Origin of the sequence: Methanosarcina sp. DH1, from assembly GCF_020804205.1 — an archaeon.
In the GTDB taxonomy this organism is placed as follows: Archaea; Halobacteriota; Methanosarcinia; order Methanosarcinales; family Methanosarcinaceae; genus Methanosarcina; species Methanosarcina vacuolata.
Window position 1 is genome coordinate 1 of record NZ_WJBJ01000002.1, and the last position, 57,671, is coordinate 57,671.

General features: G+C 40.5%; 46 protein-coding genes, 2 tRNA genes and 1 pseudogene. 19 read left to right on the plus strand and 30 right to left on the minus strand.

The features are described 5' to 3' along the window. The 5 genes from FXW07_RS00515 to FXW07_RS00535 all read right to left on the minus strand — a co-directional run. Positions 1–1,463 (minus strand): PKD domain-containing protein (locus FXW07_RS00515; RefSeq protein ID WP_229393412.1); only part of this gene is annotated, 1,463 nt, incomplete at its 3' end. Between the two features lie 712 nt (positions 1,464–2,175). Beyond that, positions 2,176–2,250 (minus strand) — tRNA-Pro (locus tag FXW07_RS00520). Positions 2,251–2,413: 163 nt separating this feature from the next. After that, the gene (locus FXW07_RS00525; RefSeq protein ID WP_229393271.1) at positions 2,414–2,965 is read right to left on the minus strand and encodes a UbiX family flavin prenyltransferase; all 552 of its coding nucleotides are present in this window, start codon (positions 2,963–2,965) and stop codon (positions 2,414–2,416) included. Positions 2,966–3,109: 144 nt separating this feature from the next. Next, positions 3,110–3,532, minus strand: a complete 423-nt coding sequence (locus FXW07_RS00530) for a hypothetical protein (protein ID WP_229393273.1) — start codon at positions 3,530–3,532, stop codon at positions 3,110–3,112. Between the two features lie 283 nt (positions 3,533–3,815). After that, positions 3,816–5,012, minus strand: a complete 1,197-nt coding sequence (locus FXW07_RS00535) for an HD domain-containing protein (protein ID WP_229393275.1) — start codon at positions 5,010–5,012, stop codon at positions 3,816–3,818. A 114-nt stretch (positions 5,013–5,126) separates the two neighbouring features. Between FXW07_RS00535 and cofD the strand changes: the two genes are divergently transcribed. From cofD to FXW07_RS00550, 3 genes are all read left to right on the plus strand, one after another. Continuing rightward, positions 5,127–6,056 carry a 2-phospho-L-lactate transferase gene (cofD, locus tag FXW07_RS00540; protein WP_229393277.1) on the plus strand — a complete coding sequence of 310 codons (930 nt, stop codon included), beginning with the start codon at positions 5,127–5,129 and terminating at the stop codon, positions 6,054–6,056. 388 nt (positions 6,057–6,444) lie between these two features. Next, positions 6,445–7,560: an FmdE family protein gene (locus FXW07_RS00545; RefSeq protein WP_229393279.1), complete on the plus strand. Its 1,116-nt coding sequence runs from the start codon at positions 6,445–6,447 to the stop codon at positions 7,558–7,560. Positions 7,561–7,796: 236 nt separating this feature from the next. Further along, positions 7,797–9,707: a GTPase gene (locus tag FXW07_RS00550; RefSeq protein ID WP_229393281.1), complete on the plus strand. Its 1,911-nt coding sequence runs from the start codon at positions 7,797–7,799 to the stop codon at positions 9,705–9,707. Here the strand turns inward: FXW07_RS00550 and FXW07_RS00555 are convergent. The 3 genes and pseudogenes from FXW07_RS00555 to FXW07_RS00565 all read right to left on the minus strand — a co-directional run bounded on the left by FXW07_RS00555 (position 9,708) and on the right by FXW07_RS00565 (position 12,111). After that, positions 9,708–10,805 (minus strand): annotated as a pseudogene (locus tag FXW07_RS00555) (IS630 family transposase). 57 nt (positions 10,806–10,862) lie between these two features. Continuing rightward, complete coding sequence (locus FXW07_RS00560; protein WP_229393283.1) at positions 10,863–11,657, minus strand: winged helix-turn-helix transcriptional regulator; 795 nt, start codon at positions 11,655–11,657, stop codon at positions 10,863–10,865. After that, positions 11,614–12,111: a hypothetical protein gene (locus tag FXW07_RS00565; RefSeq protein WP_229393284.1), complete on the minus strand. Its 498-nt coding sequence runs from the start codon at positions 12,109–12,111 to the stop codon at positions 11,614–11,616. Before FXW07_RS00565 ends, FXW07_RS00560 begins: the two co-directional genes overlap by 44 nt. 654 nt (positions 12,112–12,765) lie before the next feature. Between FXW07_RS00565 and FXW07_RS00570 the strand changes: the two genes are divergently transcribed. Further along, positions 12,766–13,173 carry a cytochrome b5 domain-containing protein gene (locus FXW07_RS00570; protein WP_229393285.1) on the plus strand — a complete coding sequence of 136 codons (408 nt, stop codon included), beginning with the start codon at positions 12,766–12,768 and terminating at the stop codon, positions 13,171–13,173. Between the two features lie 269 nt (positions 13,174–13,442). On the opposite strand, the gene ppk1 is transcribed toward FXW07_RS00570, so the two are convergent. The 5 genes from ppk1 to FXW07_RS00595 form a co-directional block, all read right to left on the minus strand. Beyond that, on the minus strand, positions 13,443–15,629 hold the full coding sequence (gene ppk1, locus FXW07_RS00575) for a polyphosphate kinase 1 (protein WP_229393413.1): 2,187 nt from the start codon (positions 15,627–15,629) through the stop codon (positions 13,443–13,445). Between the two features lie 542 nt (positions 15,630–16,171). Further along, a complete protein-coding gene (locus FXW07_RS00580; protein WP_229393286.1) occupies positions 16,172–18,331 on the minus strand; it encodes an endonuclease MutS2 in 2,160 nt (719 codons plus the stop codon). Positions 18,332–18,384: 53 nt separating this feature from the next. After that, the gene (locus tag FXW07_RS00585; RefSeq protein WP_229393287.1) at positions 18,385–19,356 is read right to left on the minus strand and encodes an acetylxylan esterase; all 972 of its coding nucleotides are present in this window, start codon (positions 19,354–19,356) and stop codon (positions 18,385–18,387) included. Between the two features lie 27 nt (positions 19,357–19,383). Continuing rightward, positions 19,384–19,551, minus strand: a complete 168-nt coding sequence (locus FXW07_RS00590; protein ID WP_048123390.1) for a preprotein translocase subunit Sec61beta — start codon at positions 19,549–19,551, stop codon at positions 19,384–19,386. Between the two features lie 511 nt (positions 19,552–20,062). Then, a complete protein-coding gene (locus FXW07_RS00595) occupies positions 20,063–21,082 on the minus strand; it encodes an S-methyl-5-thioribose-1-phosphate isomerase (RefSeq protein ID WP_229393288.1) in 1,020 nt (339 codons plus the stop codon). Between the two features lie 538 nt (positions 21,083–21,620). Here FXW07_RS00595 and FXW07_RS00600 point away from each other — a divergent pair. Next, positions 21,621–22,721 (plus strand): inositol-3-phosphate synthase, encoded by a 1,101-nt coding sequence (locus FXW07_RS00600; protein ID WP_229393289.1) that lies wholly within the window; start codon positions 21,621–21,623, stop codon positions 22,719–22,721. A 277-nt stretch (positions 22,722–22,998) separates the two neighbouring features. Here FXW07_RS00600 and radB read toward each other — a convergent pair whose 3' ends face one another. Then, the gene (gene radB, locus FXW07_RS00605) at positions 22,999–23,697 is read right to left on the minus strand and encodes a DNA repair and recombination protein RadB (RefSeq protein WP_229393414.1); all 699 of its coding nucleotides are present in this window, start codon (positions 23,695–23,697) and stop codon (positions 22,999–23,001) included. Between the two features lie 786 nt (positions 23,698–24,483). Between radB and FXW07_RS00610 the strand changes: the two genes are divergently transcribed. The 5 genes from FXW07_RS00610 to FXW07_RS00630 all read left to right on the plus strand — a co-directional run bounded on the left by FXW07_RS00610 (position 24,484) and on the right by FXW07_RS00630 (position 33,307). Continuing rightward, the gene (locus FXW07_RS00610; protein WP_048123380.1) at positions 24,484–24,735 is read left to right on the plus strand and encodes a glutaredoxin family protein; all 252 of its coding nucleotides are present in this window, start codon (positions 24,484–24,486) and stop codon (positions 24,733–24,735) included. A 105-nt stretch (positions 24,736–24,840) separates the two neighbouring features. After that, on the plus strand, positions 24,841–27,225 hold the full coding sequence (gene nrdD, locus FXW07_RS00615; protein WP_229393290.1) for an anaerobic ribonucleoside-triphosphate reductase: 2,385 nt from the start codon (positions 24,841–24,843) through the stop codon (positions 27,223–27,225). A gap of 48 nt (positions 27,226–27,273) precedes the next feature. Continuing rightward, positions 27,274–28,056, plus strand: coding sequence for an anaerobic ribonucleoside-triphosphate reductase activating protein (locus tag FXW07_RS00620; RefSeq protein WP_229393291.1), 783 nt, complete (start codon positions 27,274–27,276; stop codon positions 28,054–28,056). Positions 28,057–28,633: 577 nt separating this feature from the next. Beyond that, positions 28,634–29,656: a thiamine-phosphate kinase gene (thiL, locus tag FXW07_RS00625; RefSeq protein ID WP_229393292.1), complete on the plus strand. Its 1,023-nt coding sequence runs from the start codon at positions 28,634–28,636 to the stop codon at positions 29,654–29,656. A 162-nt stretch (positions 29,657–29,818) separates the two neighbouring features. Continuing rightward, positions 29,819–33,307 (plus strand): S-layer protein domain-containing protein, encoded by a 3,489-nt coding sequence (locus tag FXW07_RS00630; RefSeq protein WP_229393294.1) that lies wholly within the window; start codon positions 29,819–29,821, stop codon positions 33,305–33,307. Between the two features lie 344 nt (positions 33,308–33,651). On the opposite strand, the gene FXW07_RS00635 is transcribed toward FXW07_RS00630, so the two are convergent. Beyond that, a complete protein-coding gene (locus tag FXW07_RS00635; protein WP_048123368.1) occupies positions 33,652–34,173 on the minus strand; it encodes a helix-turn-helix domain-containing protein in 522 nt (173 codons plus the stop codon). 711 nt (positions 34,174–34,884) lie between these two features. Here FXW07_RS00635 and FXW07_RS00640 point away from each other — a divergent pair. The 3 genes from FXW07_RS00640 to FXW07_RS00650 all read left to right on the plus strand — a co-directional run bounded on the left by FXW07_RS00640 (position 34,885) and on the right by FXW07_RS00650 (position 37,608). Beyond that, positions 34,885–35,913 carry an ABC transporter substrate-binding protein gene (locus FXW07_RS00640; protein WP_229393296.1) on the plus strand — a complete coding sequence of 343 codons (1,029 nt, stop codon included), beginning with the start codon at positions 34,885–34,887 and terminating at the stop codon, positions 35,911–35,913. A gap of 143 nt (positions 35,914–36,056) precedes the next feature. Next, positions 36,057–36,842, plus strand: a complete 786-nt coding sequence (locus tag FXW07_RS00645) for an ABC transporter permease (RefSeq protein WP_229393298.1) — start codon at positions 36,057–36,059, stop codon at positions 36,840–36,842. 1 nt (position 36,843) lies between these two features. Continuing rightward, positions 36,844–37,608, plus strand: coding sequence for an ABC transporter ATP-binding protein (locus FXW07_RS00650; protein WP_048123362.1), 765 nt, complete (start codon positions 36,844–36,846; stop codon positions 37,606–37,608). Positions 37,609–37,691: 83 nt separating this feature from the next. Here FXW07_RS00650 and FXW07_RS00655 read toward each other — a convergent pair whose 3' ends face one another. Next, entirely contained in the window at positions 37,692–38,120 is a 429-nt protein-coding gene (locus FXW07_RS00655; protein WP_048123360.1) for a polymer-forming cytoskeletal protein, read from the minus strand. 283 nt (positions 38,121–38,403) lie between these two features. Here FXW07_RS00655 and FXW07_RS19155 point away from each other — a divergent pair, with 283 nt between their 5' ends. Continuing rightward, positions 38,404–38,538, plus strand: coding sequence for a hypothetical protein (locus FXW07_RS19155; protein WP_255678517.1), 135 nt, complete (start codon positions 38,404–38,406; stop codon positions 38,536–38,538). 260 nt (positions 38,539–38,798) lie between these two features. Here the strand turns inward: FXW07_RS19155 and FXW07_RS00660 are convergent, their stop codons facing one another. From FXW07_RS00660 to FXW07_RS00675, 4 genes are all read right to left on the minus strand, one after another. Further along, positions 38,799–39,005: a TRAM domain-containing protein gene (locus FXW07_RS00660; RefSeq protein WP_229393299.1), complete on the minus strand. Its 207-nt coding sequence runs from the start codon at positions 39,003–39,005 to the stop codon at positions 38,799–38,801. A 52-nt stretch (positions 39,006–39,057) separates the two neighbouring features. After that, positions 39,058–39,264, minus strand: a complete 207-nt coding sequence (locus FXW07_RS00665) for a TRAM domain-containing protein (RefSeq protein WP_011033303.1) — start codon at positions 39,262–39,264, stop codon at positions 39,058–39,060. Positions 39,265–39,319: 55 nt separating this feature from the next. Continuing rightward, on the minus strand, positions 39,320–39,526 hold the full coding sequence (locus FXW07_RS00670; protein WP_011306043.1) for a TRAM domain-containing protein: 207 nt from the start codon (positions 39,524–39,526) through the stop codon (positions 39,320–39,322). 64 nt (positions 39,527–39,590) lie between these two features. Further along, the gene (locus FXW07_RS00675) at positions 39,591–39,797 is read right to left on the minus strand and encodes a TRAM domain-containing protein (protein ID WP_048123355.1); all 207 of its coding nucleotides are present in this window, start codon (positions 39,795–39,797) and stop codon (positions 39,591–39,593) included. A 546-nt stretch (positions 39,798–40,343) separates the two neighbouring features. On the opposite strand from FXW07_RS00675, the gene FXW07_RS00680 reads away from it, so the two are divergent. Continuing rightward, positions 40,344–40,417, plus strand: a tRNA-Lys gene (locus tag FXW07_RS00680). 434 nt (positions 40,418–40,851) lie between these two features. Then, a complete protein-coding gene (locus tag FXW07_RS00685) occupies positions 40,852–41,022 on the plus strand; it encodes a ribbon-helix-helix protein, CopG family (RefSeq protein WP_011306041.1) in 171 nt (56 codons plus the stop codon). A gap of 278 nt (positions 41,023–41,300) precedes the next feature. On the opposite strand, the gene FXW07_RS00690 is transcribed toward FXW07_RS00685, so the two are convergent. The 5 genes from FXW07_RS00690 to FXW07_RS00710 form a co-directional block, all read right to left on the minus strand. Further along, on the minus strand, positions 41,301–42,335 hold the full coding sequence (locus FXW07_RS00690; protein ID WP_048123352.1) for a methionine synthase: 1,035 nt from the start codon (positions 42,333–42,335) through the stop codon (positions 41,301–41,303). Between the two features lie 369 nt (positions 42,336–42,704). Further along, entirely contained in the window at positions 42,705–43,751 is a 1,047-nt protein-coding gene (locus FXW07_RS00695) for a methionine synthase (RefSeq protein ID WP_048158020.1), read from the minus strand. Positions 43,752–44,018: 267 nt separating this feature from the next. Then, complete coding sequence (locus FXW07_RS00700; RefSeq protein WP_011306038.1) at positions 44,019–44,270, minus strand: type II toxin-antitoxin system RelE/ParE family toxin; 252 nt, start codon at positions 44,268–44,270, stop codon at positions 44,019–44,021. A gap of 27 nt (positions 44,271–44,297) precedes the next feature. Next, positions 44,298–44,522, minus strand: a complete 225-nt coding sequence (locus FXW07_RS00705) for a hypothetical protein (RefSeq protein ID WP_011306037.1) — start codon at positions 44,520–44,522, stop codon at positions 44,298–44,300. Between the two features lie 188 nt (positions 44,523–44,710). Further along, positions 44,711–45,223, minus strand: coding sequence for a DUF6398 domain-containing protein (locus FXW07_RS00710; RefSeq protein ID WP_048158019.1), 513 nt, complete (start codon positions 45,221–45,223; stop codon positions 44,711–44,713). Between the two features lie 659 nt (positions 45,224–45,882). Here FXW07_RS00710 and FXW07_RS00715 point away from each other — a divergent pair. The 3 genes from FXW07_RS00715 (at position 45,883) to FXW07_RS00725 (ending at position 52,342) form a co-directional block, all read left to right on the plus strand. Next, on the plus strand, positions 45,883–47,925 hold the full coding sequence (locus tag FXW07_RS00715) for a class I SAM-dependent DNA methyltransferase (protein ID WP_229393300.1): 2,043 nt from the start codon (positions 45,883–45,885) through the stop codon (positions 47,923–47,925). Beyond that, entirely contained in the window at positions 47,922–49,322 is a 1,401-nt protein-coding gene (locus tag FXW07_RS00720; protein WP_229393301.1) for a restriction endonuclease subunit S, read from the plus strand. Before FXW07_RS00715 ends, FXW07_RS00720 begins: the two co-directional genes overlap by 4 nt. A 128-nt stretch (positions 49,323–49,450) precedes the next feature. Beyond that, entirely contained in the window at positions 49,451–52,342 is a 2,892-nt protein-coding gene (locus tag FXW07_RS00725; RefSeq protein ID WP_229393302.1) for a DEAD/DEAH box helicase family protein, read from the plus strand. Between the two features lie 127 nt (positions 52,343–52,469). Here FXW07_RS00725 and FXW07_RS00730 read toward each other — a convergent pair whose 3' ends face one another. From FXW07_RS00730 to argS, 5 genes are all read right to left on the minus strand, one after another. Further along, positions 52,470–53,186 carry a hypothetical protein gene (locus FXW07_RS00730; RefSeq protein WP_229393303.1) on the minus strand — a complete coding sequence of 239 codons (717 nt, stop codon included), beginning with the start codon at positions 53,184–53,186 and terminating at the stop codon, positions 52,470–52,472. A gap of 120 nt (positions 53,187–53,306) precedes the next feature. After that, complete coding sequence (locus FXW07_RS00735; protein WP_229393304.1) at positions 53,307–54,017, minus strand: hypothetical protein; 711 nt, start codon at positions 54,015–54,017, stop codon at positions 53,307–53,309. A gap of 88 nt (positions 54,018–54,105) precedes the next feature. Beyond that, positions 54,106–54,819, minus strand: coding sequence for a hypothetical protein (locus FXW07_RS00740; RefSeq protein ID WP_229393305.1), 714 nt, complete (start codon positions 54,817–54,819; stop codon positions 54,106–54,108). Positions 54,820–55,138: 319 nt separating this feature from the next. Beyond that, entirely contained in the window at positions 55,139–55,549 is a 411-nt protein-coding gene (locus FXW07_RS00745) for a hypothetical protein (protein ID WP_229393306.1), read from the minus strand. A 300-nt stretch (positions 55,550–55,849) separates the two neighbouring features. After that, entirely contained in the window at positions 55,850–57,559 is a 1,710-nt protein-coding gene (gene argS / locus FXW07_RS00750) for an arginine--tRNA ligase (RefSeq protein WP_229393307.1), read from the minus strand. Between the last annotated feature and the right edge of the window lie 112 nt (positions 57,560–57,671).

Consider the following 57,671-nt stretch of genomic DNA (forward strand, 5'->3'; position numbering starts at 1 on the left):
CCTGAGGTTGGAGTTGCAGAAAAAGCAGCAACAGGTTTTATTGGAACTGTTTTTACAGTGATATAGTTCTTTATTGTTTTCGTGTTTGTTCCAGCTGCATTCTTTACTGTTAAACTGACAGTGTATTTTCCTTCTTTACTATATGTGTGTACAGGAGTTTTAACTGTGGAGGTTTTTCCATCTCCAAAGCTCCATTTCCAGGATGTTGGGGAGTTTGTACTTTTATCTGTAAACTGCACCTTCAGTGGAGCGTTTCCTGAGGTTGGAGTTGCAGAAAAAGCAGCAACAGGTTTTATTGGAACTGTTTTTACAGTTATATAGTTCTTTATTGTTTTCGTGTTTGTTCCAGCTGCATTCTTTACTGTTAAACTGACAGTGTATTTTCCTTCTTTACTATATGTGTGTACAGGAGTTTTAACTGTAGAGGTTTTTCCATCTCCAAAAGTCCATTTCCATGAAGTGGGTGAGCCTGTACTCTTATCAGTAAACTGTACCTTCAGAGGGGCATTTCCTGAGGTAGGAGTTGCAGAAAAAGCAGCAACTGGTTTTATTGGAGCTGTTTTTACAGTTATATACTTGGACTTTGTTGCCGTATTGCTACCGCCAGCGTTGCTTGCTGTAAGTACTACTGTATAAGTTCCTGCTTTAGTGTATGTGTGCACAGGATTCTGCTCGGTTGAAGTTTTTCCATCTCCAAATGTCCATTTCCATGAAGTTGGACTATTGCTGCTTTTGTCAGTAAATGTTACCTTCAATGGGGCATTTCCTGAAGTTGGGGATGCAGAGAAGTCAGCAACCGGTGGGTTTGGTTTTTCTGGTCTGGTTTCCAGTTTGTCTATTTTGAATCCATAGGCTGTATCTGATCCGTCAGTCTGAAGCTTCACTTTCATAGTGTCTTCAGTGTACCAGTCAGTCCAGAAATCGTCTCCATTATTGCTTCGATCATAAGTTACGAGTTTATTACCCTCCKTATCTAGAATAGTTAATTTATCCCTATAATCAGCAATTGATAATTTTGTGAAATGTAACCTCATCTGAGTAGCACCAGGTTCACTTATTATAGGCCATGTATAGTCAAAGTTATTTGCGTAAGAATGATATGACTCTGGTAAAGTTGATGGAGGAGCCATATCAGTTCTTGTCTCTACCTGGTCTATTTTGAATCCATAAGCTGTATCTGATCCGTCAGTCTGAAGTCTCACCTTCATAGYGTCTTCAGTGTACCAGTCAGTCCAGAAATCGTCTCCRTTATTGCTTCGATCATAAGTTACGAGTTTATTACCCTCCKTATCTAGAATAATTAATTTATCCCTATAATCAGCAATTGATAATTTTGTGAAATGTAACCTCATCTGGGTTGCACCAGATTCTTCTATCGCAGGCCATGTATAGTCAAAATTATTTGCATAAGGATGATCTGACTCTGGTAAAGATTCAGCCGAAGAGGCAACAGTACATGTTATTATACTTATTAAGAAGCAACATATTACAATCTTTGAAAAATTCATTTTAGAACTCCTTCCTATTTCAGGCACTCAAAAAAATAATTTCACAAGGTAATATTTTTGCAATGCTGTACTGATCAAAATTAGAGACTTTAATATTTTTTGATTTTTTGATGGAAGTCACTGAATGCGAAAAACAATGGCAAATACAGGCAACTCTACAATACATATTAAAATCTCCAAGTTTACAAAAAATAACCTTCAGAGACCGTCTCAAAACTCAACTAATTTTTAAACTTTTCTATATTACCCCACAATTGAATAAAAATATTCGAAACTATATAAATTAAACAGAAATCTGGCGTGAATACAAAAAATTCATGTAGAAACTGCAGCAGTCTTTCCTACGAAAAACTTTAACATTAGTACAAAGTTTTCCATGCTTCTGCGTGTGCCAAAGGCTCATGAGGGTTTACACACCAAAAAAATGCTTTTAGAATTTTCAACTCAGCGTAAACAAATTAAAAAACCAAATTGTAAACTCAGTTACTTAAAACTGGAAGAGAACAATTATCTTAAGTTTGCTTAAAAAATAGATTTCGCTCTTTTGCGAAACATGATCAATTAATTATAATCACTATGCAAAAGTGGTATGGGAGAAAAGAGAATAGAAAAAATAAATTTCAAAAATGAAAGTTCTAAAAAAGAATTATTAGAAAAAATATGTAAATGGGATAGCGCGGATTTGAACCGCGGTCCAAGCGTCCCAAACGCTCGAGGATGGACCAAGCTACCCTACTATCCCAAGGGGTACTTCCCTTCAAACGATATTATCCTTTATATAGCTTTCGTTAGAACATGGGCCTGTCATGCTTTCTCTGGAAAATTTTACTGAGAAAATCAAAACTCTTTCTGCCTGAGCTTCCCAGAATTTTGAATTTCTTTCTGATTCTCTGAGGCTCTTTTCATTATTGCCAGCGTCTATACATCTCGTTTTCTACCCCGAGCAAGTCAAGAGTTCTTCCCACCATGATATCTACAAGGTCTTCAAGAGTTTTGGGTCTCGAATAAAATCCCGGGCAAGCTGGAAGGATACTTGCTCCTGCTTTTTTAGCTTTGAGCATATTTTCGATGTGTATGAGGCTAAGCGGGGTTTCCCTGGTCATCAAGATGAGTTTTCTTTCCTCTTTGAGGCAGACATCTGCGGCTCTTGTAAGAAGAGTATCGGATACCCCATTTGCAACGGCTGCAAGAGTTTTCATGCTGCAAGGGACGATAACCATTCCCCCTGTCCTGTAGGAGCCACTGGCTATTGGTGCTGAGAAATCTTTCTGGGCGTAGCTCCATGTTGCGAGTTTTTCCACTGCCTCTGAAATATAATCAGTTTCAATTTCGATTATCTGTTTTGCGGCATCCGTCAAAACCAGATGAGTTTTTATTTCTTTTTCCGCCAGTACTTCAAGAAGGCGAATTCCATACTGGACCCCTGAAGCTCCGCTGATTCCTACCGTTATCTCCATTTTATCCTGCCGTTAATGTTCCTGCTGATACTTTAATTCATCTCTGTGCTGTTATTATCAGTATTCTCTCTATGCAATTATTTTCATGAATCTCTCTAGCTGTTATTTTCATGAATCTCTCTAGCTGTTATTTTCTTCCTCATCTTATGCTTTACTTCTATTATTCATCTCATGCCGTTGATTCAAATCTATATCTTGCTCTTCCAGTTCGTCGCCTTTTTTGTAAAAAGAAATGAAGCTTTCCACCATTTCCCCTGCGGCTGAAACTATGTCTTTTATTTCTTCAGGGCTGATATCATCCTGGTGTATTCCGACAACAAACACCGAAGTCTTCTTTGTGGCTCTGCTCACCTGCCTCGCCCCATCAAGGGCAAGATATTCCTCCCGGTGCCCGGGCATTGTTATCACCGATGAACTTGCTCTCTGGTTTTTCTCATCAAAAAGCCCGACAGCAACAGCTCCCACATGTTCCTCTCCGCCTGTAAGGGTCAGAAGATAATCTTCTCCTACCTTTTTTGCACCAAGTACAATCTCAATTTTCCCCACTTTCCGCTTAATCTGAAACAAATTCCTACCTCGACCCTTAAAATTTCAAGGAAAATCCATTTTTCCTTTACGTTTTTTAGAATTTTCGTTTTTTAGAATTTTCATTTTTTAGAATTTTTATTTTTTAGAATTTTTATTTTTTAGAATTTTTATTTTTTAGAATTTTYATTTTTTAGAATTTTTATTTTTTAGAATTTTCATTTTTTAGAAGTTTCATTTTTTAGAATTTTCATTTTTTAGAATTTTTATTTTTTAGAATTTTTATTTTTTATAAAACATTGTTTTTATTTTATTCTACTCTACTTCAGATATCACTTAATTTAAACTGTTTAAGGGGTTTTTTAACGTCAAAATAGTCTCTTGCGGCCTTTCCCACGGCTTCACAGTACTCTTTCGGGCTGTATACTCCCATTCTCCAGTTATCCATTTGGGCTTCCTGTAAGATAGATACAAAATGAGAAGCTTCGTTAAGAGGAATAATCTTGTGGTCAGTTTTTATCATAGCTTGCATTTCCAGCATTTCGGGCGTCTTAGGAATGTCCACAAGCACATACTCAGGATTAACCCCTGCCAGTTCTGCAATTTCTTTTTCGACCCTTCGGATTCGGCCACGGTGCCTCAGTACGGCTTTTCCTACGTCTGCCAGGCCTACATATAAAGCCCGTTTATAGAGTTTACGTGCATCAAGCAGCCTTGAAAGTTCTCCTGCATATCCGGCTGCGTTTCTCATAGATGCAATAAGGTCTATATCGTCCATCTGCCTGAGCTTAAACGGGTCAAGTTCATTATTTTCAATCATATACTCCACTGCTCTAGAACACATAACTTCAGAAATCCTGGTTACATGATGATAGTAAACCGATGTGTTCATCCAGAAACGTGAGACAAGAAGTGATTCGGCAGCTTTTAGCCCACCATAATCTACAACAAGCCTATCCTCGTAAAAATTCATCTGTTTTATTAGACGATTATAATCCACAACTCCGAAGGCTACACCTGTGTAACGGGCATCCCTAACAAGATAGTCCATTCGGTCCACATCAATCTCACTGCTAAGGATCTGCCCTAGAGAAGTTTCTCCTTTTATGTGTTTTACGAGGTTTCCGGGAGAAATTCCGTATTTGCTCAGGACTTCTCTGATCTCTACTTTTCCCAGGATTTCCTTTACATCGTCATGCCTGCGCCGCGTGTATTTATCAATTACGTTCTCGGTAACGTGAGAAAAAGGTCCATGCCCTATATCATGCAGAAGAGCAGCAACTTTTATTTCGGTTTTCTTGTCCTCTTCAATCGAATTTAGACCCCTGGTCAGCGTGGATGCGAGATGCATTGTTCCAAGCGAATGTTCAAAACGCGAATGATTTGCTCCCGGGTAGACAAGGTTTGAAAACCCAAGCTGTTTGATCCTTCTCAGGCGCTGCATCTGGGGTGTGGAAAGAAGGTCCTGAACTAAATCATCCAGCTCGATGTAACCATGCACGGGATCAAGGACAACTTTCATTATTCTTTAGACAGATCTCATTATATATTGTTGTTACTACTACTCTGATACTGTAGATTTTGCAGAAACCCCTGATACCCGAAAGTTTAAAAGAAAGCCGGATATGGTATTATCATGATTATATTTTCAGGCGGCACCGGAACTCCAAAGCTCCTTGACGGACTCAAGGAAATCATCCCAGCAGAAGAATTAACTGTTGTTGTAAACACTGCCGAAGACCTCTGGATTTCGGGAAATCTGATTTGTCCTGACTTGGATACAGTACTCTATCTGTTCTCGGACCAGATCGACCGAAATAGATGGTGGGGCATAAAAGACGACACCTTTCTGACTTATGAACGTATGCAGAAACTGGGCGTCATTGAAAGCATAAAGCTTGGGGACTGTGATAGAGCAACCCATATAATTCGCTCGAACTTTATCCGTGATGGAATCTCCCTTACAGATGCGACTTTAGAGCTTGCGTCCATTTTCGGAATTGATGCAAAGATCTTGCCCATGTCTGATGATCCTGTTTCTACCTATATAGAAACTCCTGAGTCAATTATACATTTTCAGGATTTCTGGGTCGGAAAACATGGAGAACCCGAAGTACTGGGTGTTGATATAACGGGAATTTCCGAAGCTTCGATTTCTCCAAAGGTACTAGAAGCCCTTGAAACTGACGACAAAATCCTTATAGGGCCAAGTAACCCAATCACAAGCATAGGGCCTATCATTTCCCTGCCAGGCATGAAGGATCTGATGAAAAAGAAAAAGGTCGTTGCAGTCAGCCCAATAATCGGCAATGCCCCTGTAAGCGGACCTGCCGGGAAACTCATGCAGGCCTGTGGGCTTGAGGTCTCTTCAATGGGAGTTGCGGAATATTATCAGGACTTCCTGGATGTCTTTGTTTTTGATGAACGGGATCAGGCGGACGAATTCGCATTTGAGAGGCTTGGGTGCCGCGCTTCCCGTGCAGATACTCTTATGACTTCAACTAAAAAAAGCAAGGAACTGGCAGAGTTAGTGATAGCATTGTTTGATACTATTGCTTGTCCTTAATTTCCTATTTTTACTATTTTTTATTTTTCACTATTTTTTATTTTTACTAAACACTATTAATTGTTACTATTTTTTATTTTTACTAAACACTATTAATTTTTACTAATATTTATTTTTATTATTTTTTTGATTTATTCTCTTCAAATTTTCTTTTCATTACTTCTCTTACCCATTTTCATAACTTATATTTCTCTTTTTATCTATTTTCTAGTATATTCACAGCGTTAACAAAAGTCGAAAGTTTTATTAATACATTTAGTAGTAAAAATAACACCAAAAAATATTATGTATAAATTTTGTATTACAAATTAAATAATAATTTATGGAAAGTGCTATTTTCATAACCAGACTAAGAAAACATTAATTTAGTTCATTTGGAGAAAAAAGCATGATAAAAGCAGGTATAACAAATCTAAGGAGAATCAGCACAAAATTCATTTATCTTGTTTTCCTGACTGCCCTTGTTCTTTCCCTTGGATCTGTTCCAGGAATGGCAGCTGAAAATTGTAATTCTAACTTGATGGGTCAAGTCTTTGCTGCAGCTGAAGTAGATCTCGGAGCTATTGGACCAGAAAACACACTTATTATTACAGATATAGGCTCTCCTGCAGAGTCCTATGTTTTCCTTGACGATTTTTACTCAGAGTTTTATAACAGGGATCTTCAGTACACAAAAAATCTCCTTGTTGTCCAGAACTCAAGGAATAGTCCCCTATGGTTTGCATTTTTCAATAAATGCAGCGGGAAGTGCACTTATATTGAGGTCTCCTATGAAAACGAAAGTAAAATTAGCTACAAGGTAACGGAAAACATAGACTTTGATAAACTTTCGAAAACCAATAAATCGAGAGATGCGTGGAGTGAAAAAGTAAACAATTCGGTATTTGACGGGCACGAGTTTGCTGTTCTTTCAATTTCAAACGCCTGGGCTACAGGGAAGCTTGATTATGAACTTATGCAGTGCCTGGAGCTGCACAATCATTTCTGTCCAGGAGTTTCAAGCGGTTATGTGCTTGCAGGCTGGATGGAAGAAAACTACCCGCTTAAGGAAGGCGTGAGTTATACGGTTTTCTCCTGCCCCAAATGGTGCAAAGACGATGTTTTCGTGAAGCGCTGGGATGCGACCCCAGGTACAGGTGGAATTTGGGTCTCCTCATTAACAGATAACGAAACCGAAGCTCTAGGTGGTTCTCCAGCAGGCATCTTCGTAGTCAAGGATAAAAATGCCGGAACTATGAAAGCAGTAGTCCTCGGGTTTGACTTTGACGTTGTCGATGCGAACAGTGGTGCAAAAGACGATGATCCAGGATGGGTCTCGAAATATTTAGCTGATCTCTGGCTTATGGATAAAGAAAATTGGGACACAAAAGGACTTGTCTCGGTAATTTCAGTAATGGATATTGATGCCGATACCCTGAGCGAAATGGAGCTAGCAGACAATAATCCTTATGTGGTTCTCGGACTGCTTAATTCGACAGAGAGCACTCAGCCCTCGGAAAACTGAGCTAGTAGAACAGACAATTAAACTAATCTCTAAACCCACAAAAAGTTTAATCAGGTGTGTTTGAGGATTCCAGTAATCCTCATATCTGCCTCTTTCTCTTCCTTTTTTATTTTTTTAATAGGTCTTTTCTGAGTTAATTTGATTTTTTGTTTAAAATGCATAAAATCTTACTTAATATACAATAATCTTTAGTAAATTTAGAAAATTTTAATAAAGAGTATGCAAATTTTATGCGCATGGATGATGGCTCTGTCGAAAAATGGCAACGCGCCGATGAAGAAGTGAGAAAGAATCTGCCGCCGGGCGTGAAGCTAGTACACACATTACGAGGGCACACTGGAAGTATTCATCGCATTGCATGGTCACCGGATGGGCTGATGCTAGCATCACCGTCTTCTGACACAACGATAAGGCTCTGGAATACCGAAACGGGCGAGTGTCTGAACGTTTTGAGAGGGCATACAGATTTTGTTTTTAGCATAGTATTCGCGCCATCAGGTAAGAATTTGGTAAGCACGAGCAAAGACGGAACGCTGAACATGTGGGAAAGTGAATCTGGTAAATTAATTTATTCTCTTAAAGATACGTCAACGCGCGTTAGCAGGGTAGCCTTTCATCCAGATGGTCACATGTTTGCCGGCTTAAGTAATGACAACATGGTGATTTTATGGGATACAGACTCTGGCGAACTCATTCGATATATGAAAAACAAGCCTAAAGAAATAGTCTTTGACTTAGCCTTCGATTTGACAGGTCGGAAATTGGCTGGTGCGAGTGCTGAAGGCAAAGTGAAAATATGGGATATTACCTCAGGAAAGTTGTCTCACTCGCTTATCGGACATCGTGGTGCAGTTACTAGCATAGCCTTTGATTTAGAAGAGAACATTCTCGCCAGTGCAAGCCTAGATAAGACGGTCAATCTTTGGAATACTCAATCTGGACAGCTATTATTGTCCTTAGAAGGCCACACGAATGGAGTAGTTTGCGTTTCCTTTTCTAGTGATGGACAAATACTTGCTTCAACTAGTTATGAAAATGACAGAAATATCCGTTTTTGGAGGAAGAGTAATGGGACATGTGTTGCGACAATTCCAGAATTATCTTCTGAACGATCATTTCGATCAAAAGACGGAACGGCCGGAGGTATAGTCTTTCATCCATTTCTTCCTCTCATAGCCACGATTGGTTCAGACTTCGGAACGACAGAAGATATTCTCGATAACATTATCCACATTTATGAGCTGGATCTCCAAATTCTGCTTGGCCAACCCTCCACGTCTTCTATATCTTCGGTTACCTATACCAGCGCCAAGGTTGTGCTGGTGGGAGACACTGGAGTAGGGAAGAGTGGTCTAGCAGAAAGACTAGTTCATGGCAAATTTGTACCTACGGTGTCATCTCATGCACGGCGTGCGCATTTGCTAGAAAGCAAGGTCGTGAAAAATTCAGACAAAACTATGGTTCACAGGGAGATAATTCTTTGGGATCTTGCAGGCCAACCCGCCTACCGGCTAGTGCATCAGCTAAGCATAGATAATGCGGCGCTTGCATGCGTATTATTTGATGCCCGCAGCGAGACTAATCCGTTTGAGGGCGCTGCTTATTGGTCGCAAGTGCTTGATCAAGCCCACACGAATACTAAGAAAAAACTCATCAAATTTCTGGTAGCTTCACGTTCAGATGTAGGAGGACTTCCTGCGGGTTCGGAGCGTATAGATACCTTCGTCTACGAGAATGGATTTGCGGGTTTTTTTAAGACTAGTGCAAAGACCGGAAAAGGATGTAAAGAGTTGTTGAAAGCAATCCGTCAAGAGATTCAATGGGATGATTTGCCCAGTGTGAGTAGCCCAGAAGTGCTTCGAAAATTGCGCGATTTTGTTACCATTCTAAATCCGGCCAGAAGTGCGGTTGGTGCTAGAGAGATGCCAGCGCTCATGACGATTACTGAATTGCTCCAGCGATTTGAATCTGCCTTCCACGTGAAAGTTCCAGTTGAGGAATTCATTACGTATCTCCAGCGGCTGGAAGCCAGTGATACATTAGATTTACTGGTGTTCCATACTACTGGAGAGACTCCAAAGCTGGATGACAAGGTTCTTCTGGATACTACTCGCGTTGATGCATATGCTAGTATCGTGACGATTTAATTATGACACATAATGTTTTGCCATTTTCTCATCAGCATTCTTCTTCGTAAACTTCCAGTTTATTTTCTTTTTATTTATATTCCTTCTGTGCATCCATGCATCTACTTCTTTACTAAGCGTTTTTATGTCAGGTATTCGCCTGTTTGTACATTGTGTATTCATCACATTAATCTCTATTTCTGCAGCATTTAGCCAACTCGCATGCTTTGGTGTGTAATGGAACTCTATTTTTTCCAGTATCTTTTTTGCTTCTTCTTCGCTAAATGTCTCATAGAATGATTTTTCTTTGTGGATATTTAGGTTATCTGTAACCAGTCTGATGACTTCAGCTTTTGAATATTCCTTGATAACAAGATCTTTCATGAATTGCGCAAAGTCAGCCATTTTTCTGCTTTCGGTGACTCGAGTAACCCTTTTTCCTGCTTTAAATTCTACCGCCACAAATATGTTTGCTGTTCCATTCCTGATGTACTCATAATCATACTTCTCCAGACTTCCAGGCTTCATTGGAATGGGATTTCGCTTATCTTTGAGAAGTTGTTTCGGTTTCTCATCAAGACATATGAGAGGTCTTTTTGGGTCAAAATCCTCTTCGTACAGGTCAAGAACATCGTACATTCTCGTTCTGTATTCGGAATCAATTGTCTGAATGCACCACATCTTTTTCTGTCAGGGCTTAATTTTGCTTTTTTTCAAAATAAGTCTGATACTTTCTTTGTTTATCGTTTCAAAGCCTTCTTTTTTCCTCAATTCTTCACAAAGCAGTGAAAGTGACCATCTATTTCTTCCTTCTGGAGGTTTTGTACATGCTTGAGCTATTATTTCTGCAACGTGCCTTTCACTATATTTTTCAGGTTGACCTGACCTTGGTTTATCTACCAAAGCACTTTGTAGACCTTCTTCAAGACATCTTTTCCTTATCCTTAAAGCAGTGCTTCTACCAATACTTAATGTTTTAGCGATCTCAGTGTCTCCTTTTCCCTGATTTGCCAGTAGTAGAATACGTGCTCTGGTAAGAGATCTTGCATTTTTCTGTCCTTTTTTAAGAAAGTTTTTAAGAAATAGAACTTCACTATCATTAAGATTAATATTTAACATAAGATATAATATAGAATTCAAAGTATATAAGTGACTCATAACTATATTGTCACGATACTAGTTATTGTAAGAACTCTGTAACTGCTTAATATGTTTTTCAACAACGAGTTCATATACATGATTTATTCTGTAAATCGTATTTCTTCCTTCTTTTGTTTCTGTTATAAGGCCAATTTCTCTGAGATTTTTTATATACCAGCTGATTGTAGCCCTAGAAACTCCAAGTTCACGTGCAAGAGCAATATTTGTATTACAATTACAAGTTAGTATTTCTGAAATAATTCTTTGATTCATTACGTTCTGAAGGACAGAAATAACTCTTATCTCTTTCTCATTATAGGTAAAATTATTTTCGAAGAATCTTGTCTTTCCACCCTCTCTATAGACTTCGATTTTGTTCTGAGCTTCAAGGGCTTTTATGTGATATTTTATACTTTCCCTGTCTAAACCGACATTTCCTACAATCTCACTAATATATGCTCCAGGATTGGTTTTAATATAGGTGTAGATGTTAAGACGGCTGGGATTGTCAAGTACGTTTTTAGAGTTTACAATTTTATATCCCGCTATTGAGAAAATTATTCTTTTAGAATATAGTAAGTCAAGTGCCGCTAAGATGTTCACTGTGACCAACCACAAAAGAAACTCCCAGTAGGGTATTTCGATAACTTGAATTTCTACAACCTTTTCTCCATTAATTGGAACCCCAAATTGATCACTTGAAATGGGTTCTACAGTATATTCAGTAGCCTCAGCTGTTGCTATTAAAAAGATAAATAATAAAAAAAAAATTACTACATTTTGAAGCTTAGGTATGATAGGCAGCTTTAAGCGTATAGTACTCAGTTCCACTGATTGATGCTCCGAACACGTTGAGTTTCCAGTATCCTCCTTGTAGATATGTCCCTGTTTTTGGTCTTACACGTAAGACTATTGAATTTGAGCCTGATTGTGGTTTATAAGCCCCATAAGAGACGCCTGTAGGAGAATATATAGTAAGGCTCAGGATATTTCTCGCACTTCCCCAACTCAAAGATATGTCAAGATAAAGTGCTTTTGAGCTTACGTATGCTTTATTATATTTTGTTTGTCCTTTCACTATGGAGATTCCTGTTAAGGATATTTCAAAGATGTTTTCAGATGCTTCGGTGAATTCTAGCAGTTCTACATCTTCCTCAGTTGATATTGAAGATGAAGCACTTTGGGTACAAACAAAATCATCTTTCAAAAGTTCAACAATATATTCTTGTTCTGGAGGAGTCAAACTAACTTCCTGGTCTGTGTTTTCATTATACGAGGTCGTCATAATATCATCAAAAAAGATGTAGGAAGATAGAAATATAAATATTTTGATTAATAGTTCTCATATTAAAGCGACCAATATTATTATATTATATATAAAATATATAATATTTAACGGTTAATATCTAAATTTTATCAAAGATGCCTAGCATACGGTTTTTGTTTTTCAAGCAAATAGTCTTATTTTTTCTAAAACCAGGATGTCCGATAAACTTATAAAGTAAACTAACAAAATCAATTACTCTTTGGTAGTTATTGTTTTACAGCCTAATATCTGTCTTTTTAAGCGCATATATTATTTTTCCTTCGATAACCATGATTCATCAATGTAAAAACGAAACACATAGTGCAACTCTACTAAAAAATTTTTCTTAAATTTAAAAATCCATAATTAAGCTTTATTTAAAGATTAACTGAATTATAAAGCTTAATCAAACTGCTTTTATTACCTCTATTCGGTAAGTATGTTTATCTCTTTTTCAGACGATTAACACTCTAGACTTACAAGTCAATAAGCTAACTGAAACAATAGATTGACAACTTAACAACTATTTAGATATCAACTACATGAATTGAGATCAGGAACAAATTGAGATCAGGAACAAATTGAGATCAGGAACAAATTGAGATCAGGAACAAATACAGTACCAGATATTGGATGGGTAAAATAATGAGAAAAAAATTAATTATATTGCTAGTTTTGTGTTGCATGTTCCTCGCAACAGGATGCGTGGGAAATGAACTGGTAACTCCAGAAAAGGCTGTAACTAAAGCTGATGCAGATAATCCAAATGGAGAGGGCACAACTGAAACACAAAATGTGACAGAGACAGGAATAAAAGAATATACAGTTGAAGAACTCGCAAAGTACGACGGTACAAATGAAACGATATATGTCGCTTATCAAGGTCAGGTCTATGATGTCTCTTCTGATAGTTATCTTTGGAAAGATGGCAATCATGAAGGATGCCCTGCAGGGAAAGATATAACTGAAGAATTGGACAGGACGCCACACGGGGCTGAAATATTAAAGAAATATCCTGTTGTCGGGACTCTGAAGGAATAATACAAAATTATGATAACTTTATAACAGCTTTTTACGCCCATTCGTCAAATTTTTTGTCTCATGTTATCACTTTTTGCCTATATGTCAGTAAACACAACCGGCACATCCTTAAGATGAATATAAGTAAAACAGTTTCAAAGCGAAATTATTTCAGGATAAAGCAGTTTCAAAGCGAAATTATTTCAGGATAAAACAGTTTCAAAGCGAAATTATTTCAGGATAAATCAGGTGAAAAAAGTAAGGAAAAAAGAAAAGAAGAAATTCTTTTCTCAGTCTTTCTTAAAGCTTAAATCCCAGCTTCTGCTATTCTCAAGCATCCACAACTGAGAATCCAGTTCTTCTTCTTCAGGCTGCGGGTAGATTCTCTCAGTCTTGCCGTTAGGAAGCAGAAGGCGAGCTTTTACATTATCTTTGAGGTGAATGCCAAGGATTACATCTCTCAAGACAGGAATATATTCGGAAGATACCGGAAAGAGAGTTTCTACCCTGTTGTCCAGGTTGCGAGGCATAAGATCTGCACTTCCCATAAGGATCTCTTCTTTTCCTCCGTTCCTGAAATAATATATCCTGGAATGTTCGAGAAAACGGCCAACTATCGAGGTAACCCTGATATTTTCACTGAGTCCAATAATACCTGGCCTGAGGCAGCAAATTCCCCGGATAATAAGGTCTACCTTCACTCCGGCCTGAGAAGCCCTGTAAAGTTCCCGGATGCACTGGTAGTCCACAAGGGAATTCATCTTGAAGATCAGATGCCCGTTCCCACATTTTTCGTGAAGATCAATTTCACGCCTGATGCGCTCCAAAATCTGATGCCTTAGAGTCTGGGGAGCTACAAGGAGTTTGATATAATGGTCCTTTCTTGAATATCCGGTAAGGGCATTAAAAAGGTCAGAGACATCTTTACCTATGCATGGGTCACTTGTGAAGTAGCCCATATCGGTATACAGCTTTCCTGTGGCTGCGTTATAATTACCTGTACTCATGTGCACATAATACCTGATACCTTCTTTTTCGGCTCTGACTACCAGGCACATCTTGGCGTGAGTCTTACGTCCCGGGAAGCCGTAAGCTACATGAACCCCTTTGCGCTCAAGTTCTTTTGCCCAGCCTATATTGTTCTCCTCATCGAAACGAGCTTTAAGCTCCACAAGAACTGCTACCTGCTTTCTCCGGTCTGCAGCTTTCATAAGGGCCTGAATTATTCTGGAATTATCATCCACCCTGTAAAGGGTCATTTTGATTGCCAGAACATCAGGATCGTCGGCAGCCTCTTCCACGAAATCAATTACAGATTCGAAACTGTCATATGGATGATAGAGAAGAACATCTCGTTTTTTCAGAGTTGTAAAAATTTTCTCCCTGTTTGCTAGCTGGGAATGTTTTTTTGGCTCGAAGGGTTCATACTTAAGGTCAGGCCGGTTGATCTGTGCAAGTTTAATAAGATTTGAAAGTCCTAGCGGAGCTGCAGACCTGAACATAAGGGAAGGAGAAAGTTCCAGGTTCTTAAGAAGAATATCCGAGACTTTTGTTGGCATTGTATAGTCGGTCTCAAGTCTGACAACCGACCCAAAGTAGTTCCTTCCAACTCTCTGTTTTACAGCGGTCAAAAGGTCTTTGTCTCCATCTTCATCAAACCCAAGGTCTGCATCGCGTGTGATTCTGAACGGATAAGCTCCAAGGATGCGCTGTCCGGGAAACAGGAGGTCAAGGTTTGCAGCGATAAGCTGTTCAAGCCAGACAAAATGCCCTTTTTTCAGCTCTTCCAGACTGGAAGTTATTTTCTCTTGTTCTCCTTCAGGAACAACGATTAGTCGCATAAACATCGGAGGGATCTTGACCCTGGCAAAACGTTCTCCGTAATCCGGATCATCAATTAATACTGCAAGGTTAAGGCTGAGGTTGGAAATATGAGGGAAAGGATGTCCTGAATCAAAACCGAGAGGAGTAAGTAAAGGGAAAATATTTCTCTCGAAATAATCTCTCAACTTTTCTCTTTCTTTCTTAGAAAGCTCAAAGTAATTAAGGACTTCAATTCCTTCTTTCCTGAGAGCAGGCTCAAGCATTTCATTCCAGCAACTGTCATTGAGAGGAAGCTGCCTGAGAAGCTCTTCCCGGATGACGCGGAGCTGTTCCTGTGCTGTCTCATCTGTCTGATCCTCTTTCATAGCTTCCACTATTCTTTTCTCGACGCCTGAAACCCTGACCATGAAAAATTCATCAAGATTACTTCCAAAGATCGAAAGAAACTTGACTCTTTCAAGCAGAGGATTGCGATCATCAAAAGCCTCTTCGAGTACTCTGTCATTGAACTGAAGCCAGCTGTACTCGCGGTCCGTATATAAACATGGATCGCTTAGGTCAGGCATACCGGAAACTTCTACCCGAGTTCCTTCAACGTTATCCATCATCAGCCTATCAAAATCTGCACACTGAATGGGGAAGTTCCGCTCCATTGCTATCACGCGTGACCTGGGTTTTGCATTTATTCAGACTCGTCTTTAAAAATAATAAAAGATCTGAAGATAGGATCTCTGTAGATCTCATGTTCAATTTCATTACTTGATTGTCACCCGGTTTTACTGGGTTGAAAAGAAGATATCCCCCGGGTTCACTCAAACAACTTAGTATATAGTTAGCCTTAGAGAACTTTTTCCTTGACAACATCAACCCTGTTAGCCGATTAGAGTTTTGAATTCCTTACATAAGGGAAGCGCAATCTCCTTATTAAGTTATCGGACATGCATTGACACCAAAACATATATAAACTTTTGTATCGGCTGGATTTCAGGGATCTAAGGAATCTCCTCCAACTCACTACTATTTATTAGTATATAGAACTAAAGATTTATAATATTATCTCTTGAAGCCAATTATTGACAAAAACAAAAAAGAGATCCTACGTCAGAAGGAAAAAGTACTGGAAGATTACCAGAAAAGATTGGAAGTTTCCAGGTAAATTTTCATTAATATATTTAGGAAATTCACTGAAATTTCTCTAAAGGTTTACTTTTGAGCCAGTTTTAAATTTATCCTTTAAATGTGAGTAAAACTCCTGCTCTTTTCCAGTGGTCTTTCTGAACAGCCGTTCCACAATCAGCTCGGGAGTGCTTCGAGCAATACGGTTGTATACAGGATTCCGGTTTACGATTAGCTCAAGGTTGGAGTCCAGTCCATCTGCCTCGATCCCATCTACTCTTACTTCCGTTCCGGTATTTTCAAGGATTAGTTCCGAAAGATGGGAGACAAAAACTCCAAGACTCTGTTCATTTCTGGACAGATATTCAAGAATTCCTGCTATAATTCGTGCAGAAGCTCCAGGCTCAGTGATCGATTCCAGTTCGTCCGCAAGCACCAGTTTTTCTGAGGCTTCGGAGAGCACCGAGAATTGCTTGAGGGTAGTCTCGAAAGCTCCTGCATCGAGAGTTCCTTTTGATTTTCCAAAATAGTAGAATTCCTCTACAGGCCCGAGTTCAAGTTTTTTTGCAGGAACCGGAAAGCCCATGTACCCAAGAATTACGCATTGGGCAAGGAGCTCGAGCAGGGAAGTCTTACCGCCTGAGTTTACTCCACTCAAGAGCACAACCCTGTTTTCCAGGCCTGCCGGGGAAAATCCGGTTTTTCCGATGGAATAACTGATAGGATCGATCTTTCCATAACGGGCTTTTAAAAAGAGGTTTTCTCCGCCTGTAAAGCCTATTCCGATTTCAGGAATCAGCTCGGGCAGGTTAAGATGGAACTTTGTCGAAAAACAGGAAATTGAAAAGCCAAGGTCAAAATCCAGAACTTTCCTGACAAGTTTTTCTACAGGCTGGTGAAAACCTGAAAGCGTTTTTGCAAGTTCCCTTTTCCTGGCAAGCCTTGTTTTCTCAAGGCTATTGTTCAACTTTTGCCTGAGAAGCTGCAACTGGGACTGTTCTGCATATAGAGGGTAGGAAATTTCATCAGGAAAAAGTGAATCAAGCATTAGTTTTTCTTGCTTTTGAAGCCCTAACTTTTCAGCAAGCTCTTCTTTGACGGTTTCAGTTTCAGTTTTATAGATTCTATTAAGTTCCTTTGTAAGCAGGTCTTTAACCTCCATTCCCCCGCTCACAAGCCTGACAAGTTCCTGCCCGCTTAGAGTAAGCGAGCTTGCCTCAAGGGCATGGTTCATGCGCTGGTTAGCCTCAGTCAGGGCCAAAGTCAATGTGGGGTCCAGTTTTTGCAGAGCTGCTCCGAGTCTGTCAAGTTCAGGGTCAAAACCTTCAACAGGTTTTCCATCCTCACCGAGCTTTGAGAGCGCGGTCTCGAGTGTATCAAGCTTCTCTTTTGAAAACTCCTCAAAGAGCTCAAAGTTTTCTGAGCGGAGCGCTGATACGATACTCAGGCAGGCGTGGATACAGTCAAGATTCCGTGCAAAAAACGCCAGTTCTTTTTCAGGCAAGACCTGCCAGAGTTCAGCTCTGGAAAGGTCATGGAAATATTCGGGTTCAATGTCTTCAGGTAGATCAAAACCAAGATAAGTATCATCAAAAACAATTACACTGGAATAACCTCTTGCAAGATCCACGAATTCCGATAAGTTTTCTACAGCCTGTACAGGCAAGAAGCCCTGGAACTTTTCTCTGGCTGCTTCAAGGGTCTTTGAATCTCCGCAAAGAATTATCCGGTCCCTGACTCTCAGGTTCCCGGGAACAGGCCTGAGTTCACTGACTCTCGTAAGCAGTTTAAGAAATTCGGAATTCTCGGGGAATGCATTTCCCAGTTCAAGATACTCTCTTACGAAAGCCTGTCTCTCCTGGATAAGATCCATGCGCGAAGCAGGTAATGGGTAAAAAAGGTTCAGCTTATCCCTGGCATGCGTCGTATGGGCAAAACTTTTTATCAGCTCAAGCAGGTGAGAATAAAGACTCAGGGCTTCTTTTGTCCTGAGAAAATCGGAAATTGAGCAGCCTTCAGCCCTGGATCTGGCATACCGGGCAAGGGAAAGGGCAAAATTGCGGCTGATCCCGTTGACTTCAGAAAGCGAAGCTATATCACCCTCGCAAATAGCCTGAAGAGCAGCTTCTTCAGTTCCGAAATGCTCAATCAGCCTGTCGGCTACCCGATCACCGATTCCATGAATTTCCCGCAGGCTTGAGAGCGGCTGAGAAGTTTTCATACCCAAAATACTTTTCATATGCAAGATACTCTTGTTTCAATAAATTCAACTGGGTATTAAGCCCTTGTTATTTAGTTCAAAAGAAGGGCAAGTTCTTTTTCAAGATAAGGGCGCATTGAGGCCGTATATCCGTGCGTTGCCTCAGTAACATTATACATTGCTTTTGGTTCTTTTGCAAGAGCAAAGGTCCGGAGCGCCAGATCGTGGGAGATTACCGGATCATTAGAAGAATGAATCAGCACGAATTTTGCAGGCGGCAGGGTAGAGAGATAGGTATCCGGATCAATTGAACGATAGAACTGATAAGCTTCAGAATCACTTGCAAGGGAAGAATCAATTTCTTCAGTGCCATACCCCGCAGTGCTGATACCGATAACCCCTTTAAGGGAAGGATTAAGAGCGCAGGCAAGGACTGCAAATCTTCCACCGTTACTTTCTCCAAGGATTGCAAGCTTTTCCGGGTTAATTTCAGGCTGGGCTGCAAGTACATCTGAGGCTTTAAGAGCGTCATAAATCATGTTATATTCTACGGGCTCAAGGCCTGCTTTGAAAAGTTCAAGATCTTTTTCTATATTTATGCCGCCCAGATTACGCTGGTCAAGCGTGAGAGTTGCATATCCCATTTTAGAGAGTTCCACAGCTAGACCCTGTTCGGCTTCTTTGCTAATCCCTGCTCCGGGCAACAGAACAAGGCCAGGAGAAGAAGATGAATTTGCAGGAATTCTTAAGAGAGCCTGGATTTTTTCCCCTTTGCTTTCAAAAGACAGCAGTTTTAAAGTATCCGAGTTTTCAGGAGCGTATACATCTTCGATTTCCTGGACTGTGAATACTGGCTTTTCTCTATCTGGGAAAGATAGAATACCTGCTTCCAAAACCTTCCAGGGAGCCTCAGCGCCTGTAGAGTTAGATGGATTATACAGGACTCCAAAAAAACCCACAAGTATAAGAAGAAAACCCAGAAGAAAAATTGTGGGCTTGGAGATTCTTGTCCCTGAAGAAGCCTTGCGTTTACTTTCTTTTTTTCCTGAATTCTGCCTGCTCAAGGAAACCCTGCCAAAAAAAAATTGCGGTTACGGCCAGAAACCATTTACAGCACTTAAGAATAATACTGCAATGCCAGTAATGGCACCGATAATAAGCACTACCTTGGGCTGGACTTGAACTGCATTTTTATCTGCTTCATAATAGCGCATGAGCCCTGCAGAAGACTGGAGCCCGGAACCTGATTTTTTAGCCATGTGTTAACACCTGTATGAACGCATTGATTGGGATATAATTTCGTTACCTATATTTGCCTATAATAGGTTTTCTGGATAATAATTAAGATTATCTTGAAATTAACAGTCGAAAATCAGAAATTTAACATAACTGTTAATTGCCTATTAAATAACCGTTAATTAACTATTAAATAACTGTTAATCAACTATTAAATATTTTAATCAGCTATTAAATAACTGTTAATCAACTATTAAATATTTTAATCAACTATTAAATAACTGTTAAATTTCCTCTTAAATTTGGTAATTATCACATAATTTACAGTTCTGATATATAAATCCAGCAGAGAAATGTCTAATAATTGGATTCTGAAAAGGTGGAGATAATTCACGCTCTTGAAGCAGGTACTTCTCAAACAAGTACTTCTCAAACAAGTACTTCTCAAACAAGTACTTCTCAAACAAGTGCTTCTCAAACAAGTGCTTCTCAAACAAGTGCTTCTCAAACAAGTGCTTCTCAAACAAGTGTTTCTCAAACAAGTACTTCGTCCAGGAGGAAGGGCGGGTAAAACACTCCTTTCTCAGTAATTACCGCAGTTATGTTTTCCATAGGAGTTGCGTCAAAAGCAGGGTTGTAAACTTCTACCTCTTTTGGGGCAAGTTGTTCCGATCCGCAAAAGCGCAACTCATCAGGATCTCGCATTTCTATCTTTACACTGCCTTCCCAGCCATTGAAATCGAAAGTAGAGGCTGGGGCTGCTACGTAGAAAGGAATTTCATGCTCTTTTGCAAGAATGGAGAGGGAATAGGTACCTATTTTGTTGAAGACGACATCCTGAGTGATCCTGTCAGCTCCTACAAGCACGCTGTCTACAAGCCCCTGCTGCATTACCCATCCAGCCATAGAATCCGAAATAAGTGTTACTGGAATCTTGTCCTGCATCAGCTCCCATGTAGTGATTCTGCTTCCCTGGTTCAGCGGCCTGGTCTCACAGGCAATAACCTTTATCTCTTTGCCTTCAGCAATAGCCGAGCGCACAACCCCAAGAGCTGTGCCCCAGTCAACGCAGGCTAGCCTGCCTGCATTGCAGTGTGTAAGTACGGTGTCTCCGTCCTTCAGGAGTTTTGCCCCGGATTCACCTATTAACTTGTTAGTGGTTACATCTTCTTCCGCAATATCCATGGCTTCCTGGAGGGCAATTTCCCGGACTCCCTGAACATCAAAGGCATCTGAAACCGCTTTCAGAACTCTATCCACACCCCAGCTAAGGTTTACTGCCGTAGGGCGGGTTGACTTAAGAGTTTTTCCCGCGACATTAAGGTCTCTTATTATTGTTTCGAAATCTCTAGCCCCACTCAGGAAAGCTGCAAGGGCAATCCCAAAACCTCCTGCTGCACCGAGAGCAGGCGCACCTCTTACCCTGAGAGATTTGATAGCTTCACAGAGAGAACTCAGTGTTTTACATTCTATTATCCTGTACTCTTTAGGGAGAAGGGTCTGGTCTACCAGCACCACAGAGTTGGACTCTTCCTTCCAGTCAATTGTCCTCATTTGATCACTTTCCGATGTAAACGTCAGATTCTGCCGGAAAAATTTCCGCTTTTCTTTCAAGCTCCCCATAAGATAAAAACCTATTCAACTGACATGTCTCGTGACTCTCATATCGTTACTCTTTCCTTTCCTTATCTGAGTAATTGAAGAAAGTTAAAATTAATTATATTAAAGATAATTCTTAAACCTTAGAATAACCGGAAAAAATGCGGCAGATCATGCTTCTGGCAACCAGCATTCATAATAAAAACTTTGTTTGGGGAATAAGCAACACGTGAGGTATAAATAAAGCAATCTCTTTTTTCATAGAAGCAAACTTACAAATAATAGATTTATAGAGTAACAGAGCAAATAAGACAAGACTTAAAATCCATAGCTAAAATACAAGAAGTCGTAATTTTCAGAAATATTAATTATTAAACTTCATGGACCTTGAATCCGTAAATCCTTGAATCTATAGATTCAAAAATCATACGAGATATTCATTTCATTAATGCGGTTTATGAGAATCTGGGTATTCATCGGAGAGTAAGCGCTTATGACAAAAATAAAAATAGCAATTGCAGGAATCGGGAACTGTGCAAGCTCTTTGATACAGGGCATTGAGTACTATAAACTCGACGATAAAGAGCCAATTGGACTGATGCACAGGGAAATTGGAGGCTATAAACCTGGCGATATTAAAGTTGTTGCTGCCTTTGACATTGATGCCAGAAAAGTGGGAAAAGACGTATCTGAGGCCATCTTTGCTCCCCCGAACTGCACAGCGGTTTTTTGTCCTGATGTTCCATCCACAGGTGTGAAGGTTAAAATGGGCAGGGTTCTCGACGGGGTCTCTGACCATATGAAGAACTATAAGGAAAGTCAAACTTTTGTTGTCAGCAAGGAACAGGAATCCACAAAAGCCGATATCGTGAATGAAATTAAAAACTCGGGTGCCGATATGCTTCTCAATTACCTTCCCGTAGGGTCTGAAGAAGCAGTCCGTTTTTATGCCGAGTGTGCCCTTGAAGCAGGTGTGGCTTTCATAAATAATATGCCTGTTTTCATCGCAAGCAATCCAGAATGGGCAAAAAGATTTGAGGAAAAGAATATCCCAATCATTGGCGATGATGTCAAAGCTCAGCTTGGGGCTACTATCACGCACAGGATTCTTGCAGACCTTTTTGAAAAACGAGGCGTAAAACTCGAGAGAACATATCAGCTCAATACTGGAGGAAACACGGACTTTCTTAATATGCTCAACAGGAGCAGGCTTGCTTCCAAAAGGGAATCAAAGACCGAAGCTGTTCAATCCGTCCTTTCCAGGAAGCTTGATGACGACAATATCCACATCGGACCCAGCGATTACGTAGCCTGGCAAAAGGACAATAAGATTTGCTTCCTGAGAATGGAAGGCAAGCTTTTTGGCGACGTGCCTATGAACCTTGAACTCCGGCTTTCCGTCGAAGACTCTCCTAATTCCGGAGGTGTGGTAATCGATGCCATCCGATGCTGCAAGCTGGCTCTTGACCGCGGGATAGGAGGCGTGTTGTATTCCCCGGCTTCCTACTTTATGAAACATCCGGCGATTCAGTACACCGACGATGAAGCTTACAGGCGGACTGAAGAATTTATATCTGGAACCAGAGAACGTTAAAATCCTGGTAAGAGATTCCTGTAAAAAGGAATTCTACAAACCCCCGGAAGTACCGGGAGTTTTAAGTTTTTCTGTTCAGAATGAGTATTAAAAGGTTATTCTAAGAGCTTTTTTCCGATTTCTTAATTCTGTTCATAGAATCTCTTCAGTTTAGCGGATTTTTTTCAGTTTAGCGAATTTCTTCACTTATCGAATCTCTCCAGCTTATCGAATCTCTTCGTTTTATCTAATTTATTCAGCTTAGCGGATTTTTTTCTGTTTATCTAATTTCTTCGACTTAGCGAATCCCTTCGGCTGTAATTCTAAATTCTGCACTCGAACCTTCAGGGCAGGACCGATGTTTGTACAGAACAGCGCGCCTGGTTCCTTCGCCGGTTTTTTCAAGCTGAATAATCGTTTTTGAAATATGCTCAAGGGAACTACCGCCAAGCGGACGCACTCCCCCTGAAGTAATATCGGAATATACCTGGTTGGTTATGACTGCAGTAAAACCGTATTTGCGGGCAAGGGCATGCAAATATCCTATCTGGCTAGCAAGTTCTCTGCGGCTTTTCATGCCCGTCTCATCGTCTTCAAGCTCGAACCTGTAGTATGAGGTTGCAGAATCCAGGATCACAAGACCAATATTTTCACTGGCTATTCTCTCCACTTCTCTTACGGCCGCATATTGTTCTTCAAAATTCAGGGGTTCATAGATAATGATGCTTCTGGCTATTTCTTTTGCATTTTCTCCTGCAATCTGCTTGAATCTAACAGGAGAAAGCCCTTCGGTATCTATGAAGATGACTCTCTGCCCTTGTTTTACGCATTCCACTGAAAGCTGGATGCAGATATTTGTTTTCCCGGTTCCTGCAGGTCCAAAGATTTGAGTCACAATCCCTTTCTCAAAACCTCCTCCCAGAAGTTCGTCAAGAGGCTTGCAGCCGGAAGATAGTAATTTCTCTATGAAATGACACCTCTTTTGTACTTGGTAAATATAACTGGCCCATGATATAACGTTTTTTTGTAATTTCCAACCTTTTCAGGAAAATTAAAGATTTTCTAAGAGGAATAAAAAGACAAAGTGGATATAAAAGAAATGCTCGGATATAGATTCTCAGCTCTACTAATTATTAAAAAATATTTCATAAGAGTGCAGTGAAAATGAGAATGATGATTTGGAATATTTTGTAAAGTGTTGAGGAATAATTCCTTATACATGTTAGCCGTACTGTACCAGGCAAATCGGCTGCGGACATTCCATTAACGTCTTCTGTGCTTGAAATTATCTCCTTGAAGAAGGCTGTTTTTCAAAAACAGGGGTCCTTAAATTTGTTACCAAATCTGGTAACATATCGAACGTCTTTGTATACAAAACAAAGGTGTTATTGTATCCAGATGAAGGTTTTACTGTATCCAGACCTGAGGTTAAAAACCATTATTAAGGATAGGGCGTTTAGAATATTTACTTGAAAATAAAGGTCATTTTCACTCAGTAGAATGAAAAAACGATATCATGGGGGTCACTTTTAGAAGCTGCGCCCTTTTACGATATTGATGACTGATATTTGAAAATACACATTTGTAGGGATTATAAGGGTTAGCTGAGGAATGGTAACCCACGTGGGGCTTTGTTTTATGCTGCAACATGTTCTGTGTCTGCGCGCTCACCCCGCAGACAATGAAAATAAACATAAAATGTGATGAAGAAACGGGTCCCACAAAAGAAACGTTAACTAAAAATCAGATTAAGAATTAGAGTAAAATCAGAGGGACGTAAAGCATGGCAAAAATAATCATATATACAACGGAACGCTGTCCGAAATGCAATAAATTAAAAAATTTCCTGGAGGCACATTCAGTTGCTTTTGAGGTAGCAGATATGTCTACTCCCGAAGCTCTAACGGAACTGCGTTTCAATGGGGTCTTCACAGTGACAGCGCCTGTTTTACAGATCAATGATACTTTCCTTACGCACGAGGAACTCTTCAGTGGAGGAGAAGTAAACCCTGAAAAAATCCAGGAAATCCTGTGATGAAGAAAATCCTGTGATAACAGAGATCTGAAATTAAAAATAAATTGAATATTTCTTCAAATTTTATAAAATTCTATTATTAAGACAATCACTGAAGATGAGAAAATGACAAGCGAGATTCTCTTACCAGATTACCAGGTATCTGACAACCAATCAGCCCAAACGATGCTTGAAGAATTATCCGTCTCTCCTCTCCCCAAAAATGACCAGTTATCTGACAACCAGCCAGTGCAAAAAACCCTTGATGGGCTGTCCGTCTCTCCTCTTCCCAGGGTAAGGACAACAGATGGTTTTATTCTTAACTGGGACAGGAACATTATTGTAAATCAGCTTCTGAAAGAAACAAAATTAAGCGAAATTTTCTATAACAAACCCTCAATCACAAAAGAAGAAGCCATTGAGATTGCAAAGGACGCAGAAAAGATCATTAAAAAGATGAATCTCAAGTTTCTCTCAGGTCCTCTTATCCGGGAAATAGTAAACAATATTCTACTTGACAGGGGGCATGTTGAGTGGAGAAACATTATGACCAGGGTCGGAGCTTCGGTCTACGATGCCTACGAAATCGATACTGGTTACGGTTTTGAGGCAAATGATAATGCAAACCAGCTGAACAACGCCGAAACCTCACATAAAAGAAAAGCTGACAAAATGTCCAAGGAGCAAAATCTCCTTCTAATGCCAAAAGAGCTTTCCGACCTTCACCTCAATGGGGATTTCCATATCCATGACCTTGAATATATGGGCACAAGACCATTTTGCCAGGACTGGGATCTCCGTTACTTTTTTTATTATGGACTCATGCCTGACGGAGTGGGAACTCAATCAAGCGTGGCAAAACCTGCAAAGAATGCCGAGGTAGCTTTCCTTCACGCAGTAAAAGCCATGGGTTCGGCTCAGACCAATTTTGCAGGTGGGCAGGGTTTTTACAATTTCCTAACTTTCATGGCTCCATATCTGGAAGGCAAGTCCGAAACCGAGATAAGACAGCTTATGCAAATGTTCGTCTATGAAATGATGCAGATGATGTGTGCAAGAGGCGGACAGACGGTTTTTTCATCCGTGCAGCTTTCCCCTGGTGTCCCAAAGCTCTGGAGAAACATTCCGATTGTTGCTAAGGGTAAGGTCTGGGACGGCAAGCAGGCTCCTCTCAGAACCTATGGGGAATTCGAAAAGGAAGTCCGCCTCGGGTTCAAGGCTCTTATGGATGTTATGCTTGAAGGAGACGCATGGGGCAAACCTTTCAGCTTCCCAAAGCCCGAAATTTCCATTGAACCTGACTTTATGGAAGAAAACAAAGAATTCAACATAGCTCACCCTGAGTTTCCGACTTACAAAGAGTTATACAGGATGACCTTCGAGCTGGCTGCTAAATTCGGGACTCCTTACTTTGATAATCAGCTTCCGGAGTACAGGGGCGCAGGAGAAGGAATTTCATGTTATCAATGTTGTGCGTATCAGTTTTCTGCAAACCCTACTGATGATAAAGAGTTCGACGACAAACTTCATTTCAGGAATGGAAAACACTTTTCAATGGGCTCATGGATGGTCCTGTCTTTAAACTGCCCAAGGGCCGCATACCGGGCTGAACATAATGATGAAAAACTGTTCAATGAGCTCAAGACCCTGATGAATAAGGGAGTGGAAGTTTTCAAGATCAAGCGCAGATGGATGAATAGTCTGATCAAGAAAAACAGGATTCCCTTTGCAGCCCAGCATCCAAAAGATCCTAATACAGAGGAAAAAGGGGCCATAGCTGTGGACTTCGAAAGCCTGGTTTATACTATCGGAGTGGTAGGGATCAATGAAATGGTCCAGTACCATACAGGTTTCCAGATCCATGAGTCTCCTGCTGCTTATAAGCTTGCTATCAGGGCCATGTTTGAAATGAAAATGCACGCTCAAAAGCTTTCAAAAGAAACCGGCATGGAGATTGCTCTTGCAAGAACGCCTGCGGAAACAACAGCCCAGCGTTTCGCAGTCTCGGACCTCTTGCATAAGGAATATGCCGACAAGGCCGAGTTCACAATTAAAGGGAATTTGGAAGCCGCAAAGAGTGAGTTGAATCAGACGCATGACCTGCCAATCTACTATACTAATGGAACTCATGTTACCGTTGGTGCAGATATATCTCTGCCTGAAAGAATAAAGTACGAACATACTTTCTTCCCGATTGTGGACGGCGGAAATATCATGCATGTCTGGCTTGGAGAAGGACAGCCGGACCCTGACGGCCTTCAGGAGCTTGCTATGCATATAGCAAAGAACACCCAGACAGGTTACTTTGCTTTTACCAAGGACATGACCGTATGCACTGACGAAGGATACGTAGCCGATGGGCTGCTGGACAGATGCCCGAAGTGTAAGTCTGAAAATGTGCAGCATCTCTCACGGATCACAGGATACCTTCAATCGGTTGAAGGCTGGAACAAAGGCAAGCGCCAGGAACTTCTGGACAGAAAACGATACAGCACAAAGGAACTCAGATAAGGGTTCCTTTAATCCTTTTTTATACATAAAAGCGTGAGAACGTAGGTCATGAAAGTAAACTACGCAGGTACTGTCCCGCTCTCTACCGTGGACTGGAAAGGGAGGGCGGCAGTTACTATCTTTTTTCGGGGATGCCCGCTTCGCTGCCCCTACTGCCAGAACCATCCCTACCTCCAGGGGTTTAACCCTGTAGAACTGGAGTTCGTGGAAAAGCAGATTAAAGAATCGAAACCCTTTGTAAGTGCAGTTGTATTTTCAGGAGGAGAACCTCTGATGCAGGAAGCAGTTATTCCTCTTGCAGAATTTGCGAGAGAAATGGAGCTTGCAATTGGAATTCATACAAACGGTTGCTACCCTGAAATGGCAAATGAACTGGTTAAACGAAAGCTAGTTGATAAATTTTTTATAGATATAAAAGCTCCCCCGGACGATCCCGAACTTTATGGGAAAGTTACGGGCTTCAAAGAATCTGAAACGATGATAAAAAATCCAGAACCGATCACTGCATCTGTAATAAAAACTCTTGAGATTGCAGACTCCTGCAGCTTAGAACTGGAGCTTCGGACAACATTAATTAGAGATTTTATCGGAAGCAGGGAAGAAATAGCCAGTATAGCTGCCTGGATCTCGAAACATATGAAAAACAGAGAACTTACCTATGTATTGCAGCAGGGGATTCCGGAACATAGCTTGCAGGAAAATTTAAGAGATCGGCGGGTTCTGGAAAGGGATGAACTATATGAACTAGGGAAAATCGCAAAAAGTTTTCTGGAAAATGTAAGAATAAGAACAAGAGAAAGCGGAGACGAAGTGATCTCTGATTCTGTATGACAGAACCTGATGGAATCAATAAGAACAAGAGAAAGTGGAGACAAAGTGATCTCTGACTCTGTATGACATAATCTTACAGAATCCAGCACCTAATGTTTTCTGATCTGATCTGATGTGACATAATCTTGCAGAATCCAGCACCTAATGTTTTCTGACCCGCTCTGACATTTTATTGATATTAACTCGTTTTTTTTCTCTTTGTACTTTTCTTTTTTGTCTGCATTGTGAATAAAGTGTAAACCATTCTCTTTTAGAGTCTTACAGAAAAACATGTTTTAAGTTCAAATGAATTTGAAGTTTACAAAAGTCTTATACATCCCTAGAGATAAAAGGCAAATGTGAAGCCCTTAAGAAATTTATTTGAGAAAATTTATTTATTCAATGCTCGTGGAAAAAAATAGACTTTTTGAGAAAACGTCTTTCCCAGTACCGAAAATGGTTCGGTGAGAACTATTGAAATTTTTGTATTACTTTATGTGTTACACAAATTAAATAAAGGAGAGAAACTCAGTATTTTTGGTTCACAGAGTGCATTTATCTAGAAAAGAAAACAAAAATCATCTTTTTCAAAAAAACCATGAAAAACACAAAAGTATCTTCAGTTGGAGAGCGCGCTCTAATCTCCATTTTATCTGAGATTTTCAAAGCACCTGACGGCAGGGAGAAAGGACAGGAAGGAATCCTTATAGGCGCAGGTTCGGATGACTGCGCCGTCCTTGACCTGATAGGCGAAGACTGCCTGGTTGTTACCACCGATATGCTGCATAGGACTACTGATTTTCCGGAAGAGATGACGCCCTGGCAGATGGGCTGGATGTCAGCAGCCGTAAACCTCAGTGACATTGCAGCCATGGGTGCAGAGCCCATAGGGCTTGTTATGGCAATTGGGATGCCTGCAGATGCCGAAATTGCTTTTGTTGAAGCCCTTGCAAAAGGTATGCAGGCATGTGCCGAATTCTGCGGAACTACGATTATAGGAGGCGATCTTGATACCCACGCAGAACTGACAATTACAGGGACGGCACTTGGCAGAGTGAAAAAAGACCAGCTCCTTCTTCGGCGTGGAGCAAGACCAGGTGACCTTGTATGTGTCACAGGTTATACAGGGTCAGCAGGAGCAGCTTTGGAAGCTCTTCAGTCTAGAAAGCCTGTGAGCGAAACTGTCCTGAATGCACTTTTTGAGCCTGTCCCGCGCACGAAAGAAGCAAGGGAGCTGGCTGAGTCCGGAGCAGTCACATCTATGATGGATACGAGTGACGGCCTTGCAATGTCCCTTTACGACCTTTCCAGGCAGAGCCATGTGGGCTTCAGGGTCCGGGAAAATGCCCTTCCTATCCTCATGGAAGTCCGGAAATTTGCTTCAAATCCGGACAAGCTAAGGGAATTTGCCCTTTACACGGGTGGAGATTTCGAACTTCTTATTACAATTGATCCACAAAAGATCAAAAAAGTACAAAATATATGTAACTTAGTCGTTATAGGAGAATGTACAAAGTATGAAGCAGGCATTGTACTCGAATCCCCAGAATGCAACCTTATAACTATAGAGCAGAGAGGATACCAGCAGCTAAAAGCCGAAGCTGTTGATAGATCCGCCTGATTAACAATAATTCCCCCTGTGAAACAAAAGCCTGGATTAGAGAGACGAAAATTTAGAAACTCTTGATTGATAAGCCCAAAAAACTTACAAAAATCGAGCAAGTCTCAGGAGAAACTGACTAAATTCATAATAATTTATGCACAAGGTTCAGAAGGATAGAACATGAAAAAAGCTAGTTTACAAATATTTACAGCAATTCTGGTGCTAGGGCTATTTTGCGGAACTGCAGCTGCAGCTCCGAGTATAATAGCAGCATCGCCTGGAGACAATGCGACGGTCAATAAGACAGTCGGCGAGATTCAAGATTTTAGTATTCAAACAAACGAGTCAGCAACTATTGACTGGCAGGTTGATGGAAGCAATGTTTCCGAAACATCGTATGATAGTGCAACGAATACCTCTACCCTCAATCACACCGTTACGCAAGGTACATACGACGTCAAAGCGATTGTTCAGTCAACTGGAGGGAGTAGAACCTGGAGTGTAACCGGAGGATCGGATGTACCGGAAATCACATCATTTTTCCCTTCATACACAACCGTTAACAATAACGTAGGACAATCAAGAAAATTTAATGCAACTATTAGCCAGACTTCAAATATGACATGGTATGTTGATGATGTCCAGGTTCAGGAAAACGAGTCTGTCACTGAGTCATCATATATCAATACTTCTGCAACACAGGGTACACATACAATTAAAGTGAATGCAGAAAACGAAAATGGCAGTGTAGAAAAATCCTGGAAATGGAAAGTATCAACGGTCGGAGGATTATCTGTTAATGTTGACCCCTCCGAAGGAACTGTTTCAGTCGATAAAGGAGCATCTAAAACTTTCCAGGTCAACTCCAGCACGGACGACCAGGATATTAATGTTGAATGGCTCATTGATGACGAATCAAAGAAAGAAGATGAAAGTGTAACCTCTTCTTCATACGACTTTGAAGAAGACAGTGCAGGAAATTATACCCTCAAGGCAGTGGTAAGTGATCCTAATGGTACTTATGATGATTCGACAAAAACATGGACTGTGAGCGTCGGGTCTTCTACAGATAATTCAACTGGAAACAGGATCTGGGAAAAAGGAATGCCCACAACTTACACATGGACTGCCCAGAGTTACTCAGGCTTCTACTATGACCTTGATTCCGGAGTATCCTCAGAAGAAATGACCATTACAGATATAGGTAGCAGCATAAAATCAGGAAACATTGAGTACTCCACAAAACCTACCGAGACTGATTTTGAATACAGTAAATGGGGTTCATATCAGATAATCGGGTTCATGGCAGAGAAATACTTTGCAGGCTATACTGAAAATAATTCCACAGTTATAGGAGATGACATCAGCCCTATTTCTGATGGTGTTCTTTCCAAGATTCTCATAGACACTGACGATAAAAAATCAGCAAACGCCGGAGATTCTCTTGTTCTCGAAGAAGGATATTCACTGAATATTGTGGAAGTTGATGTCAATGGAGAATCTGTCTGGGTTCAGCTTGAAAAAGATGGTGATGTAGTAGACGAAGCATTCCTCAAATCGGGCGACGACTATGTCTATGAAGCTGATCTTGGAGACTCAGAAGATGTGCCCATAATCATTGCCCATATAGGCACGGTTTTTGAAGGAGCTGAAACCTCTGCTGTCTTCATACAGGGTCTCTTCCAGATTTCGGATGATTATGTAGAAGTTGAAAACGGAGATACCTTTGGGGAAATGGAAGTAACTTCCGTTAGCAGCAGTGAAATAAAGATGGAGAATGATGACAGCGTCGGATTTGATAAGGGAGATACAATAGACCTTATGGGTAAAATACAGATTCAGGTAGCTGATGATGATACACTGCGCTTTGCCCCGATACTTGACACCTCGGAAGCCGGTACATACGAGCTTCGCGGGACTGTCTATGATGAGGATATCGATGGTGATTCACTCCCCAGCTGGACGCCCTTTAACTTTGAAGGTTTCTATTACAACATAGATGAGGGAATTGGGACTGAAAATCTTACAGTAGAAAAGCTTGACGGCAGGAATATACCTGCAGATAACCTTGTCTACAAATCAACACCACAGGCGGTTGATTTTGATCACGACGAATGGGGCAATTTCACAGTTATTGGTTTCATGGCAGACAAGTACTTTGCCGGGTATACTGATGGTTCCGTTGAAGGAGCTGTTGATGATGTAAGCCTTCTTTCGGATAATATTCTCTGTAAAGTCCTTACAGACAGCGACGACAAAAGGTCTATGGATTCAGGTTCTGCCCTTACCCTTGAAGAGGGTTATTCTTTGAATATCAAAGAAGTCGATGTCAATGGAGAATCTGTCTGGGTTCAGCTTGAAAAAGATGGTGATGTCGTAGACGAGGCATTCCTCAGCTCGGGCGATGACTATGTCTATGAAACTGATCTTGGAGATGCGGAAAACGTACCGCTGATTATAGTCCATTTCGGCACGGTTTTCCAAGGAAGTGAGACTTCTGCTGTCTTCGTACAGGGAATCTTCCAGCTCTCGGACCAGTACACCGAAATCAATAATGGAGATACTTTTGGCGATATGGAGGTCACAAGCGTCTCTGAAAGTGGCATTACAATGAAAAACGATGATAGCATCGGTCTTGGAAAAGATGAAACCTCCGAGATAATGGGCAATGTCAGTTTCAAGACTGCTAATGACGATACTCTCAGGTTCTACCCCTTCGTGGAAGTTGAAACCGGCGGTAATGGAAGCGACAACAATTCCCTTAAAATAAGTGTTCCTGATAAGATTTATGCCGGAAATTCGTTTGATATCGAAGTAACTGCTGGTAATGAACCTATAAAAGGCGCTAATGTTTCGGTTAACGAAAGTAGTGTAGGCGAAACCGATGATGATGGAGTTGTTGAGTATACAGCCAAAGACGTCGGAACTTTGAAGATAACTGCAGAAAAGGATGACTACAAAACTGCAAATAAAAATATTAATGTCAGTGCTCCAAAAGAGGAAATGACAGTTAATGTTTCACCTGAGACAGTTTATGTAGGCGATACCCTGAACATCGAGGCTGTCAAGTCAATCGGCGGCGATCCAATTGATAGTGCAAACGTATCGATTGACGGAAAAATCATTGGTCAAACAGATTCCAGTGGAAAAGCTACCTATAAGACAGATAAAAGCGGCACTCTTGAACTGGGCTTAACAAAAGAAGGATTCGAAGACCAGGAAATAAATGTAAAAGTAAAAGATTTGGAAGCTAACTACACATACTCAAACCTGGTAATCGATCCTTTAGAGGTAAGTGCAGGAAAGGATACGACAATCTCAGTTAGTGTCGAAAATACAGGCAATGCTGCAGGAAATGAAAGTGTGGAGTTGCTTATTAACGGAAACATAAGTGACTCAAAAGACGTTTCCCTGGGCATTGGGAATAATACCACTGTAACCTTTGAGCATGCAGAAGAGGCTCCAGGAACCTACAAGGTTGAAATTGGAGGAGAAAACTCAACCTACACTGTAAAGGAAAAATCTTCCTTAATGCTCTATATTCTTGGATTCATTGTCCTGTTAATAATCGGTGGAGCTGCTTATTACTTCACCAAGGGTGGCGGAGACATGTCAAAGCTATCTGAACAGGTAAAAGAACTTATTAACTCGGTGAAACCAAAGAAATAAAGCGGCAGGAAAACAAAAAATTCAAAAACAAAAGAGAATAAAACTTAAAATTCCCGCGTTAACCCAAAACGCGGGTTCTTCCTATTTTTAGAACAGTTCAAACTTGATTTACGTTCAGCAGTCTTTCAGGGTTTTGCTGACAGATATTCAGTATCTTTTATTTCAGGAAACTTTTTGTTCCACGCGACGCAGCGTTTATTTCTGGCACTTTATTCTGGCACTCTATTTCTAGCACTTTATTTCTAGCACTTTATTTCTAGCACTTTATTTCTAGCACTTTATTTCTAGCACTTTATTTCTAGCACTTTATTTCTAGCACTTTATTTCTGTCACTCTATGCAGTTTTACTCCATCTTTTTGAGTGCAAGTTCAATGGCGTCTATAAGGCTGTTCTTTGGAATAATGGTTGTTACTGGAATGTTGAGGATCTTTTCCACTGTCGGGCTCACTATAGGGGCGCAAACAAGGGCTTTTGCTCCATCTCTTTCAGCGTTAACGGCTGCTATTATGGCTTCTTCCATTGAGGTTGCCGAATATTCCCTTATTGTGACCAGCCTACCAGCTATCTTTTTCTTTGTTTCTACGATGTTGTCAAGCACCGAGCGAGCTGCAATCACAGCTATAAAATCTCCACTATCTGTTTCTTTAATATCGCGGATAGTTTTCACTATCTGGCGGAGAGTTTTAATGTTGGGGTCCCGGTTCCCTGATAGGATCTTGTAAAGAGTACTCGGCGGGATATTCGCTTTTTTCGCGAAATCCACAGCAGTGAGGTTAAGATCCTCTTTTATTACAGTGGAAAGCGTTTTTTGAAAAACTTCATCGGATTCAAATGCGGATTTGATAACTTTGTCTGCAACATTCATAAAATTCAACCTTTTAAGTCCTGTAAAGAGTTTTAAACAACAGAAAATAATGTACATTTTAGTCTACATTTCACAGGAAATTTAGTCCTTAATGAGAAATATATCCCGATATATTAATACATTTGGGATATAATCAAGGCTACTTTGAGAGAATATATATAGGAAATTGTAAAAATATTAATATACCGTTAGATATTTACTTTTTATTTTTACCGGGACTCTTCTGGAGAAGTACAAACTCTCTTGCAAAAGAGTTTATGGAAAGCTGACAAAAAAGATAAAAGTCTGTGATTTTTCGATAGGAAATCTCGATTTCAAACAGTATTTAGTAATGAAAATAGTAATGAAAGTTATCATTTTATATGGTTCATTATCAGTATATGAACTATTGTCAGTACATGGATAATTATCAATACAGATTATCAGTACATGATTAATTATCAGTATATGGACTACTGTCAGTAAATGGATAATTATCAATACAGATTATCAGTACATGATTAATTATCAGTATATGGATTATTATCAGTACATGGTAATTATCAGCACATGGTAATTATCAGCACATGGTAATTATCAGCACATGGATAATTATCAGCACATGGATAATTATTAGCACATGGATAATTATCAGCACATGGATAATTATCAGCACATGGATAATTATCAGCAGGACTATTACCAGTTGTAAGGATTAATTGAGGTGGAACTTTGAAAAAACTAGGCATACTTATACTTACTTTCTTGTTGGTCGCGTCTATTTTCGTATCTGGCTGTGCATCCAATAAAGAAAATGTATCCGAGAACGAAACCGGACCTGAAGAGACTACTACAATTACTGAGCTGAATATTGGTTATCAGCCAAGCACCCATCAGATCGCATATATGACTGCGGCTGAAAAAGGATGGTGGAAAGAAGACCTTGCACCATATGGAATTACGAAAATTAATGAATACCAGTTTCCTACAGGAGCCCCTGAAATGCAGGCTATGCTGGCTGGAGACCTGGATGCCGCCTATGTAGGGTCAGCCCCTGTAATTACAGCTCTCAGCCAGGGCCTTGACGCAAAGATTGTTGCGCCTGTCCAGATAAACGGTTCAAGTCTTGTTCTTCGTAACGAATACAACTACAAAAGCCCTCAAGACTTAAAGGGCCTTAAGATCGCTACTTACCCACCAGGAACTATTCAGGATACCCTGCTCAGAAACTGGCTCAAGGAAAACGGGCTTGATCCTGATAAAGATGTGAAAATCCTTGGAATGACTCCAGGAGATGCTGTAACCGCTATTTCAGCTAAACAGGTTGATGCTGTGTTTCTGCCTCATCCCTCTCCGGCAGTTGTAGAAAAGGAAAATATTGGGCGTACTATAGTGCAGTCTGGAGAAATGGAAGCAAATCATTCTTGCTGTGTACTTGTCGTAAGTGGGAAACTTATCAGGGAGCACCCCGATATTGTGGAGCAGATTGTAAAGACCCATATTAAGGCAACCAAGTATAACCAGGAACATGTGGACGAAGCTGCTCAGATTTTTTCAAATAAGACTACAGAGGATCTTGACACTGTAAAGGAATCTCTTAAGGAATGGGATGGTGCATGGATCACAGATCCAACCTTGATTGAAGACTCAGCTGTCAATTACTCAAAGGTTCAGCATGACCTTGGGTATATTCCGAAATCTCTGACCAAGGAAGAAATCTTTGACACAAGTTTCTATGATAAAGTCATGAGTGAGAACTAAAAATAAGAGTAACTGAAGAAAACGAGAACTCTAAATAAAGGGTTCAACTGCTTCGGCTTTATAGAAGGCAATTGAACCCTTATTTTTTCTGAAAAATGAAGTCTGCCGGAAAGATAAAAAGGTAAGAATTCTTTTAATTAGACATGAACGTTAACTTCATAAAAACAGTTCAAGAAAAAGGCGTTGAAGCGTTATCTCTCATAGTTGCAATTGCAATATGGCAGCTTGCAGCAGACGTGATTGTACAGAATAAATTTAAGCTGCCTAGTTTTTATGATGTGATAATTTCTTTTTCTGCAATTGTAAAGAGTGGGCTAATTTTTACAGATGTATCTACTAGCCTAATTAACTTTTCAATTGGTATTGCTGGCGCTTTTGTAATTGGAATTCCCCTGGGAATAGCTATGGGATGGTTCAAGAAAATAAACAGAGCAGCTGACCCTATAATAGAGATACTGCGTCCTATTCCTCCTATTGCCTGGATTCCCTTTGCCATCATATGGTTTGGGCTTACCCACCAGGCCGCAGGTTTTGTTGTGTTTGTAGGAATGGTTTTTCCAATTATCATTAATACATATACAGGCTTTAAGAACGTACCGAAGGTTTATGTTGAAGCCGCAAGAGTTCTTGGCTGTACCCGAAACATGGACCTTATACGTTATATTGCAATTCCCTCAGCCATGCCCTCAATTGTTGCAGGAATCAGGATTGCCATGGGTGTAGGCTGGATGTGCCTTGTAGCTGCAGAAATGATGGGAAGCGACAGCGGACTCGGATATGAGATATGGCACAATTACTACATGCACAGGATGGATTTCGTACTTGTTTATATGTTGCTGCTCGGATTTGTTGGTCTTTTAATTGACCGTTTCTTCAGATATTATGTAGACGCAAAATTACTGAGATGGACATCAGGAACTGTGGTATAAGATGGGCAGAGTAAGTGTAAAAAATGTTTCACGTATCTTTACTAAAAAAGAAGAGAATGTAGGCACTGAAGCTTTACACGATGTGAGCTTTGATGTAGAAGATGGAGAGTTTATCTGCCTTCTGGGACCGTCCGGCTGTGGGAAGACCACTTTGCTACGCATTACTGCTGGACTTGAAACCCAGACTTCAGGAGAAATTACACTGAACGGAGTCCCTATAACTGGCCCGGACCCCAAAAGAGGTATGGTCTTTCAGCAATATTCTCTATTTCCCTGGAGAACAGTCATCGATAACATTACTTTTGGACTTGAAATGCAGGGAATTAGTAAGACTGAAGCCAGGAAGCAGGTGGAGAAATATATAGACCTTGTGGGCCTGGAGCAGTTCAAAAATAGCTATCCATATGAACTCTCCGGAGGTATGCAGCAGCGTGCAGCCATTGCACGAGCCCTTGCCAACGAGCCCGAAGTCCTTCTTATGGATGAGCCCTTTGGGGCCCTGGATGCTCAGACTAGAAATATCCTTCAGGATGAACTTCTGAAGATATGGGAACAAAAACATGTGACCTTCCTTTTCGTAACTCATAGTGTGGATGAAGCGGTTGTACTCGCGGACAGGATAGTGGTCATGACCGCAAGACCGGGAAGAATAAAAGAGATTGTAAAAGTTGACCTACCCCGCCCGCGCTCCAGGACAAGTCAAGAGGTTAACCGTTTAAGAGACCGCATCCTGAGACTTCTGGAAGAAGAAAGATTTCACAGGTAAAGTCTATGACTTTGGCAAAAAGGAGATAAAGCCACCGTGCGGAGTGGTAAAGAAAAAGTTAAATGTTCATTGGAAACTCCCGATTATTCTTCAGCCCGGATAATCACTTTCGTTAATGGCGCGACTTTCCTGACAAGAACTTTTCCAATAAGTTCAAGCGTGCCGTCTGCTTTTACAAAGTCAAGAACGCACCCAGGCCTGACGTGGATATCTCCCTGGCAGGCTGCGGTATTTATTTTAGCTTTATCGAGAAGGACAAGCTCAGAAGCTGTTTCAATATTGCCCAGAATTTTTGCCTTAGAACAGACAAGAGCACTTCTAGCTTTTACATTGCCTCTAATAACCGAACCTTTTCCTAGTTCAAGCTTACCAGTTACTGTGAGGTTCTTCCAGAACTTCACTTCCTGCCCGACGATTACATTGCCATCCAGAGTAAGATCCTCATCAAGAAAAGCTCGTTTTTCAATGACATAAGTATTGGATCTGGGGTGGTACTTGATAAAACGAATCATTAGAGATCACTCCGGGAGACTTTCCCCGGTTATAGATATAAAGCAAATACTTATTCTGCAAGGCATTTACAAAAATTTTGTCAATTAAATTTCCAAAGTATGATTGAATATCTATTATTTAACAGCATCGAATGTTCACTATCAGAAGCCATGAACAAACAATTAAAGCATAAACGACATGCTAAAAATAGCAAAAATATAGTCCTGTCAAAGTAAGCTGAAAAATATAATCGATAGAAACAGCTAAACGAACATGATATTCTTTGAATAACATGCACAACCAATGAAAATGCTTGCAGATGGCAGCATTTTCATGCTAAAACGTAGTCCGATTAAAGAAGCTGAACAGGAAATTATCGGCAAAAGTAAGGATAAAGGAAAGGACAAAGGTAAGGATAAAAGTAAAAGTCTAGATTAAAGAAAAATAATTCCGGTAACTCACATTCCGATTTATGACGTTTTTGTACAATTTAAAATCACAAAAGTATAATTACAATGTTCAGCCATTAACAAAACAGCCAGTATCAAGTGATTATTTTCCTAAATTGGCAGGTGTTCGGAATGTGCACGGTAATAGAATATCCGGAGATTATAATATATGTGAATGGAAAAGAGACTGAAGATTAGATATAGATATCATTTTTCAGTCTCGGTTTTTTCTCGTTTGAAATGACCTGCTTATTCAACGAGACTGGCGAAACCGTATTTGGGAAGAACCCTTTCGATTTTAATCCGGACTTTATCGTCAACTTTGGTGCCTGGGACAAAGACTACAAAACCCTCAATACGGGCAATGCCGTCTCCCTGGCGAGCGATATCCTGGATAGTTACATCGTAAACTTCGCCCTCTTCAACAGGAACAGAGCTACTTTCATCTCTGAACATGAAAACCATTCCTAATGACTTAATTGAAGTTGATATGGTTTATTTCCTGCATTTACTCAACAACGCTTGCAAATGCAAACTTGGGAAGAACCCTTTCAACTTTAATCCGGACTTCATCTCCAACTTTGGTGCCCGGGACAAAGATAACAAAACCTTCAATACGTGCGATGCCGTCTCCCTGACGAGCAATGTCCTGAATTGTTACATCGTAAACTTCGCCCTCTTCGACAGGGACTGAGCGACTTTCTTCTCTGAACATGAAAAATCATTCCTTTAATTTACTGAATTTAACGTGGTTACTGTATTTTCTGCATTTACTCGACAACGCTTGCAAATGCAAACTTGGGAAGAACCCTTTCGACTTTAATCCGGACTTCATCTCCAACTTTGGTGCCTGGGACAAAGACTACAAAACCCTCAATGCGAGCGATGCCGTCTCCCTGACGAGCAATGTCCTGAATTGTTACATCGTAAACTTCGCCCTCTTCGACAGGGACTGAGCGACTTTCTTCTCTGAACATGAAAAATCATTCCTTTAATTTACTGAATTTAACTTTAATTTAACGCAGTTATTTTATCCCACATTTACTCTACAATGCTTGCAAATGCAAATTTGGGAAGCACTCTTTCGATCTTAATCTGGACTTCATCGCCAACACTCGTATTCGGGACAAAAACTACAAAACCTTCGATACGGGCAATGCCGTCTCCCTGGCGAGCAATATCCTGAATAGTTACATTGTAGGTTTCGCCCTCTTCAATGGGCACAGGAGCACGTTCATCTCTAAACATTACATTCATTCCTTTAAATTCTATTAATCAGCTTAAGAAAGCTCTATCGACAGAAAAGAGTAAAAGCAGTACTTGACAAACCAAACTTGATAACCCAAATTCAGGAAGTACATATTCTACTTAATCTATTTTCTACTTAATCTATTTGATTAATTGATCCCCAACAGAGCTTCGGATAAGTCAATTAATTGGTCATACTCATATCCGCTTGTATATAACGTTTTGCTTTATTATCTATTAAAAAAGGAAAATAATGAAGTTTAGAAAATGTTTAATCCCTGGTTGTCAGACTTCTGGTTTCTAATTTCAAAGATATATAAATAAGGACAATTCATCAAAAAAATAAAATTATTCTGAATAAAAAGATATTTCTCTATTAACTCTATAGATTTTTGAGGAAGTGTTTTCTTGAGAAAGCCTGAATAAACTCCATAAAATTAGGGTTTTATTTCAAAAAGATTAGAAGGATAAGGGATTGTGCCGAAACTTATAAATATTTAAAACTCCATTGTGAGAATCGCTCATTTAATGATAATAACAATGCGTGGGCCCGTAGCTTAGTCAGGCAGAGCGATGGACTCTTAATCCATAGGCCGGGGGTTCAAATCCCTTCGGGCCCGCTATCGTTATCTATTTCTGAGAATTCTTTAACTGATTATAGGTATATTTCACTTATTTTAGGTATTCTTTCACTGTTTTAGGCATCATTTTACTAATTTTAGGTATACTCTTAATAATTTGATAATAAGCTGATCCTTAAACTCAAAATTACTCTGAATCCTATATCCGCAATAATCAGTAAATTTTCGAATCACGAAGATAATTTTGAAATTTTACTAATTTGACGGTGAAATTAGTTTTAGGATGGGCTCCTTATTAAAAATCAGTTGCATGTTTGGAAATGATTAATTGCTAAAAATAGTAATTGCTAAAAATAACTTATAACAATTGTTAAAAATCAGTTGTTAAAAATCAATTGTTAAAAATCAATTGTTAAAAATCAATTTCCAAATAAACTTTAAATATATAGAACATCTCAATGGGTGCAGCTCTAATGCCAAAAGTAAGTGTTGAAATCCCTCAAGAACTTCTGGATGACCTTAACAGGCATGTGGGAGATAACAAAAAATTTGTCAGTCAATCTGATGCTATCAGAACCGCTATTCGAAAAATGCTGGACATGATGGACGAGATCGATAGAAGGCATGGGAGACTCGAGAAGTGATTAAAAATCCTGATAATTGAAGTAAAACAGTTGAGGTTATAGCATTAAACCTTAATGCTATTGATTTATCAGTTCAACAATGTAAATCTTACACATTATAAAAATACCCCTTTATTTCCACTGTGGTTTGATATCTATCGCCTAATTTTTAGAATTTAAAACTTATAGTAGAGTTTCCACTGGAATAAGAAACATAGCCTGATTTCTCAAGTCATGGACTTTTCAGGTATGGATTTTCGGGATGAACTTAATATAAAAGTCAATTAAAAATTCAGGGGTTAGAGAGATTCCCTGAAATCCCTTATACCCTGAGATATATTGGAAAGCAATATAAATGCTATTTTCTGGTTAGGCCAGGAGCCCAGCCCGCAGTCAGGACCCACATACTTTATCAGGTTGCCAAAACGCCTGTAATAAACCTTCAGCCTTTTAGTTATAGTAGCCGGGGTCTCAAGTCCGCTAACAATTTCTGGAAGGTATTGCTGCTCTTTCCAGACGTTAGTACAGTACTTTTCACTAATGATTCCTGCCAGGGTATAGACATCAGTTCTTGCAATCCCAAGCCTCAGGAAGCAATCTGTGTCCTCCAGAGTTTTCTTGTCTATCAATTCCAGGTAAGATGGCGTGCCTGCGGATTCTACTCCTATGACGTTTATTGTGGGGACCTGACAGGCAATGTTATAGTAGAGAGGAGAATGAAGGTGAATCTGTACGTCGGCTCCCCATTTGCTGGCTGCTTTTGAGGCGCTGGTAAGAGCAGAAATAATATCGTTTTCATCAAAAGCAAGCTCAGGATTCAGCCCTATACTTGGTTCATCAATAGAAACCGCTGCAATCTTGAAATTTTTTGCAGATCTCATGGAGTTTCTTACAAAATTATTCACGCTTTTTGCAAAAATAGAATAGATATCCGTATACCGTGTGCCTCCGAATTCCTTCAGATAAAGTTCAGTTGGACCGGTTACACAAACCCGAACCTTGAGTGTTTCTCCGAATCGTTCCTTATAGGCTTTTGCAACCGTCTCTATAGCCTCAAGCTCCTCAATCCTGGCACATTCAAGTTTTACCTCAAAGGGGCCGTCACAGCAATTAGAGTCCCTAATAACCTTCAGGAACTGTTCATTCATATCCTGATACTGAGGATAGGTAGGAACATTAACACCTGCATCTATTTTTTGCTGAAAGGCGTCATTGATTACCGTAAAGAGTTTCTCATCTTCGGTTCTCGTTTTAAAGGCACTTTGGACCCATTCCTTACTGACTCCGTCAGGAAGGGGATAACTCCCAATATCGTCAAAGATGATTTCTTCCATATCCTCTTAGTAGACCTGTAAGGATTTAGCGTTATTGGAAAGACAGAATAAATATAAAAAAACAGAAAAAATTAAGAAAAATAAAATTTTATTCTGTTATTCAATTGTTCGAACATTAGAAAGATCAAACATTAGAAAGATCGAACCTTAAAAAGATCGAACATTAAAAAGAAATATTAAAAAGAAATATTAAAAAGAAATATTARAAMGAAATATTAGAAMGAAATATTAGAACGAAATATTAGAACGAAATATTAGAACGAAATATTAGAACGAAATATTAGAACGAAATATTAGAACGAAATATTAGAACGAAATATTAGAACGAAATATTAGAAMKAAATATTAGAAAGAGAATATTAGTAAGATTTACTCTTCCTGTTTTCTCTTCTCTTCATTAAACTCGTTAATTCCTTTTGCGGTATTCTCAAGAAGTTTAAAGGCAAGCTCCTGGTCCGGCCAGAAAGCCAGCCCGCAGTCCGGACTTGCATATTTTATCCGGTCTCCAAGGGCAGAATAAGCCGTTTCAAGCCTCTTTTTTACAACTGCCGGAGTTTCCAGGTCAGTAACGATTTTTTGCATATACTCCTTTTCCTTCCAGACATTAACCCCATACGTTTCATTGACAATGCCAATAAGACTGGAAATATCGGTTCTCGAGACTCCGAGCCTGATATAGGTGTCTGAATCCTCAAGCACTTTTTTATCCAGGAGGTTCAGATAAGAAGGAGTTGCCGCGTATTCAAAACCGATAACATTAATAGGGGTCTCGCAGACAAGTTTGTATTTTAACGGCGAATGAAGGTGAATTCCCACATCAGCTCCCTGTTTCCGGGCGTAAGTGGAAGCGACGGTGAGAGCAGAGACGATGTCGGCGTCAGAAAACTGGATTCTGTCATTTATCCCGAGGCTTGGCTCATCCAGGGCTATGATCTTTATTTTGAAATTTTTCGCAGCTACAAACGCCTGTTTTATGAAATCTTCAATATCCAGTGCAAGGACATGATAAGCGTCAGCATAACCCGTTGCCCCGAAGGCCTGGAGGTAGAGGTCTGTTGGGCCTGCAATACAAACCCTGACTTCAAGCGTTTCTCCTGTTTCTTCCCTGTACTGTTTTGCAACCTCGTCAATGATCTCCAGCTCAAGGATCTTTGCATTTTCCTCTTTCAGTAAATAAGGTTCATAACAGTTTTTTTCGTCTTTGATAATGTCCAGAAACTGTCCTATCATGTCCCTGAATTGAGGATAAGTAGGAACATGCAGACCCACATCGATTTTCCTTCGGAAAGTCTCTCTGACAATGGAAAAAAGCTTTTCATCTTCGTCCCGGTTTTCAGCCGCAGTCTTTATCCACTCCCTTGTAATACCCTCGGGCGTAGGAAGGCTGCCTCCATCAGTAAAAATAATGTCCTGCATACCTCTTATGTAAGACAGTATCAAGTATTATAAGTATTGGAATTGATTTGAGCTAAAAATTCAAAATAGAGAAGTCAAAATAGATAAGTCAAAATAGAGAAGTCAAAATAGATAAGTCAAAATAGATAAGTCAAAATAGAGAAGTCAAAATAGATAAGTCAAAATAGATAAGTCAAAACAGATAAGTCAAAATAGATAAGTCAAAATAGAGAAGTCAAAATAGAGAAGTCAAAGTAAAGAAGTCAAAGTATAGGAGAAAACCAGATTTTATTTGTAGATATCCCGTCGGTGCCCAATTTTAAGCACGAGTATTTTCAAGCAACTGCCCTGAATCTCCAGGATCACTCTATAATCCCCTACCCTCAACCGGTAATTTGGAGACCCGACCAGTTTTGTTACATAGCGAAATGGATCCTCCTTCAGCTCAGAGACCTTACGAAAAATACGCTTTGCCAGCTGGCGATCGAGCTTTCTGAGCTGATTGACCGCAGGTTCAGACCAGATGATTTGGTAATGCATCAAAATCTCGCTCTCAGTATCAGTTTCTTAGAAACCCAGCTCTTTTTTTAAATCTTCATGTGTTATGTACCTGCCTTCCTCAACAGCTTTTCGGGCAAGTTCGATTTCTTTTTTTGTTTCCTCATTTAGTTCCTGGACTTCTTCCAGTAACCGCTCAAGTACCTCGTTGTAAGTTTCCCGCTTATAGATCTTCATTTTTTCAAGAGCTTCTTTAGTGCTCTGTTTCACTTGAATGGTTGTTGTCTCAGCCATGTTTTACTTTATACAGAGAGATTTACTTATAGTTTATTATAACAGATTATAACAAACTATAGCGAGAAGAAGGTTAGTTGAAGTCTATTTAAGAATTAATCCCGAGTACAAGACTGATACCTTAAAGAATAGACAAAAACAATAAAGATTCTCAGTATAGTTGACGAAATGGGAAATGGGGCCTGAACTCATTTTTCTTCAGTTTCAAGATCTTCGTCTTCCGGTTCAAGTTCTTTCCGCAACTTTACTTCTCTGTTCTCCAACATTTTCATAAAAGTAGAAATCGGGACAATGAGCCCATTGACCATTACGAAGTCATTAAAAGGATTCTCATTTTGCACCCTTTCTGTAGAGAACTCATCATCAAAATGTCTTATTTTGAACATATCGCGGATTTTCTGTGCTTTCTGATAGGTTGTGCTCTGGCTTGTCCCAAAATAATCACAGAGATCAGTAGCACTTACATAGGGCTCAAAACTTCTGTCAAAAAGAAAATTGATCTGTCCAAGCGCATAAATCACCGCAGCAGCCCAAATATCCAGCCTTCCGGAAAGAAAAGGTACCTGCCTTTTCCGGCTCATTTTATTGATTAGTTTTTGACACAGCATTTTATAGTCTTCATCAAGGTAGCTGTCTGCAAATCCGTCTGTCATCTGGATAAGAGTGTCTTTCTTTTGTTGCACAAGTTCGCGGTTGGCCATAGTTTATCCTCTAAATATCAAATAATATAAATTATACTTTATAGCTTGTGACTATTCAGTTTACAAATAATCAGTTGATACCAATAGTGAAAAAGAGTATTATGTAGCATTATAAAATTTTTTAAAAAAAGATTTTTCAACCAAATATCAATTAGGGATACATGTTCCCGCTTTCCAGAACCCTCCAGTTGTTCCCTGTTTTTGCAAGCAGGAGGCAAATAGTCCAACCCACCTTGCACATGGAACTGATTTTTCTGAAACAAGCACAGGCCCAATATTTTTCCCGTCCGAATAACTCTCAAACCAGAGTTTTCCGGTTTTAATCTCGGTGATAATGAAGAAATCATCCAGAGTTTCAGAATAATTTTTAACAGGATTTTCAAGTTATTGATGGTCTCAACTACATTATAAGCAGTTGACTAAATTGTAGGAAGTTTGAAATGAAAGTAAAGCTATAATGCTAATTGATAGCAGTCAAAGTATCCAGAATATTGTATTTAATCGTTTTTCGCCTTTAATCATTTATTCCGCTTTCTTGCAAGCGGCATTTCCCTTATAAAGACAAAACGAAATATAAAAGAAAGTGCTACCACCAGAAACCAGACCAAATGAAAAAGCAGTTTATAGATAAAGAAAAATAATAAAAAGGGTGATCCAGTTTGAATAATTTTCAGGAAAAAACGAGTTTTATCTGGTCAGTTGCAGATGAAGTCTTAAGGGACGACTTCAAGAGGGGAGAATACCCTGATGTGATCCTTCCATTCACGGTTTTGAGGCGGCTTGACTGCGTACTTGCGCCTACAAAAGATAAAGTCCTTGAGTATGACAAAAAACTGGAAGGAAAAATTGAGAACAAGGATGGTGCACTACGTCATGCTTCAGGTTACAGTTTTTACAATACATCACCTTATGATTTTGAAAAACTCCTTGCAGCTCCAACCAGCATTGGCCAGAACCTCCGCGCCTATATTAATGGTTTTTCGGAAAACATGCGGGAGGTTATAGACAAGTTCAAACTTTGGGGAACCATAGATACGCTGGAAGAAAAAGGCCTGCTCTTCCTTTTGATCCAGAAGTTTGCAAACGTTGACTTGCATCCCGACGCTGTCAGCAACCATGAAATGGGCTACATATTTGAAGAGCTGATCCGCAAGTTCAATGAGCAGACGAATGAAAACCCGGGTGAGCACTTTACCCCGAGAGAGGTAATCCGGCTGATGGTGAACTTACTGTTAAGTCAGGACCAGGAAAAGCTTGCCCAGAACCACATTGTCAGAACGGTTTACGATCCTGCCTGCGGCACCGGCGGAATGCTGACAATTGCAAAAGAGCATATTCTTGACCACATTAACCCCAATGCAAATATCAAGCTCTTTGGCCAGGAAGTAAACGATAAGACCTTTGCAATCTCCAAATCCGATATGCTGATTAAAGGCGACGACAAAGACGCCGACAATATTAAGCCTGACTCTTCTTTTTCAAAAGACGGCCACGCAGGAGAAACCTTTGATTACATTCTCTCAAATCCCCCCTACGGCAAAGACTGGAAAAAAGAGGAGGATTTCATTGAAAAAGAGGCAAAGAAAGGCTATGAAGGCCGTTTCGGAGCCGGACTTCCAAGAAAAAGCGACGGTCAGCTTCTTTTTGTTCAGCACATGGTCTCCAAGATGAAGCCCCTTGAAGAAGGCGGCTCAAGAATCGCTATCGTCATGAACGGATCGCCCCTCTTTACAGGCGATGCAGGTTCAGGTGAAAGTGAGGTCCGCCGCTGGATTATTGAAAAAGACTGGCTCGAAGCTATTGTGGCCCTTCCAAACCAGCTTTTCTACAACACAGGCATTAACACCTATATCTGGATTATCACAAACCGCAAGGATGAACAGCGCAGAGGCAAAGTCCAGCTTATAAATGCTGCCGATTTCTACGTAAAAATGCGAAAGAGCCTCGGCGACAAGCGTAATGAGATCTCCCCTGCCCAGATTGAAGAGATCACAAAGCTTCATACTGATTTCAAAGAGAACGAGTTTGTAAAAATTTTCGATAACGAAGCCTTCGGCTACAGGAAAATTACAGTTGAACGCCCTTTGCGCCTGAACTTCCAGGTCTCTTCCGAAAGAATAGCCCGCTTAAAAGAACAGTCAGCTTTCCAGAACCTTGCTGTCAGCAAAAAGAAAAAAGACCTTCAGGAAAAAGCCAGGGAGGAAGCTGAAGGCCGAAAAGCCCAGGAAGAGATCATAAATGCCCTTTCCTGCATGGATGCAAACATTTTCTACACAGACCGCGCACAGTTTGAAAAAGCTCTGAACGCAACTCTTAAAAAAGCAGGCCTGACACCTGCCGCAGCAGTAAAAAAAGCGATTTTTGAAGCCCTTTCCGAAAGAGACGAAAACGCCGAGACCTGCAAAGATAAAAACGGTAATAAAGAAGCCGATTCCCAGCTTAGGGACACTGAAAATGTTTCCCTGAAAGAGGATATTTACGCTTACTTTGAAAGAGAAGTCAAGCCGCATGTTCCGGATGCCTGGATTGATGAAACCACCCGTGACCCAAAAGACGGCGAAGTCGGAAAAGTCGGGTATGAGATCAACTTCAACCGCTGTTTCTACAAATACGAACCTCCGAGAGCACTTGAAGACATCGAGGCTGATATCAATAAACTGGAAAATGAAATTTTGGAACTTTTGAGGGAGATGGAGGAATGAGTGGGCTTGTGGATGGAGTTAACGAGAATATTCAGGTGAAAAACGATCAGGAAAAATATGATGTAAAGCTGGGTATTCGTGAGTGGAAATGCTATCCAGAGTATAAGGATTCAGGGGTGGAGTGGATTGGGGAGATTCCTAACTTTTATAAGATTACAAAAGTAAAATATGTATGCTCTGTAAATGGACGCATCGGGTTTAGAGGATACACAACACAAGACTTAGTTTCTGAAAATGAAGGAGCTCTGACTCTTGGAGCAGCTCAAATTGACAATAATGGAAACATAGATTTAACTGCACCTGTTTATATTTCGTGGAAAAAGTACTATGAATCTCCAGAAATTATGGTAAAGAGAGAAGATGTGCTAATTGTACAAAGAGGATCTTGTGGGAGAGTAGGCTTCGTTAAAGAAGAAATTGGTCATGCGACAATAAATCCAAGTTTGATTATATTAAAAAGCAATGATTCAATAATGAGTAAATATTTGTTTTATTATCTTTCCAGCTCATTTGTCCGAAATGTATTCAATATGCTTTTATCTTCAACTGCTGTCCCCATGCTGTCACAAGAACAAATAAGTAACGTGCCTGTTATACTCGCAGATCGCAAAGAACAAACAAAAATTGTTAGTTATCTTGATCGCGAAACCGCCAAAATTGATACTTTGATCGAAAAAAAGCAACGTTTAATTGAACTTTTAGAAGAAAAGCGCTCTGCCCTGATCAGTAATGTGGTAACAAAAGGGCTTGACGCTGATATGAAGATGAAAGATTCAGGGGTAGAATGGATTAGGATGATTCCGGAAAATTGGGAAATGACCAAAAATGGTTTACTTTTCAATCAAAGGGATGAAAGGGATTTTCCTGATCTTCCAATATTACAGGTTTCGATTAGTAAGGGAGTCACATTAAGGGAATTTTCAAAAGATCGAGTTGAACAGATGGCTGAAGACCCCGCAACTTACAAGAGAACAAAAAAGGGAGACATAGTGTTCAATAAGATGCGTATGTGGCAGGGTGCAATTGGGGTTGCACCGCAAGATGGACTTGTAAGTCCAGATTACACAGTTGCCAAGCCTATAGAAACAGTAAACCCCAGATATTTTGAACTTCAATTCAGAACTGATTTTTACAAAACGGAAGTGAATAGATACTCTTATGGAATTGTAAGTGATCGAAATAGGCTCTACTGGGATGGATTCAAGCAGATAAAATCCATATCCCCCCCTTTTGAAGAACAGAATATAATCGTTAACTTCCTAGACAGTGAAACTGAAAAAATTGATACATTTATAAATAAGATAAGCGCGCAGATAGAAAAACTGAAAGAGTACCGCACTGCTCTGATCTCTGCGGCTGTCACTGGAAAAATTGATGTGCGGGAGGAAGTTGCATAATCGATACGTCTGAAAAGGATTTTGAAGAGAGCATTGAGAAGAGCCTGCTTGAAGACGGATATCTGAAGAGGAAATCTGAGAATTATGACAGGGAACTTTGCCTGGACACGGAAATGCTCTTTGACTTTTTGAGGACTACACAACCTGAGACATGGGACGAATTTAAAAAACGCAGAGGACCGAGGCATAGGGAACTTTTTCTGGAAAGGCTTCAGAAACAAATTGATAGACGCGGAGTGCTTGACCTTCTGCGGAAAGGGGTTAAGGACAGTGGGTGCCATTTCAAGCTTGCTTATTTCAAGCCGGAAAGTGATCTTAATGAAGAACACAGACGGCTTTACAATGGAAACATTTTTTCTGTAGTGCGGCAGCTTCATTACAGTAAAAAGGAACCTTTGCTTTCCCTTGATCTTGCGCTTTTTTTGAATGGGTTTCCGGTAGCTACAGCAGAACTTAAAAATCCCCTGAAGGATCAGAACGTTCAGGATGCCATAAAACAGTACAGGGATACCAGAAACCAGAACGAGCCTCTCTTTAAGCTGGGACGTTGTTTTGCTCATTTTGCGGTTGACCCTGACCTTGTTTTCATGACTACGGAACTGAAAGGGAGTTCCACGGATTTTCTGCCGTTTAACAGGGGAAGAAATGGGGGGGCTGGGAATCCTGACAACCCGAAAGGATACAGGACTTTTTACCTCTGGGAGCGGGTCTGGCAGAAAGACCAGATGCTTGAGATTGTCCAGAATTTCCTGCAGTTCGTAAAGGAAGAAAAGGAAGTAAAAAACGGAAAGAACGAAAAGGATGGAAAAGTTGGAACGGACGGGAAAGAAAAGAAAATTAGCCAAAAATTCATTTTTCCGCGCTATCACCAGCTCTATTCCGTAAAAAGGCTTGTCACACACGCTAAATATCACGGTACAGGTCATAATTACCTTATCCAGCACAGCGCAGGAAGTGGGAAAAGCAACACCATAGCCTGGCTCTGTCTGCAACTTTGCGGGCTTCACGATGCCGAAAACAAGCGGGTTTTTGACTCAATTATCGTTGTTACGGACCGAAGAGTGCTTGACAGGCAGCTTCAGGACACCATCACACAGTTCGAGCACGTCAAGGGCACAGTTGCAACCATCAAAAAAGACAAAGCAAAAAGCCTGACAGCCGCACTTCAGGAAGGAAAGGACATCATCGTCTGTACACTTCAGACTTTTCCCTTTGCTGTAAACGCGATCAGTGAGATGCCGGGAAAGCACTTTGCCGTAGTCGTAGATGAAGCCCATTCTTCCCAGAGCGGGGAAGGGGCAGACAGCGTAAAAAAGATCCTGGGATCTGCTGACCTCGAAAATGATGAGCAGGAAGAAGAGCCTGAAGATGACGAAGACCTCGTAAACCAGAGAGTAGAGGCAGAACTGAAGCACAAAGGAAGGCTTCCCAATGTCAGTTTCTTTGCCTTTACCGCAACCCCGAAAACCAAAACTCTTGAACTTTTCGGCACCCAGCAGCCTGACGGGAGCTATGAGCCCTTCAGCCTTTATACCATGAAGCAGGCAATTGAGGAAAAATTCATCCTGGATGTGCTTGAAAATTACACTACCTTTAAAGTCTATTTCAACCTGCTCAAAACAATAGAAGACGACCCCAGGTACAGCAAAAAGAAAGGCATGCACCTCCTCAAAGCTTATGTGGACAACCATGACCACTCCATAAGAACAAAAACGGCCATCATTGTCGAGGACTTCCGTGAAAAGGTCATGAATAGAATTGACGGGCAGGCAAAGGCAATGCTTGTCACAAAATCCAGGGCAAGCGCAGTTAAATATAAACTGGCTTTTGACAGGTACATAAAGACCCATGAATATTCTTTCAAAGCCCTTGTAGCCTTTTCAGGTACGGTTCAGGATGGGGAGACCGGCAGAGAATTTACAGAAGCAATCATGAACGGTTTTTCGGAAAGCCAGACTGCAGAAGTTTTCAAGCGGGAAGACTACCGCATCCTGATAGTGGCCAATAAATTCCAGACCGGCTTTAATCAGCCTTTATTGTACGCAATGTATGTGGATAAAAGGCTCGGGGGCGTAAATGCTGTCCAGACTTTAAGCCGCTTGAACCGTAAATATACAAACAAAGAAGATACAATGGTCCTGGACTTTGAAAATGAAGCAGACCTTATTCAGCGGAGTTTTCAGCCCTACTACGAAAAAACCCTGCTCACTGAAGCAACTGACCCCAATAAGCTCTATGATTTTGAGTATGAGCTTAAAGAATACCATATTTTTGAAGAAGAAGATCTAGAAACCTTTGCCAGGGAATATTTCTCACCAAAAGGCAAGCAAGAAAAGCTTCATTCCATACTTTCCCCGGTTGTTGACCGCTACCTCGCAAAACCAAAAGAGAAACAGCATGATTTCAGAACGCTGGCTAAAAGATATGTAAGGCTCTATTCCTACCTTTCTCATGTAATTCCCTTTAAAGACGTTGATCTGGAAAAACTTTACCAATTTTTGCGGCACCTGCACAGGAAACTTCCAGTTTCAAGAGACCGCCTTCCTGTGGAAATTACTGAAAACATAAACATGGATTCTTACCGTATTCAGCAGACCAGCAGTGGAAAAATAGCTCTTGCGGACGAGGACGGAAAGCTCGGCCCTAGCCGGGAACCCGAAAACTTCAGTGAACCTGAAGAAGAAATCACACCCCTCTCCATAATCATTCAGGAAATAAATGAAAGATTTGGAGATATTGATTTTACAGACGCAGACAAACTAAGATACTTTTCAGAAGATATGGAGCGCCGTCTTGTAGAAAACGAAAACCTTGCAAGGGCTGCAAATCCGAAAATAAACACAAAGGACAACTTCAAGCTTATCTATAACGACTACTTTGACGATATCCTGAACGACATGATAGATTCAAACTTTGATCTCTACACCAAAATCAATGATGATAGAGATTTCGGAAATATATTCAGAAAGGCGCTCTTTGACAGTGTTTACAAGCATTTGACTGAAAGAAAGAAAAAATAAGAATGAAGAAAGGGTGAAAAGTGCAAGAAAGGATCAGAAAAGATAAAAAGGTAAGAAAGGATCAGAAGAGATAAAAAAGGTAAGAAAGGATCAGAAGAGATAAAAAAGGTAAGAAAGAATCAGAAAGTCAGTATTCAGTAATAGGATACACAGCCTTACTATCAATTATCTTCCACACACTTCCTGTTTTCCCTATCCAGAGCACTACAGTCCAGCCGGTCTTGCACATGGAACTGATTTCTTCGGAAACGAGAACAGGCCCTGAAAGTTTCCCTGGATCCATTAAATCCTCAAGCCACAATTTTCCGGGATCGATTTTTTTAATGGTAAAAAGGCTGTTCAGCTCTTCCGTGTATTTCCCACGTGGAGACTCTGCAGCATATTCAGACATCAGGCCATTTACTTTTACCGCTAGCGGGAGGTCGGCCTTGAGTTCTTTTACCCTCCTGTCCATTATTTTGTAATCACCGTCCGCCAGATACCCTTTCTCGTGCAGCCACTTCACCAGTTTGTGCATAACCCTTCCCACAATAGCCAGGAAGTTTTTACTGGCTTCAACCCTCAAAACCATAAAAAGGCCGAGAAAAGACTCCATTTCCTTGAGTCCAAGTTGACTGGGGCCAAAGATCTCACAATATTCCTTTCCTTTGCCTTCAGACAGCTCTTCGTATCTCTCCAGTTCTTTCTCTGTCAGATTTTCAGAGCCATAGCCATTGAGATAACGCTCGAAATAGTTGATCGCAAGTTTACTTCCTGAATAGGTCTGAGGCTTCAGGGCGCTCTGCTGCTCAGCCAGAAATTCCTGAAAAACTTTCTGTAGAGTCTTTTCTTTCGTACTTTTCATGGCATTTCCTATTTACAATCCTTTAATTAAACTAAAGTAAATCATCGATCTTAAAAATTGGCATGAAGAACTCATATTGGCTCTTTATAGACCGTTAGAATACAAAACTGGATTTTCCTCTCATCGGGGCAGCACATTCCCACTTTCGAGAATCCTCCAGACCTTTCCCGTTTTTGCAACCCAGAGGGACACCGTCCAGCCAACTTTGCACTTTGAACTGATTTCCTCAGAAACGACAACCGGCCCGACGCGTTTTCCTGATTCCAGGTAGTCTTCAAGCCAGAGCTTTCCAGGCTCGATTTTTACGATATCGAAATATGCATCAAGGTCACTGGTATACCGGGTTTCAACCGGATGTCGCTCTACATAATCACAGATCAGGTCAGTAACTTCTCCAACTAACGGGAGGTCTGTTTTGAGTTCTTTTACGTTTTCAGCCGCTTCTTCATATTCTTTATCAGGCATGTAACCTTTTTCATGCAGCCATTTGACCAGTTTATACATGACCCTGCCTGTTGTTTCCATAAGGGTCCTGCTGCCTGCAACCTTTCTGACCATGAAATCGGCCAGAAAATCAGAGATTTCCGAAGAGCGAAGGTGTTCAGGGCCAAAAATGTCCCAGAACTGCTTGTCTTCGGAAGCTTCAAGTTTTTCATATCTTTCAGTCTCAGCCCTATTCAAGTGCTGATGCCCGAAGTTATTGAGATATGTCCTGAAAAAGGAAATTGCCTCTTCATATCCAGAATAGGTTTTAGAGCTCAGGCGGGCTTCCTGTTCAGCCAGGAATTCCCTCAGAATTTCATGAATTGACCTACTGACTGTTGTTTTCATTTTATCGACCTTACCTCCCGTTCTTTGATATTCTTTTTCTTTTAAAAATCCCGGAGATATTCAATAATTCCAGAAAGTGTCGAGCATTTCAATAAGGGCAGCGGGACGAAACTCCCTCTACATATACTATCTGCCAGAAGTCCCCGACTTTTACTATTCCGAAATTAAGGTACCAGCCTGTCTTTGCTAGCGAACTCACCTCTTCCGAAACCTTAACAGGCCCGATTTCGATGTAAGGGTCCAGATAATCCTCTACCCATACCTTTCCGGGTTCGACTCTCCTGATCTCAAAATCTCCCTCTTTCAACTCTGGACTCTCCTCAGCCGGATGTGCGTCCACATAATCGCAGAGTAAACGGCCAAATTTCTGAACCTGAGAAGCAGTCTTTTTCCCCTTTTTTCTTATATTCCCTACAACCTCAGCAAGTTCACTATAATGCTCTGGATCAAGGTAGTCTTTTTCATAAGCCCAGGGCAGAAATTTACGGAAAAAACGCCGCGAAGTTTCAACGAAAGCCGCGCTCCCTCCAAAATCATTAATTAGATAATCCTCAAGGAAATATTCAATATCTGAAGGCACAATATACGCAAGGTCAAAAATCTGGCAGTATTCTTTATGCTCGTTCTTATGCTTCTCTTCATAGAGCGCCTGATCCTCTTCATAAAGGTCATCAGAAGCACAAACATCGAGATATTCCTCAAAAAGAGAGATTAAATTTTCATAGTCCCGATGTGTCCTGGGACTCAGCTCTCTTTTTTGCTCTTTTAAAAATTCCCGAAAAGCTTCATCTATCGTCTTCATGGTGGTTCTAGAAGAGAATTGTTTTTCCAATTTTTCAAGATTTTGCCCTGCTTTTGAGAGTTTCCGGCCGACTCCCCTTTCAAGGATAAATAACTTCGGAATGTTTGATAAATAAACGAAATAAATGGAATCAGCAGAATTTCCGGTATTTACAAAATAAGCAAAAAAGGAAAAGGAATACCTGAAAACAGGCTTTTCAGGCCTCTATTTCAGAAAAAATTTCTTCAACACATTGTTTACTGTCTCGTCAATCCTCAAAGATTTAACGATTCTGAATAATTGCGATTGATTTTTACGACATTTTGCTAGTTACGCGGCATCAGTACCTTTTCTTATATTTCCTGAGAACTTCGCTGTTTACTTCGAAAGCCTTCTCGTCAATGTAACCTTTTTCCTGAGCCCATTCAAAGAATTTTTCAATGACTTTCGCGGCTGTACCTATAAACTTCTTTCCTCCTCCTACCTCAACTACATAATCATCGAGGAATTCTTTAATTCCTGATGGGGTGAGATGCTCAGGGCCGAAAATGTCGCAGTAACTCCTGTTTTCGTTTTCTTGCCGGGCATTATAAAGTTCTCTGTCTTCTTCAGAAAAAGAATCTTCTGCACTGAATTCAAGGAATTCCTTGTAAAGAAGGATCACATCTTCAAGGTCCAGGAAGGTATCAGGTTTCAAGTTGCCTTCCTGTTCATTCAAGAACATCCGAAAAGCTTCGTTTATCGTTGTCATAATATCCTGCAGCAGTACTTGTAAATTATCCTTGTTGCTGCAAAAGATTTTATATTTTTCTCAAGGCCTTCTGCACAGGATTGGAAAACTGATTTTCAATAGCCAGCGTCTCTAGAAGGTGCCCAGGAAGTATTAAACTCGTACATCCACATAAATGCAAAACAAAAAGTAAGACTGAAGAAAAAAAAGAAAGGAAAGATCGAGGGGAAAAAAGGAAAAAAGAGGGGAAAAGGAAAGATCGAGAAGAAAAAGGAAAAAAAGGGAAAAAGAGGGGAAAAAGGAAAAAAAGGGGAAAAATATTTACATAGATTCAGGCGCTGCAATTCCAAGCGTGTCAAGCGAGTTTGCAAGCACAATCCTTGCGCAGTTCACAAGAGCCAGTCTTGAAGCCCTGACTTTTTCGTCCTCGGCAGCAATTACAGGGACAAAGCGGTAGAACTGGTTAAAAGCATCTGCCAGTTCGCGGGCGTAGATTGCAAGCACATGAGGCTTGAGTTCGCGGGCTGCAAGGTCGATTATGCTGTCAAATGACGCCATCTTCTTGATAAGATCGATTTCAGTATCTTCAACAAGCAGAGAAGAATCGATTTCTGCCGAGGGGTCCCAGGCTGCTTCTTCTTTTGCTTTCTCGAGAATACTGCAGGCGCGGGCGTGAGAATACTGGATATAAGGAGCACCCTGCTTCTCAAAGTCCAGTGCCTCTTTCCAGTTGAAAACTGTGGACTTTTCCGGTGAGACTCTTACTATATCGTATCTTACCGCGCCAATTCCGACCATTTCCGCAACCTGTTTCTTGAACTCTTCAGAGGTTTCAGGACGGCGGGTTTCGACCTGCTCAAGGGCAGCTTCCGTAACCCTGTCAAATAGATCATCTGCACTTATGAACTGCCCACGGCGGGTGCTCATTGAACCTTCAGGGAGGGAGACAAACTCGAAGATAACGACCTCAGGTTCCTTGATCCCTATTGAGTTCAGCGTTGCCCTTAGCTGGCCTGAAATCAGCTTGTGGTCAGCTCCGAAAACATCGATTATGCGGTCTGCCTGGCCGGCTTTCCATTCATGGTAAGCAAGATCTCTGGTTGTGTAAAGAGAAGTGCCGTTTGAACGCTGGATAACAAGGGTTTTTTTAAACCCGTAGTCCGAAAGGTCTACTACGAGGGCACCTTTGTCTGTTTTTGTCCTGCCGGTTGCTTTGATCCGCTCGACAATATCATGTACTGCGCCGGATTTAAGGAAAGTTGATTCACTGACAAATTTATCATGGACGACATTTAAACGAAGCAAAGTCTCCTTGATCCCGGAAACCGCCAGAGAAACTGCCTTGTAAAAACTGTCGATTGTCTTGACATCCCCTGCTTCTACCTTTTCCATAAGAGCGTCGATTTCCTTTACATACTCTGGGTTTTTATCCAGCTCGACATTGGCTTTGATATACACATCAGCAATGGCAGAGTCGGATTTTCTGGAAAGGTCAAGCTCAAAGCGTTCGCACGCCCAGGAAACTACTGCAATCTGGCGGCCCATATCGTTGACATAATACTGTACTTCCACATCATATCCTGCTCGCCTGAGAATGCGGACAAGAGTGTCTCCGATAATGGAGTTTCGGATGTGGCCTACATGCAGGGGACCATTCGGGTTTGCTGAGGTGTGCTCAAGTAAAATTTTATCCTTTGGAGCTCCACAGCCAAATTTCTCCTTCTCTTTAAGGACTGTGGTAACCGTCGTGTCCAGATAGCGCCTGCTAGCATGGAAGTTAATGTAAGGGCCAGCAGCACTTACGTCTCCTATGTACGAACCATCCGGAATTTCAACTGCAGAAACAATACGGGCTGCTAATTCTTTCGGGTTTTGCCTGTACAGACTTGCCAGTCTGAAAGCGGCCCTGCTTGCGAGGTCAGCGTAAGATGAGGTTTCGAAATAAAGTTCGGAATCTTCAATTTCAAGTCCGGCCTTTTGGATAGCGTCTTTTAAGATTGATGTAGCCTGAGCTTTTAGTTCCAGGAACAAGATAAATCACCTGTAAAAACTACGAAAACAATGTGATAGCCTTGAGTTTATTAAGTTTAATTTACTAAGTTTAATTTACTAAGTTTAATTTACTAAGTTTAATTTACTGAGT

Bases quoted from the DNA above. Each gene is read 5' to 3' on its own strand.
- FXW07_RS00525 (WP_229393271.1), bottom strand. From the start codon at position 2,965: ATGGAGATAACGGTAGGAATCAGCGGAGCTTCAGGGGTCCAGTATGGA.
- FXW07_RS00535 (WP_229393275.1), bottom strand. From the start codon at position 5,012: ATGAAAGTTGTCCTTGATCCCGTGCATGGTTACATCGAGCTGGATGAT.
- cofD (WP_229393277.1), top strand. From the start codon at position 5,127: ATGATTATATTTTCAGGCGGCACCGGAACTCCAAAGCTCCTTGACGGA.
- FXW07_RS00545 (WP_229393279.1), top strand. From the start codon at position 6,445: ATGATAAAAGCAGGTATAACAAATCTAAGGAGAATCAGCACAAAATTC.
- FXW07_RS00550 (WP_229393281.1), top strand. From the start codon at position 7,797: ATGGATGATGGCTCTGTCGAAAAATGGCAACGCGCCGATGAAGAAGTG.
- FXW07_RS00565 (WP_229393284.1), bottom strand. From the start codon at position 12,111: ATGACGACCTCGTATAATGAAAACACAGACCAGGAAGTTAGTTTGACT.
- FXW07_RS00570 (WP_229393285.1), top strand. From the start codon at position 12,766: ATGGGTAAAATAATGAGAAAAAAATTAATTATATTGCTAGTTTTGTGT.
- ppk1 (WP_229393413.1), bottom strand. From the start codon at position 15,629: ATGGAGCGGAACTTCCCCATTCAGTGTGCAGATTTTGATAGGCTGATG.
- FXW07_RS00580 (WP_229393286.1), bottom strand. From the start codon at position 18,331: ATGAAAAGTATTTTGGGTATGAAAACTTCTCAGCCGCTCTCAAGCCTG.
- FXW07_RS00590 (WP_048123390.1), bottom strand. From the start codon at position 19,551: ATGGCTAAAAAATCAGGTTCCGGGCTCCAGTCTTCTGCAGGGCTCATG.
- FXW07_RS00595 (WP_229393288.1), bottom strand. From the start codon at position 21,082: ATGAGGACAATTGACTGGAAGGAAGAGTCCAACTCTGTGGTGCTGGTA.
- FXW07_RS00600 (WP_229393289.1), top strand. From the start codon at position 21,621: ATGACAAAAATAAAAATAGCAATTGCAGGAATCGGGAACTGTGCAAGC.
- FXW07_RS00610 (WP_048123380.1), top strand. From the start codon at position 24,484: ATGGCAAAAATAATCATATATACAACGGAACGCTGTCCGAAATGCAAT.
- nrdD (WP_229393290.1), top strand. From the start codon at position 24,841: ATGACAAGCGAGATTCTCTTACCAGATTACCAGGTATCTGACAACCAA.
- FXW07_RS00620 (WP_229393291.1), top strand. From the start codon at position 27,274: ATGAAAGTAAACTACGCAGGTACTGTCCCGCTCTCTACCGTGGACTGG.
- thiL (WP_229393292.1), top strand. From the start codon at position 28,634: ATGAAAAACACAAAAGTATCTTCAGTTGGAGAGCGCGCTCTAATCTCC.
- FXW07_RS00630 (WP_229393294.1), top strand. From the start codon at position 29,819: ATGAAAAAAGCTAGTTTACAAATATTTACAGCAATTCTGGTGCTAGGG.
- FXW07_RS00635 (WP_048123368.1), bottom strand. From the start codon at position 34,173: ATGAATGTTGCAGACAAAGTTATCAAATCCGCATTTGAATCCGATGAA.
- FXW07_RS00645 (WP_229393298.1), top strand. From the start codon at position 36,057: ATGAACGTTAACTTCATAAAAACAGTTCAAGAAAAAGGCGTTGAAGCG.
- FXW07_RS00650 (WP_048123362.1), top strand. From the start codon at position 36,844: ATGGGCAGAGTAAGTGTAAAAAATGTTTCACGTATCTTTACTAAAAAA.
- FXW07_RS00655 (WP_048123360.1), bottom strand. From the start codon at position 38,120: ATGATTCGTTTTATCAAGTACCACCCCAGATCCAATACTTATGTCATT.
- FXW07_RS19155 (WP_255678517.1), top strand. From the start codon at position 38,404: ATGAAAATGCTTGCAGATGGCAGCATTTTCATGCTAAAACGTAGTCCG.
- FXW07_RS00660 (WP_229393299.1), bottom strand. From the start codon at position 39,005: ATGTTCAGAGATGAAAGTAGCTCTGTTCCTGTTGAAGAGGGCGAAGTT.
- FXW07_RS00665 (WP_011033303.1), bottom strand. From the start codon at position 39,264: ATGTTCAGAGAAGAAAGTCGCTCAGTCCCTGTCGAAGAGGGCGAAGTT.
- FXW07_RS00670 (WP_011306043.1), bottom strand. From the start codon at position 39,526: ATGTTCAGAGAAGAAAGTCGCTCAGTCCCTGTCGAAGAGGGCGAAGTT.
- FXW07_RS00675 (WP_048123355.1), bottom strand. From the start codon at position 39,797: ATGTTTAGAGATGAACGTGCTCCTGTGCCCATTGAAGAGGGCGAAACC.
- FXW07_RS00685 (WP_011306041.1), top strand. From the start codon at position 40,852: ATGCCAAAAGTAAGTGTTGAAATCCCTCAAGAACTTCTGGATGACCTT.
- FXW07_RS00690 (WP_048123352.1), bottom strand. From the start codon at position 42,335: ATGGAAGAAATCATCTTTGACGATATTGGGAGTTATCCCCTTCCTGAC.
- FXW07_RS00695 (WP_048158020.1), bottom strand. From the start codon at position 43,751: ATGCAGGACATTATTTTTACTGATGGAGGCAGCCTTCCTACGCCCGAG.
- FXW07_RS00700 (WP_011306038.1), bottom strand. From the start codon at position 44,270: ATGCATTACCAAATCATCTGGTCTGAACCTGCGGTCAATCAGCTCAGA.
- FXW07_RS00705 (WP_011306037.1), bottom strand. From the start codon at position 44,522: ATGGCTGAGACAACAACCATTCAAGTGAAACAGAGCACTAAAGAAGCT.
- FXW07_RS00710 (WP_048158019.1), bottom strand. From the start codon at position 45,223: ATGGCCAACCGCGAACTTGTGCAACAAAAGAAAGACACTCTTATCCAG.
- FXW07_RS00720 (WP_229393301.1), top strand. From the start codon at position 47,922: ATGAGTGGGCTTGTGGATGGAGTTAACGAGAATATTCAGGTGAAAAAC.
- FXW07_RS00730 (WP_229393303.1), bottom strand. From the start codon at position 53,186: ATGAAAAGTACGAAAGAAAAGACTCTACAGAAAGTTTTTCAGGAATTT.
- FXW07_RS00735 (WP_229393304.1), bottom strand. From the start codon at position 54,017: ATGAAAACAACAGTCAGTAGGTCAATTCATGAAATTCTGAGGGAATTC.
- FXW07_RS00740 (WP_229393305.1), bottom strand. From the start codon at position 54,819: ATGAAGACGATAGATGAAGCTTTTCGGGAATTTTTAAAAGAGCAAAAA.
- FXW07_RS00745 (WP_229393306.1), bottom strand. From the start codon at position 55,549: ATGACAACGATAAACGAAGCTTTTCGGATGTTCTTGAATGAACAGGAA.